Origin of the sequence: Pseudomonas sp. p50(2008), from assembly GCF_015351605.1 — a bacterium.
Taxonomy (GTDB): domain Bacteria; phylum Pseudomonadota; class Gammaproteobacteria; order Pseudomonadales; family Pseudomonadaceae; genus Aquipseudomonas.
In genome coordinates, this window is the sequence record NZ_JACMYF010000012.1 from 57,322 (window position 1) to 113,729 (window position 56,408).

Sequence of the window (56,408 nt, forward strand, 5' to 3'; positions counted from 1 at the left end):
CTACAAACTGGCGAACCTCAAGGACGCGTTCTATGTGCCCATGCAGGAATTCATGGGCCTGAGCCATACGGAAATCGGCGTGCTGCTCAGTGCCAACGCGATCATCGCCACCGCGTTGTTTGTACTGGGCGGGATGCTCGCTGACCGCTATGACACGCGTAAAATGATCCCGCTCGGCCTGATCGGCACCGGCGGCCTGGGCTTGTACCTGGCCACCTTTCCACCCTTCAGCAACCTGCTGATCGTGTTCGGTCTGCTGGCCGTGTGTGCCGATTGCCTGTTCTGGCCATCGCTACTCAAAGCCGTCCGTAACCTGGGTGACGATCAGGAGCAAGGCCGCTTGTTCGGTCTGCTCGAAGGCGGGCGTGGCGTGGTGGATACCCTGGTGGCCTTTTCCGCCCTGGGCGTGTTCGTCGCCATGGGCTCTGGCGAAGCCGGCCTGAAGTCGGCAATCCTGTTCTACTCGGTCATCGATATTTCGGCCGGCACCCTGACCTGGTTCCTGCTCAAGGGCGGCAACGCACAGTCGGTGAGCAAGCCAAAGAACGGGCTGGCAAACCTGATGGAAGCGATCAAGGTGCCGGGCATCTGGCTGGTCAGCCTCAACGTCTTCATGGTCTACATCGTCTATTGCGGCCTGACCTATTTCATCCCCTACCTCAAGGAAATGTACGGGTTGCCCGTGGCATTGGTGGGTGCCTACGGCATCATCAACCAGTACTTCCTGAAAATCCTCGGCGGGCCTGCCGGCGGTTTCATAGCCGACAAGCAGTTCAAGAGCACCAGCCGCTACCTGAAGTGGGCCTTCCTGGCGCTGCTGCCATTGATGGGCATCATCATGTTGATCCCGAAAAGCCCGGGATTCATCTATGCCGGCATGGCTGCCACCCTGTCTTTCGCGCTGATCGTGTTCTCCATGCGCGGCGTGTTTTGGGCGCCCATGGGTGAAGTCGGCATTCCTCAGCACATCACCGGTTCGGCCTTCGGCATCGGTTGCCTGATCGGCTATGCACCGGGCATGTTTGCCTACGTCATCTATGGCTCGATCCTCGACCACTTCCCCGGTGAGCAGGGTTACAACTATGTCTTCACCCTGATGAGCCTGCTGGCCATGGTGGGGTTCATGGTGTCCAGCCTGCTGTATCAAACGGTGCGCAAAAAATCCACGACCGCTGCCGGGATGAGCGCGGCGCAAGCCTGATCATCGTCATGGCTTAAACAAAAGAGGAATCGCGCAACACGCCGATTCCTCTTTTGTTTTTTCATGCCGTCTTCGGAACAACCCTGTGTCTGTTAAGGGTCGACTTGCAGCTCATGCAGCAAAAATTCAAGCGACTCCACCGCGGCGCAGTCACCTTTTTCAGAGCGCAGTCCATCCCAGGGCATCGCATCGTCGGTGCAAAAATCGCCAATGCATTCGATGTTCAACGCGTCATCGAGCAGCCCGAGCGGTATCCAGAAATACGGCGACTGGCGAAGCACATTCGGCACGGTCGAGCCGCATTGCGAGCAAAAGTCATTTCGGTAGCCGCTGGTTTTTTGCCAACTGCTGATCACGCCCTGCCCTGCTTCCCATCGAAAATCCCTCGCCCTGATCAGTGTGGCGAGATTGTGGCCGACACCCGTTTGCTTGCGGCACAGGGAGCAATGGCAACGATAGAAAAATCGTGGTTCAACCTTCAGCGAAAAACGTACAGCGCCACAAAGACATTGCCCTGATGCCATGAATCTCTCCTTGAATGTTCACCGACATTAACCCTCCCCTGTGGGAGCGGGCTTGCCCGCGATGGACGTCAACGATACCGCGGATTGTCTGAATATCCACATCGCCCAGAGCTGTTTTGCGAAGGCGTAATGTCAGTCAGCCCAACAGGACTCTGGTCGGAAAAATCTTGCTTTAAATATATGGATATCCATATATTCGCCTATCCATATGCAATAGGTACCCGGCATGTTCACCCCTCCAGAAGTCTTCAAATGCCTGGCTGACGAGACCCGCGCCCGCGCCACCTTGCTGATCGCCCACCAGGGAGAGCTGTGCGTCTGCGAACTGATGTGTGCCCTCGACGACAGCCAACCGAAGATCAGCCGCCACCTTGCCCAGTTGCGCAACAGTGGGCTGCTGCTGGACCGCCGCCAGGGACAGTGGGTCTATTACCGGCTCAATCCACAACTGCCCGCCTGGGTGCACGACATCCTGCAGGTGACGTTGCTGGCCAACGCCGACTGGCTGCAACACAACGCTGCACGTCTGCAGTCCATGGACGCGCGGCCTGTCCGCGAAGTGGCCTGCTGCTGATTTTCTGTTGCCCCCCCCTCTCGGCGCAAAAGCCAAGGAGCACCCCATGCGAGTCCTGTTCATGTGCACGGCCAATAGCTGCCGTAGCATCCTTTCAGAAGCCCTGTTCAATCACCTGGCACCGCCGGGATTCGAAGCGGTGAGTTCCGGCAGCTTCCCCAAAGGGCACGTGATGCCGCGTAGCCTGACCACACTGCAACAAGCCGGCATTTCGATCGAGGGTTTGAGCAGCAAAGGCAATGACGCGTTCGAGGACAACCTGCCGGACATCGTCATTACCGTGTGCGACAAGGCGGCCGGCGAAACCTGCCCGGTGTATTTCGGCCCGGCACTGAAAGCCCATTGGGGGCTGGAAGATCCCTCCGACGTGACGGGCGACGAAGCCGTGGTTGACGCTGCGTTTCGCACCACGCTGACGCACATCGAACGTCGCTGCAACGCATTGCTCGCCCTCCCCTTTAACAGCCTCAGCCGCGATGAGCTCAAGCACGAGCTGGATCGCATCGGCGCTCTCTAAGCAGGAAAAATACGATGTCAGAGCAACTGCCCCACCTTGATCTCTCCCTGTTCGATAACACACAGGCCGCAGTGCGCCCGGACGGTCACAAACCGCGCATCCTGTTGCTCTACGGGTCGACCCGAGAACGCTCGTTCAGTCGCCTGCTGGTCGAAGAAGCCGCGCGTCTGCTGGAGCATTTCGGCGCAGAAACCCGCGTCTTCAATCCTTGCGGACTGCCACTGCCCGACGAGGTCCCTGTGGATCACCCCAAGGTGCAGGAACTGCGTGATCTGGTGATGTGGTCAGAAGGTCAGGTCTGGTGTTCACCAGAGCGCCATGGTGCGATGTCGGCCGTGTTCAAGGCGCAGATCGACTGGGTGCCGCTGGAACTCGGCGCGGTTCGCCCGACCCAGGGCAAAACGCTGGCGGTGATGCAGGTTTGCGGCGGTTCCCAGTCGTTCAACGTGGTCAATCAACTGCGCGTGCTGGGACGCTGGATGCGCATGTTCACCATCCCTAATCAATCCTCGGTGCCAAAAGCCTACCTGGAGTTCGATGAAGCCGGACGGATGAAACCGTCGCCGTTTTACGACCGCGTCGTCGACGTGATGGAAGAGCTGGTGAAGTTCACGGTACTGCTGCGCGACCGCCAGGGGTTTCTGACGGATCGCTATTCCGAGCGTAAGGAAACCGCCGAGCAACTGATGGATCGGGTCAATCAGCGTTCAATTTGAGGCTTTGCATCCCCCCAACAACGAGCCAGACAATCACCTTTGGCCACTCGGTGACTGTCCGGTTTTCTATGTAAACAGAATGTAATCCTGTGTCGATATCAGACACGGTGGTGGCGTGATCAGGCTACTGATTCATCGGACAAGCCGGGTAAGGTGGCGCACCTTTTCATCGAAATGCCCCGCTTCGCGATGATGGGTTTTATAAGAACTGCAGCGTTTGATCGGTGCTTCGTTGAGGAAGCCTGGCAGGTGGCAATGAGGGTCTGTTGCCCCGATCAATCCGCTTAACTGTCGATCAGCAGAGAATAAAACCAATGATTAGCCCGAGCTCCAAGGATTCGAGTGGCCAATTGGCGCAGGGCTTCAAGCCTCGTCACGTCACCATGCTGTCAATCGCCGGGATTATCGGCGCCGGTTTGTTCGTAGGCTCAGGGCATGCCATTGCGGCGGCGGGCCCAGCGGTTCTCCTGGCCTATCTGTTCTCAGGTTTGCTCGTCGTTCTGGTCATGCGCATGCTCGGTGAAATGGCGGTCGCCCATCCGGACACGGGCTCGTTCTCCACCTATGCCGACCAGGCCATCGGGCGCTGGGCCGGCTTTACCATTGGTTGGCTCTACTGGTGGTTCTGGGTGTTGGTGATTCCGATCGAAGCGCTGGCGGCCGGCCATGTGCTCAACCAATGGTTTCCGCAGATCGATGCCTGGCTGTTCGCGTTGGTGTCGATTGTTGCCCTGGTGGTGACCAACCTCTTCAGCGTGTCCAAATATGGCGAGTTCGAGTTCTGGTTCGCCATGGCCAAGGTCGTAGCGATCATCGGTTTTATCGGTGTGGGGTTTGCCGTATTGATGGGCTGGGTGCCCGACCGTGAAGTCAGCGGACTGAGCGGCCTGATGGCCGAGCACGGCGGGTTTGCACCCAACGGCCTGTCAGCGGTAGTCGGCGCCTTCATCACCATCATGTTCAGCTTCATCGGGACCGAAGCGGTCACCATCGCCGCCGCCGAATCCAATAACCCGGCGCAGAACATCGCGAAGGCCACGCGTTCGGTGATCTGGCGCATCGGGGTGTTCTACCTGCTGTCGATTTTCGTGGTCATCTCCGTGGTGCCCTGGAACGATCCGTTGCTGGCCTCGGTAGGTTCCTATCAGCGCGCCCTGGAAATCATGAACATTCCCCATGCCAAGTTCATGGTGGACGTCGTCGTCCTGATTGCCGTGGCCAGTTGCATGAACTCCTCGATCTACATCGCCTCACGCATGCTGTACTCGCTGGGCCGGCGTGGCGATGCGCCGAAAGCACTGAAGGTAACGTCCTCGGAAGGTGTGCCGCGGGCGGCCGTCATCGCCAGCACCGTGCTGGGTGCGGCGATCACCGTATGGAGCTACTTCATGCCCGCCGGGCTCTTTGAGTTCCTGCTGGCCAGTTCCGGTGCGATTGCCTTGCTCGTGTACCTGGCCATCGCCGTGTCGCAACTGCGCATGCGCCGGATATTTCGCCGGCAGAACATCGAATTGACCTTTCGCATGTGGCTGTTTCCATGGCTAACGTGGCTGGTGATCGTGTTCATCTGCGCAGCGCTGGCGGTCATGATGATCACCCCTGAACACCGAACCGAAGTGAGCACAACCATCGGATTGGCCCTGGTGATTTCCTTTATTGGCCTCGTGACGTCGCGTCACCCTGCGCAGGCTGCGAGCGTGACGTCAGTGGGGTAAAAACCACGGAGGTATCAGCGCCCAACCTGATTCGCCCTGCGCCAAGGCGCGGGCGAATGACTAGCTGCTGTGTCTCAGGCAGTCACCGCTTTTTGTGAGGACATGACCCCGATGTCATCGAACTCCACCGTGCGCGACGGTACGACTCAATCCGTTGGTTTTCTGTTGCTGGATAAATTCACACTGATCTCCCTGGCGTCCGCCGTAGAACCGCTGCGCATGGCCAATCAATTATCGGGACGGGCGCTGTATCGCTGGTACACGTTCAGCCCCGATGGAGAGCCTGTCTGGGCCAGTGACGGCGTGCGGATCACGCCGGATGCCTCATGGAAAAACCCATCGGTAGCAGACACGGTCATCGTGTGCGGCGGCGTTAGCATCCAGAGCGTGATTACCCGCGAGCACATCACCTGGCTGCAATCCCTGGCGCGGCAATCCAAACGATTAGGCGGTGTGTGCACCGGCAGCTGGGCGCTCGCAAAAGCCGGGTTGCTCGACGGCTACGAGTGCAGCGTGCATTGGGAATTCATGGCCGCCATGCAGGAAGCTTTCCCCCGCGTCAGCATCAGCGCAAGCCTGTTCACCCTCGACCGAAACCGCTTCACCAGCTCCGGGGGAACCGCGCCGCTGGACATGATGCTGCACCTGATTAGTCGCGATCATGGCCGTGAACTGTCCGCCGCCATCTCCGAGATGTATGTCTACGAGCGCATTCGCAACGAACAGGACCATCAGCGCGTTCCGCTCAAGCATGTGCTCGGCACTCATCAGCCCAAGCTGCAAGAGATCGTCGCGCTGATGGAGGCCAATCTCGAAGAACCGATCGACCTGGATAAACTTGCAGAATACGTCGATCTGTCACGCCGACAGCTGGAGCGGCTCTTTCGCAAATACCTGCACTGCACGCCGTCACGCTACTACCTGCGGTTGCGGCTGGTTCGAGCGCGACAACTACTCAAGCAAACATCCATGTCGATGGTTGAGTTGGCGTTTGTCTGCGGTTTCGTGTCGACACCACACTTCTCCAAATGCTATCGCGAGTACTTTGGTGTGCCGCCGAGCGAGGAGCGTTCCGGCGCAGAAATAAATCGCAAGCCGGTAACGCTGGCGACGCTGCAGCAGTCATCGACCGAGCCGCTGACGGCACTCGACCAGGCACGCAACGAGTCGACGTTTGCCAGTGTCCGGATGATTGATCGCCGAGGACTGTAAGCGGAACCGTTATTCGCGAACCCACGCTTACGAGTCCTCGGAATAATTTCTCAGGGCGGATCAATCTGATCCAGCACGCGATTCGCCGTGATCTCCGCCAACATGATGCTGTTGGAAATACCCAGCAGCGCGTTACGGTCGCCGCCTTCCAGATGATCGACCAGTTGATGAACCATCACGTCGACCGAGGCCAGGGTTTCGACGAGGTAGACCATTAAGGTTTCGGTGGAGGTTTGCGGGTTTACGGTAAACAGGGTGCTGGGTGCGCGCGGGGTGGCTTTGATGTCGGCGGGTGAGGCGTAGTCGGTGTTGAGGGTGTGTTTGGGTGGGGATGCCGGGTCGTTTTCCGGCGGATTAGGCGAAGGTTTGATCATAGGTTGAACTCCCAATTACATGGAGCCGTCACCAACCTGCGACTAAACAAGGGGTGGCAGCTGTACGCAGGTTAGTCGACCGGGGGAGTATCAAACCGGCGCGCCCGAAGGCGCCCTGCGCACAGCTACCATGAAGTGCAGGTCTGTAATGACCTGACTGTCTGATCGCAAATGCGCTTTGATACACCCCAGGCGACTAAACCCGATCACTGATGAGCAGTGACGCGAATCAAGTTACCGATGGGTCCCCAAGCGCACAAGCCGGCGGATTCTGGCGTAACCGTAGGCAACGGCGCAAGGTTTCGTAGCTTTCATCTGGTAACTGTAGGAGCCGTTAAACAAGCGCTGTTTCATCCTGATTGCGTGGCATCGCCCAATGCCTTCTCATGAGTCGCAAAATCATCTTGTACCGGCAGGAACCCGCAGCGAAGGTAAAACGCGGCGCCCTCTGGTGTATCCGTGGTCAGGCGCACGACACGGAATCGCTGAGCCGCATATTCAAGGAGCTGCTGCACCAGCGCCCTGCCCACACTCTTCCCCCTTGATGCGCGCGCGACGTAAACCCTGCGCAGCCTGCCGATGTCCGGTCCGGCATAGGGATCATATGAAAGACCACCGATGGCAATCAGTTGTCCGTTGCAGAACGCTCCCAAAAGGCATTCACCCGGCTGATCAAATCGATTGGAACCGTTTTCCCAATCGGCAACCAAGCGCGTCAGAAACCTGAAACCGCCCGCAATGGCCTCCGCTTCAAGTATCAGGATGTCGGGAGGCAGTGTTGAGAGTTGTCGTATTGCCAGTTCGTCCAATGAGGTGACCTCTCGATGTCTCCTTGTTGATTTTGGAGCCCGTATATAACCTTACTTTTACGCGCGGGGAACACTACGCCAGATTTGGAGGATTAGCGCTAGGAAGCATTTCTACAAACTGAGACCCCATTTGGAATCGTCCGTGACAAATCACAATCAGCTAAAGACCGACGCTCTCCAATATCTGATATCGGCCAGAAGCAGTCATTCGCACAGGTATATTTCAGACCCCAGATTGCGGACGTATCAGCTGCCAACGGACTGGGTGGGTGCGTTTTACAGGCCGCCACCACGACTAATCCACAATGAACAACTTTGCGCCGATCGTGGTGAATGACCGATGTCCCTCAGCATTATTACCCACCTGATAGCTCATGCCTGGCATCAGTGTAAACTGACGACCATCTTCAAGTTCTGTATGCAACTGACCCTCCAGGCACAGCAGGATGTGCCCCCTCCAACACCAGTGATCGGCCAGATATCCAGGGCTGTATTCGACCATCCGCACACGCGCTGAACCAAACTGGCAGGTACGCCAATAGGCTGTGCCTGTGTGACCGGCATGCGCCACCGGCTCTATCGTTGACCAATCGGTGGTACCAAATGGGATTGCAGTGAGATCCATTGTTGCCTCATCGAAATGCAATAAATGCAGACCGTATCATTCGGGCGATGGTGCCGATAGACACAGACGGCCCGCATTTATGGGATACAGGCGCGGCGGGAGAAACTGCCTTCACCCTGCCACTGGATAACCATTCGGTGCTGCTATCGCGGGTAACTCATTGACCGCTTCGGGTCGAAACCAGCCCTTCGTGACAGGCAACACTCGGCCAATAGCAGCCGGTCGCGTCAGGAAAAAACTACCCATAGCGGCCTTTCGCGGAGGGCAGCTATTGGCTGTGATCATTCAGAGCGCCCATACAGCGCAAAGCACGAAGCCTCTTAATCGCATCGGTGCTTAGTTCGAGTACATCTCAAAGAAAGCTGACTCTCGACTTCAAGGTCACCGTCTGCCGACGACCTACAGGCGCTCCTTCTCCAATAGCATATAAGCCGGTTAGTTGATTTAAATCAGCACGGTTTGTAACGGCAGCGTGAAAACTCAAGCGAGATTGAAAAACGCTGCCCGGATCCAGCAGGAAAAGCGAGCCCTCTAGCCAATAGAGGAAAGTATCTGCAACCACAGATTTTGCTTTTACCTACTGCTATTGCATGGCTTGGCTGAGAAAAATCTATGGGTACTGGCAACCCGGCGATGTCGAAAAATAAAATTGACTCAACGGTACTACGCGCATTCTACACCGCAACAATTTACGAAAAATCAGCGTACTCAGTGCAATTGCTCTTTAGGAGAAATAGCCATGAAACGAACCGTAGTGCTGCTCGCCGCCTCCAGTATTTTTTTGTCATCGTTCACAGCCTTTGCGCAATCCAGTCAACCCAATGTCCTCGTCATTTGGGGGGACGACATCGGCATCGAGAACATCAGCTATAACAATCGCGGGATGATGGGCTACCAGACGCCAAACATCGACCGCATCGCCAAGGAAGGCCTGGGTTTCACCGACTATTACGCCCAACAAAGCTGTACCGCCGGACGTGCGGCCTTCATCGGTGGCTCCGTTCCCATTCGCAGCGGTATGACCAAGGTCGGCTTGCCTGGCGCCAAGGAGGGTTGGCAGAAGACCGACGTCACTATGGCCACGATCCTCAAGAGTCAGGGCTACGCCACTGGCCAGTTTGGCAAGAACCATCAGGGCGACCTGGACGAGCATTTTCCGACGATGCATGGATTCGATGAGTTCTTCGGCAACCTCTACCACTTGAACGCTCAAGAGGAACCAGAGAACCTGGACTATCCGAAAGACCCTGCGTTCCTGAAGAAATACGGACCGCGCGGTGTGATCCATAGCTTCGCTGACGGCAAGGGTGGCCAGACTATCGAGGATACCGGCCCACTCACCAAGAAACGCATGGAAACCATCGATGACGAAACCGTCGCCGCCGCCAAGGAATTCATTACGCTTCAAGCCAAAGCCGGCAAGCCGTTCTTCGTGTGGTGGAACGGCACACGCATGCACTTCCGCACTCATGTGAAGGCCGAACATCGCGGCATTTCCGGGCAGGATGAATACAGCGACGGCATGGTTGAGCACGACATGCAAGTGGGCGAACTGCTCAAGGTCATCGACGACCTCGGACTCGCCGACAACACCATTGTCCAGTATTCAACGGATAACGGTCCGCACTACAACAGCTGGCCTGATGCAGGCACCACGCCCTTTCGCAGTGAAAAGAACACCAACTGGGAAGGCGCCTACCGGGTGCCAATGTTTGTGCGCTGGCCAGGTCATTTCCCAGCAGGGGTTATGCTTAATGGCATCGTTGCGCATGAGGATTGGTTACCGACGCTCGCGGCCATCGCTGGCGCGCCGGATATCAAGGAAAAGCTGCTCAAAGGCGTAGAGCTTAACGGTCGTACCTACAAGAACTATATCGATGGCTACAACCAGCTCGATTACTTCACTGGCAAAACAAAAGAGTCTGCGCGCAAGGAATTCATCTACGTGAATGACATCGGTGAGATCGTCGCTGCTCGCTTCCAGGACTGGAAGGTGGTCTTCATGGAAAACCGCGAAGAAACCATGACTCTCTGGCGAGAACCTTTCGTCGAACTTCGTGCACCACTGATCTTCAACCTGCGCCGCGATCCGTTTGAGAAAGCTCAGCACAACTCCAACACCTACAACGACTGGTGGATCGATCATGTTTACGCCATCGTGCCGATCACCGAAATGGTCGGCAAGTTCCTGATGACGATGAAGGACTACCCACCGAGCCAGACGCCAGGCTCGTTCAACTTATCGAAGATGCAAAAGCAGGTCGAAGAGATGTCGCAGGGAGAACAATAGTGATGTCCGCCAAATGAAACGCTGAGCCCGCTAACTGAGCCGCATCCGTTTCACTGGGTGCGGTCTCTATTTTGAGAGCCGCACTGATGAAAACCATACGTGTACAAACGATTCTGGCCGCCCTATTGGCTTGTGTAATGGCGTTCACCGCGTTCGGAGCGCAGTCTTCTGATCCGCTTCCCTCCTGGAATGATGGCAAAGCTAAGCAGTCCATCGTGACTTTCGTCGAGAAGGTCACCCAGCCGGGTTCGCCAGACTTTGTGCCGGTGCCGGAACGTATCGCCACATTCGACAATGACGGTACGCTCTGGAGCGAGCAGCCCCTGCCCGTTCAGCTGTACTTCGCGCTTGATCGAGTAAAGGTACTCAGCGCTCAGCACCCCGAATGGAAAACCAAGGAACCGTTCGCGTCGCTGCTCAAGGGGGATTTGAAAACCGCTCTGGCGGGGGGCGACCACGCGTTGCTTGAAATAGTGATGGCCACCCACACGGGCATGACCACTATTGAGTTCGAGACGATCGTCAAGGACTGGATCGCGACGGCGAAAAATCCGCAGACCGGCGAGCGCTTTACCGAAATGACCTATCAACCCATGCTCGAACTGCTCGCCTACCTGCGCGAGAACGGTTTCAAGACCTTCATCGTGTCAGGTGGTGGCATTGAGTTCATGCGGCCGTGGACCGAGCAGGTTTACGGTATCCCGCCAGAACAGATCATTGGCAGTAGCGTTAAGACGAAATTTGAACTGCGTGACGGCAAGCCGGTGCTCGTACGCCTGTCAGAACTCAACTTCAATGATGACAAGAGCGACAAGCCAGTCGGCATCAATCAGCATATTGGCCGTCGCCCAATTGCTGCTTTTGGTAACTCCCGCGGCGATAAAGAAATGCTGGAATACACACAAGGCGGCAGCGGCGCGCGATTCGAGCTGCTGGTGCTGCACGACGATGCGGCACGCGAATTCGCCTATGGTCCGGCTCGTGGATTGCCGGACGTCAAACTGGGTGCTTTCCCACCCGCACTGGATGAGCAGGCGAAGACGAGCGGTTGGACTGTGGTCAGCATGAAGAACGATTGGAAAACCGTTTTCCCGGCCGCGCAGGCCAAGGTTACCGCCATCGACATTCTCCTGGAGCCGGACAACACGATGCTCAAGTACTCCGACGCCAATAACGCCCGCTTGCTCGCGGTCTACCCGAAAGGCTTCGCCCTTGATGCCACGCATCGTCCACATATCACGCTGATTCAGCGTTTCGTCCGCACGGAGGATCTCGACAAGGTCTATGCCGCTGCGGAGAAGGTTCTCCTGAGCGCCGATGTGAGTGCCATGAAACTGGAGGCGTTCAAATACTACTACGCGCCGGCTGGAGCGCTAGGGGTCGCCGGCATTTGCGCGAAGCCAACACCGGAAATAATCAAGTTGCAGAAGGACATCATTACCGCCGTGGAGCCGTTCACCGTAGAAACCGGCCCGATTGAAGCGTTCACTGCTGCGCACGACGATCCCGGCAGTGACGCGGCGCTCATCCAGTACGTATCGACATTTGTCCCAAAATTGTCTGGCGAGAATTTCAATCCCCATGTAAGCACGGGAGTTGCTCCCCGTGACTATCTCGACAAAATGAATGCCGAGCCATTCCAGTCATTTGTCTTTTCACCAGCCGGTGCGGCGGTGTACCAGTTGGGGCCTTTCGGAACCGCTGCAAAAAAACTCAAGACATGGGATCTGAACCCTCAGACCGCTGAAAGGTAGCTCTAGCCACCCTCCAGGAATCCACGGGTCATTACTTCTCAGAGAAACCGGTATGACAAATCCGCAGGATGAAGCCGAATCCGACGCGGATTTAGCTCAGCTGGTAATTGCGCAAGGGCCTTTGCACCTATCTATTGCTGCTCTTACTGGGGATTGATCCTGCTGTTTCCTTTTGTTGAGGAAGGCATATTTGCGCGCACGTATCTCGGCATTATGTTTTCAATCGTGCTGCTCGTGGGCGCTTTCGCTGCCAGGCAGACTCGGCGGGAAGTCATGGCATCTGTATTGGAAATGCAGTTCTCTCAGGAGCATACGATAGCGACGAGCGGCATTACCCTGGGAGGGCAAGTCGCGCGAATTGAACAGTGGCCATGAGCTGCATCACAGTCCTGTTCCGGATATTCCTCAAGTCGCAGTCATACTTAAAGAAAAGGTACTGGCTGAGCACGATATTCCGCTTTGTTCTTTGGTCGCCATAGAGCCACCGAAGTGGGCTGAACTGCCTCCGCAACTTGCCGTCGACTACGAGTTTTTCTGTCAGTTTTACTCAAACGATTTCCTGGCACCCTTTGCTGATCTGTTTTATCTGACTGATGCCGTTGCGTATCTTTTCCTTCGTAAAAAAGACAGTCAGGCCAAAGCGCCAGGTATTTTTTCGTTGGCACGGCGTGACACCCTACCCCGGCAGTTGTAGAAATCCTTCATCTGGTGCATCCGAATGAACGTGCGTTACACAGAAAAAAACCCGCCAGCAGACGTTGAAAAGATCACCCGCACAGCGCAGCAGCTATCCATTAACCCAAGTTCATGGATAACCAGATTCTTCGTCGCCTGGAGCAACACTCGCACGGGTGAGGTATCGATCTAGATAAAAGGGTATCGAACCATAACCACAATGTGCAATCTGACTGTTGTTACCCCATTAGCCTCAAGTTCAAGGAAGAATACTGCGATGTACACTAACGCTTCCTCAGGGCATGTCTTTGGATCAAGGACCTTTCAATGAATCTGCCACAGTTCACCTACCACCCAGACCCTGTTATCAGCGGCTCTGTACAACCCTCCACAAACACCTGCATCAGCTGCGACCAGGCTCGAGGCTACATCTATGTGGGGCCGGTATACGCCGTTGAAGATTACGAAGCCTGCATCTGTCCCTGGTGCATTGCCGATGGGAGCGCTCATCGACGGCTCGGCGCAACCTTCATTGATGAAGACAGCATTGGACTGGATGCTGAAGAAGATCTCGATGAAGCACTGGTCGCCGAGCTGAGCCAGCGCACACCCGGTTTTAATGGCTGGCAGCAGGAGCAATGGTTTACCCATTGCAATGACGCAGGCGCGTTCATCGGCAAGGCAGGCTATGCAGAGCTGCTTGCGTTAGGAGCAGAAGCAATGACTGCCGTACAGGACGCGACAGGGCTGGAGGATGGGCCTCAATGGCACACATTCTTCAGTGCACTGAACAAGGACCACGGCCCTACCGCCTACCTCTTCAGATGCCGCCATTGCTCTGCGTTGGGTGCCTATCAAGACAACCATTGAACGAAAAACCAGGCGCATCCAGTCCGATCCCACCGCTTTAGTAAGGACTACTATCATGTCCCTCGTAGATACCTACCTTGCCGGTCTACGCCAAGTAATGCCGGCTGAAAACCTTGATCAGCTGAAACTCGCACATGGCGCTTCGGCGACAGACTTGCAGCAGCTCACAGAGCATTATCCGTTGTGCCCGGCAAGCCTGCTGGAACTGCTCAGCCAGATTGACGGCACCCACTTCAGGGATTACCCCGACGGCACCGTCATGGTACTGATGCTCGGCTCGGATGTGTTCGAGTACCCCTATTACCTCAGTTCCGTAGCGCAAATACTTGAGGACGCCCACGCTGACACCGAGAGCATTGCGCAGATATATGAGGGCTACCTGGACCAGGAACCCGACCTGATCGGCCCGCACATCGACAGCACATTGCCCATGAACAAACGGCTGTGCTTCTCCCACTGTATGAACAATGGGGGAACCTCAAGACTGTATATCGACTTCGACCCAACGCCCGGTGGAACGGTGGGTCAAGTTATGCGATTTCTTCACGACCCTGACAGCTACAAAGTCATTGCGCAAAGCTTCGATCACTATCTGCAACAGCTGATCGATGACAACTACTCGTTTATTTACGAGGATGAATAACGTCAGCGTTGGTTGTTTGCTGCCCTTGCCGACGGACACGAATCGGCAAAAGCAGAACTTAGACTCGCTGCTGATGCGTAATTTTTGGTCGATTGTGTCCGTGTCTGCCATGCATAACTATTGGTTTAAGTATCGGGGCAGAAGCGTGACATAACGGTAATCGTCCGGCGAAGTCACCTTAGGGTGGTCGGTAGTAGTCATGTACTTTGGGCTGACTTCGGTCACCGCCAATTTCGAGGGAGTATCGAGTGGATTTACGAACTTTGCTATTAAGCGGCGACTATCAGTATGAAGGCGATGCGCCAGCTGCGGAATCCTCTATCGCAGCCCTAGTCGCCGCAACTCCCGTTTCGTTGCCGTGTGAGTATGTGGAGTTGCTTCGGCTGAGCGACGGCGGCGAAGCACTTATGATGGGACATCCAGGATATGTCCGTATTTGGCCGGCGTTGAAAGCGATCGAGAACAATCGTGATTACGAGGTTGAAAAGTGGTTGCCAGGATTTATTGGGTTTGGTGATAACGGTGGCCCAGAGATGGTCGGGTTCGATACGCGCTTCGGACCACCTTTCCGAGTGTGCTCAATAATGTTTGTTCCGATGGAGTGGGAAGGCGCCATGGGTGACGTACCCAATTTCGGTGTATTTATTCGGCAGTTGCTAAAGCAAGGACAATCAGCAGATCCAGATGAATGCGGCGGCGAGAGCAACGAATGAAGAGAAGCGTTCCGAAAGCTTGTCGTGCGTTCTTCTGAAGCAATACAACATATAGTACCTGACCGTGGGGATTGGGCTCCGGCGGTTAAAATTGGGACCATAGGGAATTAAAGATGAATATAGATAAAATTGAAATTTCAGCAAAAATTTTAGAAGAAAAGTTAAAAGAGCATGCAGATAAAGACGTTCAAGCTGCACGTCTTTATGATGATCTAAAGCCATTGCTGGAGCTGGCAAAGTCGAGAAAGATATTATTCCCTCTCGAGGTGGGAGAGGTTCCTGGGCGCTATCGCTTTAGTGAAAATGGGCTTCAAAAATACAGTGACTTAGAGCATGTTTATGCTGTATTTTCAATTGAAATTACAGGTGGGGAGCCCCCGACCCTTAAGATGCTTAATGCAAGGCGGAATCGGGATTAGTTGATTTAAATAAGAGTATATGAGCGACTCATCAATTAATTCGTTATAGTTAGTCTGTCAGTTTTTTTGCCTGCCTCTCGCTACGCCGATTGAACTCATCCCTCTTTCCCCTCTAGGCATTCCAGTCTTGCCGTTCTTTACGAGATCGAATGAAGACATCTAAAGGCTGAATATGCTGATTCCAGCAGACAAAGTGGCTCTTGGGTACTTTGTAATATAGGCTTAGGAAAAAACGTGCGGAGTGGGATCGTCAGATGCTGCTCAGCGAATGCAATTAGCCAAGTTAATAAGAAAAGGATTTTCCTATATACGACCAGTCAGGATGGTTTGGGTCGCTTACAACCCGATTCATTGAAAGGATGAGCATGATGAACCGAACCAGTGCCGATAGTGGCCGCTCACGGACGTCCGATTCCGGCCAAAAACGGACAGCGACCCAATCGTTGCGAGCAACCCATCGACTGCTCAAGGTCGCACCCTCGCTGGCGGACCTTAAACAAGCCGACGGGAACAGACGCGAACATTTGGCCGAGGGGCTGCAATATCGGCCGACAATGCTCCAGCCGGTGTCACCCCTTGGTCAGATCAACCAACGGCGTCTGCCGCACTTCAGTCTCCCGCCCATCCTGAATCTCGCTGACCTGCTTCAAGGCCTTATCCACCGCCGCCTTATCCGCCAACAAGCTGTAGCTGATGCGGAACTGCTTGTGTTCCTTGGGCCCGATTGTCGGTACCAGGTTCAGTGGCCGCTGATAACGGCGGTTGTAGGAAAAACTTGTCCCCGGCTCCAGTCCCGTGACATAGCCCTGGCCTTGGGTATCGGTGTTTTTCCACAGGGAAAACACGGGCAGTGTCTGGGTATTGAAGCCGACCGAAACGCCCAGGCTGCCGGCCTTGTTATGCAACACGGTCAACGTATCGCCCTTGGCATCGGCATACGGCACCACGTTGTAGACCGTTTCGTCGTAGTCCCTGGTCGGTGCGCGGTAGGTTTGCCAGTCGGGCAGATCACCCTTGGCCTTGTCGTTGAACGGTGACACCTGTTTTACCGGCGCAGCGAAACGAGCGCCCTGCTCCAGGAACGGGGTGCTGAAGTTGCTGTGATACAGCGCCTGGTATTCCTTCGGATAGTCGCCGTTGTTGGTCAGGGTGTCGTTGAGGGCGAACACGACGCTGCCGGGTTCGGTGACCAGTTCGGTCGCGACCGAGAAGTCGACTTTCTTGAACGCCTGCTCTTTCAGCTCGCCGCGCAGGGTGATGGCGTACGGTGGTTTTTCATCGATATGCAGGGTGACTTTGTTCGCAGGAATGTTGGCGGCCCGACCGTGCAGGGTCAGCAGTTCGCCGTTGTCGATGCCGGGGTGGCCGACCCATTCGTATCCGCAGCGGGTGACCAGCTCATTGAAACCTTCCAACCAGCCCAGACCACCGCGGCCATTGAGTTCGATGAAGGACGGATTGACCACTTCCTTGACCGGCGAATCCCAGCCCATGCGCACATTGCCGACCGAGGCCTGCAAGACGTTCATTCCGCGAGTCGGCACTACCGAGAGTTTCATCGTGCCGTTATCGATGTCGACGATGCTGACGCCCTCCTGCCGACCGCCGTGCAAGGTGCGCAGGGTAACGCTGAAGGGTTTGTCGGTCTTTATTCCGAGTTGCTGGCTGGTGATCTGCCAGTTCTGGGCGGCTTTGTCGGTGTCGAGCAGAACGTAATCCCAGGCCATGGCGTGGGAAGCAGCGGACAGTGCGCTGAGGGCAACAAAGAGTTTGAGCGGGGTCATGGCGGCAGCCTTTCTTGGAGTTGTGCCATTTTTATAAACTCGATGAAACGTTTCAGCAAGCTAAAAAAAACGACTCCATGCCGATACACCAACGCTCAAAGCAGAGGCCGTCGTTGCCCACCACAATGCAACCTTGGCGTGGCCATTCTGCCGAGTCGTTCAGGCTGAGGACGCGCTGCGCCATTGTTCAAGTTCGAGCACCGCGATGATCACCCCCGCCACAGGTGCACGCCCAAGCCGACGATTGCGCAGGCGATCAGCACCTGAATAACGCCCCGTTTGAAGCGAAACAAGGCAACAGCTGCCGCGATGGCGATCAGTGCAGAGGGCCAGTCCAGGTTACCGCTCAAGCCCTTCGGCCAAAGCACGTGATAACCGAAGAAACAGGCCAGATTGAGGATCACGCCCACTACTGCCGCTGTAATGGCCGTCAGCGGTGCCGTGAACCTGAGTTCGTTGTGGGTCGACTCCACCAGCGGGCCTCCCGCGAGGATGAACAGGAACGAGGGCAGAAAGGTGAACCACGTCACCAGGGAAGCAGCGACCGCCCCCGCCAGAAACAGTTGATCGGCGCCGAACACCTGCGAAACATAGGCCCCGATAAACCCGACGAAAGCCACTACCATGATCAGCGGCCCTGGCGTGGTTTCCCCCAGCGCCAGCCCGTCGATCATCTGTGTCGGCGTTAGCCAGCCGTAGTGACCCACCGCGCCTTGGTAGACATACGGGAGCACCGCGTAGGCTCCGCCGAAGGTCAGCAGCGCGGCCTTGGTAAAGAACCAGCTCATTTGGGTCAAGGTCCCGTCCCAGCCAAAGAGTGCCGTCAGAATCCCCATCGGCAATGCCCAGAGTGCGGCGCCAATCAAGGCGAGTGATGCCGTTTTCGACCCGCTGAACCGGGCATGCTCCGGTGGCGGTGTGTCGTCATCGATCAAAGCCGGACCGAAGGATTTTCTGGCGGCGCCATGGCCACCGGTTGTGAATTTATCGGGCGCGAGACGCCCGCCGACATAGCCGATCAGTGCGGCGCCCAGAACGATCAGCGGGAACGGAACATTGAACGCGAAGATTGCGGTAAACGACGCTGCCGCTATCGCCCATAGCCAATTATTCTTCAATGCCCGGGAGCCGATTCGATGGGCCGCCTGCACCACGATGGCAGTCACGGCAGGCTTGATGCCATAGAACAGCCCGGCCACCACCGGCATTTCGCCGAAGGCGATGTACATCCACGACAACGCGATCAGGATGAACAACGACGGCAGTACAAAGAGTACGCCAGCCATTACCCCGCCCCAGGTTCGATGCATCAGCCAGCCGATATAAGTCGCCAACTGCTGAGCCTCTGGCCCAGGAAGCAACATGCAGTAGTTGAGGGCATGCAGGAATCTGCGCTCGGATATCCAACGCCGCCGCTCGACCAATTCCTGGTGCATGATCGAGATCTGCCCCGCAGGCCCGCCGAAACTGATGAAGCCGAGCTTCAACCAGAACCAGAACGCCTCACGCAAACCGATCGCTTGCGGCCTCGACAGCGCTTCTTCAACCATGGATGCGGCCACCTTGCTCATTGGGTTGTTCCTGTTTCACGCGGGCCTGCTTACCGTTGCGCTGTCACGTCTGATCCATTGGCTCGAGCGCACAGTATGTGCCGCGCTATTGAACGGTTGCTTTGAAGGTTTTGCAAGGCAGGAAGAAGTGAAACGCGCGTCGGTGGCGGAGGGTGAATTTGCCAGTTGCGTACCGCGCTGTTGTTCGGCAGTTCGCCAATGATCGGCTCTAATCGATTCCTGTCGTTGAGAAACCGTAGCCATGGTTCGTTTTCAGCCGGTCACGACGGCAAAAAACGGCCAATCGCTATTCGTCCCTATACGCTGAAAATCAATGTGTGTTTATAGAATCATTTCATGATATTACAAAGCAAAATGATATTGAGTTAGTTAAGCTGGTTTTTTGCCGTACGTTTAAAAATGGAATGTTGTATGAGGCTCTTCGGGCAAAACCCGCGATTCACGATTGTTATAGCTATTTTTTGCTTCTTTTCAATGATACTTGCCGCGAGAATTACTTATCTCGCGATTTTCTCCCATGAATTCCTGAATAACGAAGGCCGCAAACGCTCAACACGACTTATTGAAACCGTCCCCATTCGCGGCACCATATTTGACCGATTCAATGAACCCTTGGCAGTTTCCACCCCCGTCAGCACTTTGTGGGTAAACCCTAAACACTTCACCCCCACCAAACAGCAGGCAATACTATTAAACGAGCATCTTGATATCGATGCCTCGCTGGTCGGCCATTTGAGCTTGAACACCCAAGGCAGGTCCTTCGCTTACCTGGCCAGAAGGGTTGATCCGCAGGTGGCAAGCAAGATCGTCGAGCTCTCTATTCCGGGCCTCTATGAGCGCCATGAATACAAACGTTATTACCCGCAGTCTTCGATGCTGGCTCAGACGTTGGGCTTTACCAACATCGACCAGAAAGGCATTGAGGGCATCGAGCTGCTGTACAACCATCAACTGTCCGGCATGGCCGGCCTGGAAGAACGGACCTTAAACCTGCACAAGCGAGTCACCAGCGAAATTCTTGTGCACAAGCCCGTCATACCTGGCGACGATCTGTTTTTAACCATTGACTCCACACTTCAGTACTACGTTGAAAAAGCATTATTGAAGAGCGTCAAAGAGAATGCAGCGCGGTCGGCAAGTGCCATTCTTATACACGCCAAAACAGGGGAAATATTAGCGTTATCCACGATGCCCTCATTCAATCCAAATGCGCGTAAAAGTTTTAGCGCGGAGGCCATCCGAAACCGAGTATTTACTGATGTGTATGAACCAGGTTCAGTGATAAAGCCATTTAGCATGGCCGCTGTTTTAAAAGCAGGCATCGTTGACAAGAACGCCATCATTCAAATAGCACCCGGCTTCGTCAAAATTGATGGCTATACGATTCGAGATGTAGGCCGGGATAAACAGTTGGACCTGCCGGGCATTATCCGTCGCTCTTCCAACGTGGGGATGAGCAAGGTGGCGATACCGACGGGAGGAGCAGCTATTTCGCGATTACTGACTGAATTGGGATTCGGAGATAACACTTCGATTTACTTTCCCGGGGAAAGTGTGGGGACGGTTCCAGCCCGGCGAGTATGGTCGGATATCGCCACAGCAAGCCTTTCATACGGCTACAGCTTATCGGTCAATCTGGCTCAACTTGCTCAGGCGTATACCGTCTTTGCCAATGATGGAAACTTGGTTCCCTTGTCGATAATCAAAGGTGAGCCCCAGCAACCCCGCAATGTCATAAGCCCGGAGGTCGCCAACAGTATTCTGGAGATGCTGGTGGGTGCAGTCGATGGCGCTGGAGCAGGCGGAAAGCGCGCAGCGATCGATGGTTATGTCATTGCGGGGAAAAGCGGGACCTCTCGCAAGGCCTCCGGAGGCGGGTATCAAAGCAATAAATACAGAGCCATGTTCGTGGGTATCGCGCCGGCCAATGCACCTGAATTCATTATGGCTGTACTGGTCGACGAACCCTCCGCCAAGGGTTACTTCGGGGGAGCGATTGCAGCACCGATCTTCAAGGAGGTACTTGAAGATGTGCTTCGTGTCAGAAATGTGCCGAGTAGCCGAAGCCAGGCTTTACCAGCAGTCCCAGGCACAGTTGGCACAGACACTACCGGCCCGGTCTAGTTACCCGACAGCTAAGAGCAGCAACTGCTGGACAGACTAGCGTCGACCTTCTGTACTGATCTTGCCGCGAGATAACAGTCAGGCGTATCAACTGGAGCCGTTGCAATGACAACAATCGATGTGAAGCTTCGATTCGAAGCAAAGCTTCTTCGTCCGGCAAAGCCTGGTGATGACACGTCGTGGGCGTTCGTGGTTCTGCCAAGAGACGCGAGTGAACGGCTTCCGAGGCGAGGGAGGACGACAGTCGAAGGCACCATCAATGGGCACCCTTTTCAGGCAACCCTTGAGCCCGATGGTCAGCTGAGCCATTGGCTGCAGGTCAGTAAAGCGTTACTCGAAGCCGCAGGCATGGCCGTTGGGGAGATCGTCACGCTGGAGCTGACCCCTGTGAAGAAGGAACCTGAGCCTGACCTCCCACCAGACTTTCAGGAGGCACTGGCCGCCACGCCTGAAGCGCATAAAGTCTGGAACACGACGACGACCCTCGCACGAGTCGACTGGATCCACTGGATGACTTCAGCCAAGCAACTCAAGACACGCGCAAAACGAGTGAGTGATGCCTGCGACATGCTGGCATCCGGCAAGAAGCAGGTTTGCTGTTTCGACTCGTCCGGCTACTACAGCAAAGCCTTCCGCGCGCCCGAGGCAGAAAATTGTTAAATGGAACCTGCACGAAGCAAACTAACGACGACAGACCGGGCGCCGATCAGAAGCGTTTAGGCAGCATTCTGGTCAACGTGTTGTCCCGAACCCAATAGTGATGAAACAAACCCGCCGCTGCATGTAAGCCGATCAGCCAGTAGCCGCTGCTGCCGAGCAATTCGTGCCAGTACTTGAATTGCTTGGCCAGGTCCGGGTCAACCGCCACGGGCGACGGGAGGTAGAACCCGAAGTACGGCATCGGCTTGCCCCCTGCCGACAGCATCAGCCAGGCCAGCAGCGGCGTGGCGATCATCAGCCCATACAACGCCAGGTGCATCAAGTGCGAAAGTCCTGTCTGCCATGCGGGCAAGGCTGGAGTAATTGGAGGGCGCGGGGTCAAGCGCCCGAGCAAACGCACCCAGACCAGAATAAAAATGCTCAGCCCGAAGAGCCCGTGCAGCCCAAGAAATAAACCCTTCAAGGCGTGCCCGCGCGGCAAAAGCCCTTTGATTTCGATACAGGCATAGACACCGACAAACAGCACCAGCATCAGCCAGTGCAAGGTTATCGACAGTTTTCCATAACGATGTGCTGTTCGGTCGTGGGTCATACGGAGCCTCAAGGAAACATTACCGCGGACGAGTTGTTCGCCCGGCCACAATCCGGCGAGTTACCGAATCAAGTGTGCACCCTGCCCGCCGAGCCTTAAGGCAATCTGAAGATGCTTCAGCGATGTCTTTTGCGATCTTCAGACTTCGTTAAGAAACGCCCTCGATACTCCTCCCAAACTGACTGGGGAGGCGATTTTCAATGCCCAATTTTGACTGGAACATTCCTTTACCGCTGCACTTTGGCCAAGCCGAGACCCCACCGATGAGTCTGGTCAGGGCCTTGCCGGACGAAACTCGACGCCCCGTTTTCGAAGCCTATATCCAACAACGCTTTCGCAAGGCCCACGGCGCCGACATTCGTCATTTCATGCCAGAACTGTTTGGTCTGAACGACGCGTCCGGTGAACTCTGCGCGGTAGCCGGCGTGCGTCTGGCCAACACCGAAGAGCTGTTTCTGGAGCGTTACCTGGACGAGCCAATTGATCCACTCATCAGCGCTGCGGCCAACCAAACCGTAGACCGCACCGGCATCGTTGAGGTGGGCAACCTGGCCGCCAGCGATACCGGCAGTGCGCGCCTTAGCATCATTGCCATCACTTACCTGCTGGCCATGGGCGGACTGGAATGGGTGGCCTTCACCGGCAACATCGGACTGGTAAACAGCTTCCACCGGCTCGGGCTAAAACCCGTGACCCTCTGCGCTGCCGATCCTGCACGGCTCGGTGATGACCGCCACAGCTGGGGAAGTTACTACGACAGCAAACCGTGGGTGCATGTCGGCAACATCCGCGCCGGCTTCATCCATCTGCGCAACATCGGTTTGTTCAATCGCCTGGGGTTGCCAACGTCCATCGAGGAGGACAGTCATGTCGCCTGAAATGACGCATTTTAAAAAGACGCTGCGCGACCATGCCGAACGCAAGACCAACGCCATTGCCTTGTGGGGCGATCAGCTGAAAATCGACTACGCCACGCTTTACGCGGAGGTCATGTATCGCCAACAGCGGCTGCGCGATGAGGACATCAAGGTCCTTGCGCTGGCCTTGGACAATGGTGTCGAAATGATGCTTTGGGATTTGGCGGCGCTGTTCGAAGGCCTGACCTGCCTGATGCTGCCAGCCTTTTTCAGCCCCGCTCAGCGCCAGCACTGCCTGGAACTGAGCCAGGCGGAACGGGTGATTGCGGAACCGGAGCTGGCTGCCGAACTGCAAACGGTCGGCTACGAAAAAACCGGTGAGTTCTGGTGCAAAACATTCAGTGGTCCGACCCAAATACCTGAGGGCACGGCCAAGCTGACCTTCACTTCCGGCACCACTGGCACACCAAAAGGCGTATGCCTCAGCGCAGAGAGCCTGTTGCGCGTCGCTCGCGAGTTGCATCAGGCCAGCCAACCCACCGATCCGCGGCATCATCTGGCGGTGCTGCCGCTGGCGATTCTGTTGGAAAACCTGGGGTGTTACGCCGCGCTCTATGCCGGCGCAACGCTGAGCCTGCCCAGCCAGAAAAACCTGGGTATCCGCGGGGCAAGCGGCGTTGATGTGCCGACGATGCTCGGTTGCCTTGCCACACGTGCGCCCGAGAGCCTGATTCTGGTGCCGCAATTGCTGCTGATGCTGGTCGGCGCGGCTGAGCAGAAACTCTTTAATCCGCACACGTTGCGCTTCGCCGCTGTGGGGGGCGCAAGAGTTTCGAAAAAATTGCTGGAACGTGCCCAGCGCATGGGTGTTCCCGTTTATGAAGGTTACGGATTGTCCGAGTGCGCCTCGGTGGTCTGCCTCAATCGACCAGGGGCACGCCGCCCCGGCAGTGTCGGCAGGGCTTTGCCCCACGTGGAAATTCGAATCGCTGACGATGGCGAGGTGCTGATCAAGGGTTCCGCTTTGCTGGGCTATCTGGGAGAGCCACCGCACATTGACGATTGGTGGCCCAGCGGTGATCTCGGCGAATTCGACCCCGAAGGTTTTCTCTACCTCAAGGGACGCAAAAAGCACCAGTTCGTGACCAGTTTCGGCCGCAACGTGAACCCGGAGTGGGTCGAGGCGGAACTGACTCAACGCAGTCATATCGGACAGGCGTTCGTTTATGGCGAAGCCATGCCAAGCAACCACGCGCTGCTCTGGCCCCATCGTGCGGACTGCACCGACGAAGAATTGGCCGCTGCCGTGGCCGAGGTTAACGAGTCTTTGCCCAACTACGCCCAAGTCCATCACTGGACCCGTCTGGGTCAACCCTTCACGCCCGCCAACGGCTTGTTGACTGCCAATGGCCGACCACGCCGTGACGCGATTATCGAGCGTTACCGGGCGCAACTGACTGAATCTGGACTTTCCGAGGAATCCGCATCATGAGTTTTTTCGACACCTTGCAAGAAGCCACGCAACAGGAACGGCGCGAACTGTTCAACCTGCCCATTATCCGCGATGCCCTGGGTGGCAACGTCAGCCTGGAAAGCTACCGGGCCTTTCTGGCGCAGGCCTATTACCACGTGCGTCATACCGTCCCGTTGATGATGGCCTGTGGCGCGCGACTGCCCTTGCGCCTGGAGTGGCTGCGTGAAGCGGTATGCGAGTACATAGAAGACGAATACGGTCACGAACAATGGATACTCAACGACATCCAGGCCTGCGGCGGCGATAAAGCTGCCGTGCGCGACGGACGTCCATCCCTGCCGATCGAACTCATGGTCGGTTTTCTCTATGACCTGATCGCGCGGGATAACCCGGTGGGCCTGTTCGGCATGGTCAATGTGCTGGAAGGCACCAGCATCGCCCTCGCCACCCACGCGGCCGGCAGCATTCGTGAACGGCTGGACTTGCCGGAAACGGCCTTCAGCTATCTCAGCTCTCACGGCGCCCTTGATATCGAGCACATGCAGACCTACCGCCGGCTGATGGACAAGCTCGAAGATCCGGACGATCAGGCGGCGGTCATTCACGCATCCCGTGTGGTGTACACACTTTACGCCGACATGTTCCGTGGCTTGCCGCGTGAAGCGGAGAACCTGCATGCGACTGACTGAGGCTCGCGTAGTACTGACCGGTGCCAGCGGCGGAATCGGCCTGGCCATCGCAGAGGCCCTGTGCGCCAGGGGCGCCCGCGTGCTGGCGGTGGCTCGACATCGAGAATCCCTGGAGCCCTTGCTGACACGCTACCCGCAGCATCTGTGCTGGGTCGGTGCTGACCTGACGTTTCGCTCCGACCGATGCAAAGTACTCAGCGCCGCCGAAGAGATCGGCGGTATCAACCTGCTGATCAACGCTGCCGGGGTCAATCACTTCGCCATGCTTGATCAGCTGGATGACAGTGAGATCAACGCGATGCTGGCGGTGAACATCAGCGTGCCGATATGCCTGACTAAAATGTTCCTGCCGATGCTCAAGCAAGCAGAGAGTGCAATGGTGGTAAACGTCGGCTCGACCTACGGCTCCATCGGCTATCCCGGCTACGCCAGCTATTGCGCCACCAAGTTCGCCGTGCGCGGTTTCTCCGAGGCCCTGCGCCGGGAACTGGCAGACACCCGGGTCGGCGTCTTGTACGTCGCGCCACGCGCCACCCGCACGAGCATGAACAGCCCGGCGGCGCAGGCGTTGAATGACGCGCTCAAATCCAACGTCGACGATCCGCAAACCGTTGCCGCGGCGGTCATCCACGCCATCGCCAGCGACCATCGCAACGTATATCTGGGCTGGCCGGAGCGTTTCTTTGTGCGCCTGAATAACCTGTTACCCAACCTGGTGGACCGCAGCTTGCGCAAGCAATTGCCGCTGATCCGCCGTCTGAGCCAGAAGAACGACAACGAGAACCACAAGCCATGAAGAGAATCGCCGCTTGCCTTCTACTGGGTGCCCTGAGCCAAAGCGTTTGGGCTTTGGATACCGCTGACCAGCAACGCCTCTCCGGCATCCAGCAAAGCTGGGCGCATATTCAGTACGAACTGCCTGAGGGCCAGCGCACGGCAGCATTCGAGAAACTTGCCAGCCAGGCCTCAACCTTCACTCAGGAGCGTCCAACGGTGGCCGAAGCCTGGATCTGGTCGGGCATCGTCACCAGCAGCTGGGCCGGAGCACAAGGCGGGCTGGGTGCGCTGAGCAAGGTCAAGGACGCGAAAGTCGATCTGGAGAAAGCCCTGACGCTGGACCCCAAAGCCTTGCAAGGCTCGGCGTATACCAGCCTCGGCGCGTTGTACGACCGGGTTCCCGGCTGGCCCATCGGTTTCGGTGATTCGGACAAAGCCGAGCAGCTACTCAAACAGGCCTTGCAACTGAACCCGAACGGCATCGATAGTCTGTACTTCTGGGGGGATCATCTCTACCGCCAAAAACACTACGCCGAAGCCAAACAAGTGCTGCAAAAAGCGCTGCAAGCTGCACCACGGCCAGGCCGGGAAACGGCTGATGCCGGGCGCCGCAAAGAGATCGAAAGTTTGCTGGTGGACGTGAACAAGAAACTCGACTGACAGGAGTCCGTGTGCGCTTATTACTGATCGAGGATGACATCGCCCTGGGTGAAGGTATCCATCAGGCGCTCGACCGAGAGGGTTACACCGTCGACTGGTTACGCGATGGCAACAGTGCGCTGCATTCGCTGCTTAGCGAAACCTTCGATTTGGCAGTGCTGGATCTCGGGCTGCCACGTATGGACGGGCTGGAGGTGCTACGTCGCCTGCGCGACAGTGGGTCCAACCTGCCGGTGTTGATCCTCACTGCGCGTGACGCTACCGAGGATCGCATCGCCGGGCTGGATGCCGGCGCCGACGACTACCTGATCAAACCGTTCGACCTGGCTGAACTCAAGGCTCGCCTGCGTGCCTTGTTGCGACGTAGCGCAGGTCGCGCCCAGGTACTGATTGAACACGCGGGCATCAGCTTGAACCCCACTACGCAGCAAGTCAGCTATAACGGCGAACCCGTAGCCTTGACCCCCAAGGAGTATCAGTTGCTCCATGAACTGCTTTCGCCTCCGGGCCGGGTGATGACCCGGGATCACCTGATGCAGTTGCTCTACGGCTGGAGCGAGGAGGCGGAAAGCAACACGCTGGAAGTGCACATCCATCACTTGCGCAAGAAGTTCTCCAGCGACCTGATCCGCACCATTCGCGGCGTCGGCTACCTGGTGCAGGAGCGCCAATGAACTCTATTCGGCGCCGCACCCTCACGCTCATCCTCGTCCTGTTGTTTCTCGGTCTACTGATCATGACTGCGTTCAATCTACACGACAGCAATCATGAAATTGATGAAGTGTACGATGCTCAACTGGCGCAGAACGCTCGTCTGTTACAGGGCGTAATGCGCATGCCCATGGCCAGCGAACAACACGCCGAGTTGTATCGGGCTTTCAATCAGGCGTTGAGCCAAGCGGCACCGAAAGTGGATGGCCATCCGTACGAAAGCAAAATCGCTTTTCAAGTCTGGAACTCGCAAGGCGCGCTACTGGTTCATACGGCCAGTGCGCCATCTTTTACGTCCCCGCAGGTCACCCCGGGTTTCAGTGACGTCACTGACGTCACCAGCCGAAAGTGGCGCGCGTTTGTGCTGGATGACACGCAATATGGTCTGAAAATCTGGGTGGGAGAACGTGACGACGTACGAGCCGATCTTGTGGATCGGATTGTCCGTCACACGGTAGTGCCCAACCTGATAGGCAGCCTGCTGCTTGCAGTGGTGATCTGGATGGCAATCGGGTGGGGGCTCAAACCGCTGATCGATATGGCGAAAACCCTGCGAGCCAGGCATTCGGGCTCGCTTGAGCCATTGCAATTGACGCCCTTGCCCACTGAACTCGAACCTATGCAGGCGGCGCTCAACCGTGTGTTGGCGCAGATTCAAGAGGTCATGGGTCGCGAGCGGCGCTTCATCGCTGACGCCGCCCATGAGATGCGAACGCCACTGGCAGTGCTGCGGGTCCATGCGCAAAACCTGATGGAGGCACGGAACGAAGAAGATCGACTCGAATCGCTTGAGCACCTGATCGACGGTGTGGACCGTACCACTCGGCTGGTCAATCAACTGCTGACGATGGCTCGCATTGAACCCCAGTCCGCAACACAGGAGGCCTCGAGCATCGATCTGGTGGCAACGGTTCGAGAGAGTCTGGTTCAACTGACACCCTGGGTATTGAGCAAGGGACTTGAACTGGCGTTCGATACCGTCGAAGAGGTCAGCCTTGTCAAAGTCGACGCCGGGGCCATCCACATCGCCTTGAACAATCTGGTGACCAATGCCGCAAACTTCTCCCCGCCTCAAGGACTGATCACCGTGAGGCTGGTGAAAAAAGAGGATCACTACGAGTTAAGTGTGGAGGACGAGGGGCCAGGTATTGACGAGTCGGAGCGTGATCGACTCTTCGAGCGATTCTATAGCCGTGGGAATGCCCAGGGAGCAGGTCTGGGATTGACCATCGTCCAGGCCATCGCATTTCGCCTGGGTGGGCAGATTCGACTGGAGAATCGTCCGACCGGTGGATTGCGCGCGACATTGGACATTCGTCGTTTTTAAGGCGACCCGTTCATTTTTCAGAGGATCACGTACGGCGAGTTATTGGCTTTTGCGAACGACTGCAATGGGTAAGGCGCGTTCATGAGGAAACTCCATTCCATGGCAATCTAATTGCATTTGCAATCATGTTGAAGCGTGCAGTATGGTGCAGGCATGACGGAACGCATGGAGAATTGTGGAACATGATCGGCCTTTCCAGCTTCAGCAAAACACCGGATACCCGCCTAGCTGCTCAGGCCTGCATCGATAAAATCCGAACCCTGGCACGTCAAAACACCGCGGGCTTCTCTTCTCCGCGTTACACCATGATCGATATCGCCAACCGACTGGAAAGGGATCCGGGAACGGCACGGCATGTCTGGGTCATTCGGTCCGACAAGCAGTCTCAAGTCGACAGTTGTCACCCACGTATCAGCGCCTGGCCTCTGCGCTTCAGCCCGACTGCCTGCGCCAGCGAAAAACCGCTGTTGTACCTGACCCGTTCAGCGACATCAGCCGAACTTTGCGCACTGTCAAACGAGTCCGCCCGCCGGGGCATTCTGTGCAATGACATAGAAACCCTGCCCTCCCGCTGGCCTAAAGGCGCTCACCCCTGGGTTGCGCTGTGGCTGGCCGCCAATCCGCACTGTCTGCCCTTCGACCCCGCCAGCGGTGCCGAAGCGCACGCCATTGCGCTAGCGGCATTGCAAAGTTTGTATGTGGAAGGCAATGCCGGCTTCTATTACATGGCGCTTCACGATGAACACGATGATGTCGTCGCCCCCATCAGCCGCCTGAGTGCGAGCCAGGCCTTCAAGGGCATGTACAAGCTCAACGAGTTCGGTACAGATGCCGGGCAACCCCGGGTCCGCTTGTTGGGCGCGGGGCTGGCGTTGCAGACGGTGGCCTCAGCGGCGCAGATGTTGCGTGATGACTGGGGTGTCGAAAGCGAACTCTGGAGCTGCCCCAGCTACACCCGCCTGGCCCGTGATGCGGACAAGGCACAACGCTGGAACCGGATGCATCCCGACTTGCCACGGCAGTCGTCGCATCTGCTCGACTGCCTGGGCGCCGATGATTGCCCGGTGGTGGCGGTGACCGGTTATGCCCAGCATGTCGCCGATCAGATCGGTGGGCATATCCAGTCACGGTTCGTGGCGATCGGCGCGGATTCAACCGACAGATCTTCGGGCATATCGGTGGATAAACGCTGGATCGTGGCACTCGCTCTGCGAGCGCTGGCCCAGGAAGGTGTTATCGCGCAGGCGTGTGTCGAACAGGCCATGGAGCGTTATCTGCTGCAGTGACAGGACAACGCTCAGCCCGCTCGCCCACTGTTGCGCGCTGCCATTGCGGCCCGCTCAAGCGCGTCACTGAGGAATCGCTGTTGCTCGTCGTCGAACTGCGACAAAAACAGCTCGTCCACCGCCCCTTCATAGATTGCCCACATTTTTTTACGCAGCACTTTCCCGCTCTCGGTAATGGCAGCAAACGCACCCCGGCCGTCATCGCTGGCACGGCTGCGTATGACCAGGCCTTCGGCCTCCAGACGGTCCACCAATCGGGTGAGGTTGTAGCGCTCGATCGCCATCACGTCAGCCAATTCGCTCATGCGTCGGGTGCCCTCGGGGCCGCTTTCCAGGCCCCATAACGCGTCGTACCACGCGTACGCCGGCAGCCCGGCGGCGGCCAGTCGACGCTCGATTTCCCGGATCAGGCAGCGGTGGGCCCTGACGAATCTGAACCAGGTATCCGGATCGCTTGAAGACATGCATCACCTTTTTCATGACATCGATTTAGTTGCAATTGTAGCGTGCGGCGGGCTAAGTTCTCGCATGTAGTTGCAACTGCAACTACAAATATTCTTTTTGGTTGGCGTCGACCCACGCCCCTTAGCCAGGCACCCAACGACTCGGTGCTGCTGCACTGTCCAGGAGACGACGATGGCACAACAACCCCTGTTTCTCGACGAGGATCCACAAGAAACTCGCGAATGGCTCGATTCCATCGAATCGGTGGCGAGCGTCGAAGGGCGTACCCGCGCTCACTACCTGATCGATCAGATGCTGGATTTCGATGCCAGCCGCCATGGTGATTTTTACGGGCGCGTCACCACGCCCTACGTCAACACCATCCCGGTCGACCGTCAGCAGCCCTACCCCGGCGACCTGACCATAGAGCGCCGAATCAATGCTTACATCCGTTGGAACGCTTTGGCCATGGTGCTGCGCGCCGGCAAACACTCGAACGTGGGTGGGCACATCGCGTCCTATGCCTCGGCGGCCGTTCTGTACGACGTCGGTTTCGAGCATTTCTTCCGTGGGCGCACCGAGCAGTTTGGTGGCGACATGGTGTACATCCAGGGCCACTCTTCACCGGGCATTTACGGGCGCGCCTATCTGGAAGGTCGCCTGAGCGAAGAGCAGCTGGACAATTTCCGCCGCGAGACTGACCGCGACGGTGTCTCGTCCTATCCGCACCCAAGACTCATGCCGGACTTCTGGCAATTTCCGACGGTGTCCATGGGACTCGGCCCGATTACCGCCGCGTACCAGGCCAGATTCATGCGCTACCTCGAAGACCGTGGCCTGAAAGAACATCAAGGCCGAAAAGTCTGGGCGTTTCTCGGTGACGGCGAGATGGACCAGCCGGAATCCCTGGCGGCGATTTCCCTGGCGGGTCGGGAGAAGCTCGACAATATTATTTTTGTCGTCAACTGCAACCTCCAGCGTCTGGACGGACCGGTGCGCGGCAACAGCAAGGTCATTCAGGAGTTCGAAAGCCTGTACCGGGCAGCCGGCTGGAACGTCATCAAGGTGATCTGGGGCAGCGGTTGGGATGCCTTGCTGGACAAGGACAAAAGCGGCCTGCTACGTCAGCGCATGATGGAGTGCGTGGACGGTGACTCTCAAAACTACAAATCCCAAAACGGCGCTTACGTCCGTGAGCATTTTTTCGGCAAATACCCTGAGTTGCTGGAGTTGGTCAGCGACCTGAGCGACGAAGAAATCTGGAAGCTCTCTCGCGGCGGCCATGACCCGGAAAAAGTCTACAACGCCTACGCCGCCGCGATGCGCCACACCGGCGGGCCGACGGTCATTCTGGCGAAGACCGTGAAAGGCTTCGGCATGGGCGAAGCAGGCGAAGGCCAGAACATCAACCATCAGCTCAAGAAGATGGGCGAGGATGCTGTCAAAGCGTTCCGTGATCGTTTCGCGCTGGAACTCACCGACGATCAACTGGGCGACATGCCTTACCTCAAACCGGCAGCAGACAGTGTCGAGGCCCTTTATCTGCAAGCCAGGCGTACCCAACTGGGCGGTTACGTGCCTGCTCGCTTCAGCGCGGTCGAGCCGTTGCAGATCCCGCCATTGTCGGCCCTGGACACCCAGCTCAAAGGCACTGGCGAGCGTGGTATTTCCACCACCATGGCGTTTGTGCGCATCCTCGGCACGCTGCTCAAAGACCCGAATATCGGCAAGCTGATCGTGCCCATTGTTCCGGACGAATCACGCACCTTCGGTATGGAAAGCCTGTTCCGCCAGATCGGCATCCATTCCCACATCGGCCAGTTGTATACCCCTCAGGACGCCGGGCAACTGAGTTACTACAAGGAGGCGCGGGATGGACAGATCATGCAGGAGGGATTGAACGAGTCCGGCGCAATTTCTTCGTGGATCGCGGCGAGTACTTCGTACAGTACGCACGGCGTGACGACTGTGCCCTTCTACATCTTTTATTCAATGTTCGGCTTCCAGCGCGTCGGCGATCTGGCCTGGGCGGCAGGCGATGCCCGCGCCCGGGGGTTTCTGCTGGGCGCTACGTCCGGCAGAACCACGCTGATGGGCGAAGGCCTGCAACATGACGATGGTCACAGCCATGTGCTGTCCTCCACCGTACCGTGCTGCGTGTCCTACGACCCGACGTTCGCCTATGAACTGGCCGTGATCATCCAGGATGGCATGCGGCGCATGTATGTCGAAAACGAAGACATTTACTACTACATCACATTGTTGAACGAAAACTACGCCCATCCGCCCATGCCCGAAGGTGTCGAGCAGGACATTCTCAAAGGTATGTATCGGCTCTCGGCCCCGGCGCAGCCAATCGTAGGCAAGCATGTACAACTGATGGGCTGCGGTTCAATCCTGCAAGAAGTCATCGCCGCCGCGCAGTTGCTGGAGCAGGACTTCGATGTCAGCAGCGAAGTATGGAGCGTCACCAGCCTGACCGAACTGCGTCGGGACGGCCAGGAGGCCGAACGCTGGAATCTGCTGCACCCGCATGAGGCGCCTCGTATCGGTCACGTTGAACGTTGCCTGCAAGATAAACAGGGTCCGGTGGTGGTCGCGACTGATTACATGAAGATATTCGCCGACCAGATCCGCCCGTTCGTGCCCATGCGGCGCTTCGTGGCATTGGGCACCGACGGCTTCGGCCAATCGGATACCCGGGAATCGCTGCGCAGGTTTTTCGAAGTGGATCGCCACTTCATCGCGTTGGCGGCCTTGAAAGCGCTGGCCGACGACGGAGGGGTGGCAAGGGAAAAAGTAGCGGAGGCAATTGCGCTTTATGGGATTGACCCGGAGAAACAGAACCCGGCGAAAGTTTGAGTCTTATCGGGTGTAACGGCCTCCCGCTGTAAAACGGGAGACGGTTTCTGGCCGCTGTGTATGCAGCGGCCTTTTTTATGGCTATTCAGCTGATATCGACGTTCAAGGGGATATCCCAGGTGCCGGCGCCGTTTCTCGCCAGGCCGATCATCATCAGGTCGAGGGGGCAATCTCCTGTGCACCAGAACTGCCGGCCGGACCATGATTCAGCTCGACGTATGTTCAGTAAATTCGTGTCAGCCAAGGGTGCTTCAGTGGTCCGCAGCGTAAATGATGGTTTGCGTACCGTTGGGCGCAGCAGACCGGCGGGTGAAGTAGATATCGCCTTCATCCGTCAGGATTTCGTATTCCGCCTTTTTGTCGCCATGGCCCGATGCACCGACATGTTTAATGATTTTCAGCACCCGCTGAAACTTCACACTTTGAGTACCGTTCTTGGCAGGACCGGTGAGGACGTTGACTGTTTGAAACCAGCCTTTTTGTTTTTTGTTCGACATGAGAGTGCCCGTCAGCGCCTCAAAACGTTCCAGACGGGTAAAGCCCCAGAGCGTCTGTTCATCGACCGCTTTGTCCTGGGCGGCAGAGCCTGTAAACACGAACAGATTGATCGCCGGATTATCTTCGCAAAAGAAGTCGTAGGGGACGAGACCATCCACCCGTTTCTGACCGCCAACCAATCCTTTTTTATGCACCTGAAACATCGCCACCTCCGCCCAATAACTTCATTAAAGTTCAGAAAAACGCTGATTAAATTGAACGGGAAGTTTAGTGAGCCGCCGCGTACAGGGCCGTCAAGCCAATGTAATTTCGTGTAAAGATCAGGCCCGACAGGGAAGACTGATTTCGACGGTCAGTCCACCCGATAGCTCATTACGCGCCATGATCATACCGCCATGTATTTCCACAGCCCTGGCAGCGATCGCCAGGCCCAGTCCAAAACCGGTACCGGCCTCGCTCATGCCGCGTTCGAACGGTTGGAAAATGCTGTGCAGTCGTTCGTTTGCAATACCCCGTCCCTGGTCGGTGATCCGCACATTCAGGCAGCCTGCGTCGGGATTGATCCGGGCGGATACCGCAACAGTCGTTCCAGGCAGGGTAAAGCGCACTGCGTTTCGAATGACGTTTTCGAAACTCCGATACAGCAGCTCACCACTGACACAACTGACAAAGGCTGGACACGTTTTCAGGCTGACCTTACAACCTTTCAATCCTGCCTCGAATTGAGCATTTTCGGTAATCTCAGTCAGCAATTCGATAACATCGAGCGGCTCGCGCTGGATACTTTCGGGGTAACTCTGCAGGCGCGCCAGGGTCAACAACGCCTCGATCAGAGTGTCCATGCGCATCGACTCGCGTTCGATGCGTTCCACCATTTCCCGGCATGCCGGATCTTGCCGCAACAGCCCGATGGCCGCTTGCATGCGCATCAACGGTGAGCGCAGTTCGTGAGCGATTTCGTGTATCAGGTGCTGCTGAGCTTCTACCAGCAGTTTCAACGGATCGGCCGTTTGGCCACAGTCCCCGGCCAGATCGACCATTTCATCATTGCGCATGCTCATCGTGGGTTTGATCCAGGACTGGGTTTGTTCATTCGGCTATCAGCAAATAACCGAGGCCTCGCACGCTCTGAATCCAGGCCGAGGCGTCAGGGCGCGGACCCAACTTCTGACGAATGCTGCTGATATGCACGTCGATGCGCCGGTCGTATCGCGTCAATGGGCATCCCATGGCATTGAGAGACAAATCCTTTTTACTCACCACTTCACCGGCACTCCGGGCCAGTTCCTCGAGCAAACTGAACTCGGTACTCGTCACCTCCAGTTCGTTCCCGTTCCAAAGGGCATGGCGTTTACCCGGCCATAAAACCAGAGGGCCCGTCTTGATTATTTCCATAGTTGGCTGAGCCGCTGGCTGCACCCTGCGCATGATTGCGCGCAAACGCGCCACCAGCTCACCCGGCGAACTGGGCTTGGGTACATAATCATCAGCACCGAGCTCCAGGCCAGTGATGCGGTCAATGTTGTCACCACGGCCGGAGAGCAATATCACAGGGACCTGGCTGCGGGTCCGAATACGCCTGAGCAGCTCGATCCCCGAGAGCAGGGGAAGCATCACGTCCAGCACCACAATGCTGTAGCGCCCCGAAAGCGCTTGAATCTCACCCTCTTCACCCGTGTGCACGGCAGTCGCTTCAAAACCTTCACGCTCCAGAAATTGGCTGAGCATTCCAGTCAGTTCCTGGTCATCGTCAACTAGTAATACGTGAGTCATGGCGAGCTCGCGAGTGGGAATGCGCGCAGTATCGTCTTTGCACCCCGCAGCGTCATCGCTTCAACCTTTACATAACTTGACAGTTGGTTAACCGCACCAAACGCCCCGCGCTCTTATGCTCGCTCTCCGCCCGCATGGTCGCTGTGTGATGACCCGTCTACAACGGTTATCCAAGTGCGCCTGCGCTGCCTGTCGATGTGTACTGGAAAGATCTTGATGAATTTTTCGCGCCTGCTCTGCTCGGTTGCGCTGCTGCTCGATATCACATTTGCGCACGCCCAAGACTTCACAATCTCGGATATTCGTATCAATGGCCTCCAGCGGGTCTCCGCGGGGAGCGTCTTTGGTGCCTTGCCGTTGAACGTCGGCGAGCAGGTGGACGATCGTCGCCTGGTGGAATCCACTCGTGCGTTGTTCAAAACCGGTTTCTTCCAAGATATCCAGCTGGGCCGCGATGGCAACGTCCTGGTCATCACGGTAGTCGAGCGTCCGTCGGTCGCCAGTATCGAGATCGAAGGCAACAAGGCGATCTCCACTGAAGACCTGATGAAGGGCCTCAAGCAGTCCGGTCTGGCTGAAGGCGAGATCTTCCAGCGTGCCACCCTCGAAGGCGTGCGTAACGAGCTGCAGCGTCAATACGTCGCTCAGGGCCGTTACTCGGCGACCGTTGATACCGAAGTGGTGCCGCAGCCGCGCAACCGTGTCGGGCTGAAGGTCAACATCAACGAAGGTACCGTCGCAGCTATCCAGCACATCAACGTGGTGGGTAACACCGTCTTCCCGGATGAAGACCTGATCGACCTCTTCGAACTCAAGACGACCAACTGGCTCTCGTTCTTCAAGAACGATGACAAGTATGCTCGGGAAAAGCTGTCCGGCGACCTGGAGCGTCTGCGTTCCTACTACCTGGACCGCGGCTATATCAACATGGATATCGCTTCGACCCAGGTGTCCATTACCCCGGACAAGAAGCACGTCTATATCACCGTTAACGTCAACGAAGGCGAGAAATACACCGTTCGTGACGTCAAGTTGAGCGGTGACCTGAAAGTCCCTGAAGACCAGGTCAAGTCGCTCCAGCTGGTCCAGAAAGGCCAGGTGTTTTCGCGCAAGCTAATGAGCACTACATCCGAACTGATCACACGTCGCCTGGGTAACGAGGGTTACACCTTCGCCAACGTCAACGGCGTACCGGTGCCTTACGACGATGACCACACCGTCGACATCACCTTCGCGGTCGATCCGGGCAAGCGTGCTTACGTGAATCGCATCAACTTTCGCGGCAACACCAAGACTGTAGACGAAGTGTTGCGTCGTGAAATGCGTCAAATGGAAGGGGGCTGGGCCTCGACCTACCTGATCGACCAGTCCAAGACCCGTCTTGAGCGTTTGGGCTTCTTCAAGGAAGTCAACGTCGAAACGCCGGCAGTGCCAGGTGTCGATGATCAGCTTGATGTGAACTACAGCGTTGAAGAACAGGCTTCCGGTTCGATTTCCGCCAGCGTTGGTTTCGCTCAGAGCGCCGGTTTGATCCTCAGTGGTTCGATCACCCAGAACAACTTCCTGGGTACCGGTAACAAGGTCAGCATCGGCTTGACCCGCAGTAAATACCAGAGCCGTTATAACTTCGGTTATGTCGACCCGTACTGGACCGCTGATGGCGTGAGCCTGGGTCACAACATTTTCTACAGCGCGACCGATTACAGCGATTACTATAAAAACAGCGCTACCTACTACGCCATTGACAGTTATGGCGCCGGAACCACGCTCGGCTACCCGATCAGTGAAACCTCTCGCTTGAGTTTCGGCCTGTCAATGCAACACGACAGTATCAAGCCGGCCACCTATAGCGCCGATGAGATCTACGACTTTATTCAGCGCGAAGGTAAAGAATTCAACAATTTCAAAGCCAGCCTCGGTTGGTCGGAATCGACGTTGAACAGAGGCTTGCTGGCCACCCGCGGCCACTCGCAGAACCTGAACATGATGGTGACGGTGCCTGGCAGCGACTTGAGCTTCTACAAAATCGATTACACCGGGCAGACCTTCCTCCCGATCAGAAGCTCCACTTCGCTGCGTTTCCATACCAGACTCGGATATGGCAATGGCTATGGCTCAACCGACAGCCTGCCCTTCTATGAAAACTACACCGCCGGCGGCGAAGGTTCAGTGCGCGGGTTTAAAAGCGGTACCCTCGGACCGCGCAATACCCCGGCCACCGGCACTTATGCCAGCGCCGGCCAAGCGTACTACTCCGACCGGGATACCGAAGCACTGGGTGGTAACATCTTGATCACCGCAGGGGTGGAGTACCTGTTCCCGATGCCCTTCATCAAAGACACCAGATCCTTGCGCACCTCTTTGTTCTGGGACGTCGGCAATGTCTTCTCGGACAAGTGCAACCTGAGCACCTCCCAGGGCTGCGACGGTATTGATCTCAGCAAAATGGCCAGCTCAGTGGGGGTCGGCCTCACTTGGTACAGCCCGCTGGGGCCCTTGAGCTTTAACCTGGCGCTGCCGGTTCGAACGCCTGAGGATGCCGACAAGCAAGTGTTCCAGTTCTCCCTGGGACAGACGTTCTGACACGCGGATACGGCCATGAGCAAAGCCAATATTCACACAGTGGGAGGTACTGTTTTCCCTAAGGTCTTCCCAAGCCCTCTGCCCTGAGAGACTAGATACAGCCCCGGCCCCTCTCCCTCACTTGATCCTGAAATGAAAGGTATTGCGCACCGACGGCACGGCGACGGCCACACCGTCGACGATGCGCGGCTGATAGCGGAAGGTTTGCGCGGCCGCCAGCGAGGGACGAATGAACAAGGGGTGGCAGCCGTCCAGCACCTTGGGGTTTTCGATCTGGCCCTTCGGGTTGACGGTGTATTCGACGGAACAGTCGCCCTCGATATTTTTGTCCAGCGCCCGTGCCGGATACTCCGGCGCTTCCTTGCTCAGTGGTAGGTACTGACGGCTATCCGCAGCGGCTTGTTGCCGGGCGCGCTCGGCGTTCAGCCGGGACTGCTCCGCTTGCTGCGCTTGCTGTTGCGCCTGGCGCTGTTGTTCTGCGGCTTGCTCGCGCACTCGAGAGGCCTGTTGCTGACGTTGCTGCTCGGCCAGTTGTTCGCGCTGGCGCTCTTCGACACGCTTGCGCGCCAAGGCTGCCTGCTCGAGCTTGCGCGCCTGGATCTGCGGGTCGATCTGCGGCTTGGCCGGTTCAACCGGCACACTCGGCGTCACGGCTGCCGGGGCCGCGACCACAGGTTCGGCCACTGGCATGGGTGCGGGTTCTGGCGCAGGCGGCTGCACCGTCGGCGCCACCATCACCAACTGTGTGGTCATGACGTTCGGTGGTTTTACTGCTGGCACTTCGGGGGACCAGTTGTTGATCAACAACAGCACCACGACGCCATGTAGCGCCACCGCCAGACCCGCCGCAAAGCTGTGCTGCCAGAGGTCGCTGCGCTTCATCGAGGTCCACCTCCCTGTCGCCAGCGGTGTAGTGTCGTGCAGGATCATCGTGGTCATTGCGGGGCCTCGGTCACCAGCCCGAGGTTGCTCACGCCGCCCTGTTGCAACGCCGCCATGGCCGCCACGACGCTGCCGTACCCGGCATCCTGGTCCGCTCGGATATACACCTGCGTGTCCTGTCGCTGGGCGATGATCTGCTCGACCTTGGCGCGCAGTTCATCGAGGCCCACGGCGCTATCAGTCTGATGCTGGGTGTCGAGTTCACCGCCGAGGTTCCAGTAATAACCGCCCTCGGCTTTCACCGACAGGGTGAGGATCTGCTGGCGCGTGTCGTTGGCCAAGGCCTCACTGGCGACCTTGGGCAATTCGATTTTCACGCCTTGGGTCAGCATCGGCGCGGTCACCATGAAGATCACCAACAGCACCAGCATCACGTCGATGTAAGGCACCACGTTCATCTCGGCCTTCGGCCCATGTTTGCGTTGCGGCCTGACTAGCATCTCGTCTCTCCTTGAAGTCCGTTCAGGCCGCAGCGGCCAGGTTCAACGGCGCACCGTGCAACGTGCGGTGCAGGCGCACTTGCAGTTCGTTGCCGAAGGCGTAGTAGCGCGTGAGCAGGGTCTGGCTGCGCGCCGCGAAGCGGTTGTAGGCGATCACCGCAGGGATCGCCGCGAACAGACCAATCGCCGTGGCGATCAACGCCTCCGCGATGCCGGGTGCGACGGTCGAGAGCGTCGCCTGCTGCACTTGCGACAGGCCGATGAACGAATTCATGATCCCCCACACCGTGCCGAACAGGCCGATATAAGGGCTCACCGAGCCGACCGTGGCGAGAAATTGCAGACCTTTTTCCAGGCGCACTTCTTCCTCGCTGATGGCGACGTACAGCGCTCGCTCGACGCCCTCTTGCACCACGTCGGGGTGGTGACCGGCTTGCTGCTTCAAGTGACAAAACTCTTGATAGCCTGCGCGAAAAACCGGTTCGATCCCGGCCTCCACATCCTTTACCTGTGCCGTTTCACGCAGCAACGGCAGCAACTCAGATGCACTGCGAAAACGCTGCATGAAGCTGTTCAACCTGCGCTCGCGGCGGTGCAGCACACGGCTGCGCTGGATGATCAGGTACCAGCTGAGCAACGAGGCCAGCAACAGCGTGAGCATCACGGCTTTGACCAATAGGCTGGCGTCGCTGATCAGCCCCCAGATCGTCATGTGTTCGAGCGTGGCCTGCATGGTGAAACTCCTTGTGAGGTGCCGCGTGACCGTTGATGCGCAACGGTCGCGAGGCTATTCGATGGAAAATTGATGACCGAATGATGACGGTCCGGATCAGGGCAGCTTCAGGGCCTGGACGACCTCGGCCCAGGGCACGAATTTGAAGTTCTGGGCTTGCTCGGGCATCCGCTTGCGGCCGTCCTGCACCACCAGCATGCCGTGACTCCAGGGGCCACCGAGGTTGACCGAGGTCACCTCCAGGCCATCGGTTTCCGACGCGCCGTCGATGCCCGCCGCCGCGTTCAAACCGACCCGGAACGCGCCGTGACTGGCGTACGGCGGCTCGGCGTCGAGCACCAGGTAGCTGTCGTTACCCTGGCTGGACACCACCAGATAATCCCGCCCCGCGCTTTGATACAGCGCCAGGCCTTCGACATCCGCCTGCAACTGCGCGCCGACCTTGATCACGCTGGTCAGCGTCGCCGGTTGATCGGCACGCGCGTCCACGGCCCAGACCCCGACATCCTCCTCACCGAGAAACAGTCGTTGGCGCTGGTCGTCGGCGACGCAGCCTTCCGGCTGGCTGTCGACCTTGAACTGACGCACCAGCTCACCCTGAGCCCGGCCATTGGCTGCACTGAGGCGGTACTGCAGGAAGGTGCCGTCCTTGTCGTTGGCGATCGCGTAGATCTCACCGCTGGCCGGTTGAAACAGGCAGATGCCGTAGATGTCTTTGAGCGGCGTGGCCACTTCGCCGATGTCGCGCAGCTCGCCGCTGCTGCGGTCGATGGCGAACAGGCTGAGGCTGTTGTGGTCGCGGTGACTGGCCACCGCCAGGTCCACGGTCTGCTCGCCGAGCTTGAAGTGGGGTCGAACATCGACGTTGTTCAAGCGCCCGACCGGCAACTCCTGGAGCAGTTTTCCCTGCAGGTCATACGCCAACAGACCCTGTTTTTTATTGGTGCCCAGCACCCGGCTGAGGGACGGTTGCTGCGGGTGAATCCAGATCGCCGGGTCGTCCGCCGCATCACCCTGACGGGCCACCGGATCGGTCTGAACACGCGCTGGCACGCTCGGCAACACCGGCGCCAAGGGAACCGCCTTGGCTTGCCAGTCGATCTGGCCCTGGTACACACGCCCGTCGGCATCGTCACGGATCAACACCTGCAAACCTTTGTCGGTGTTACGCAGGGCCAGGCTTTCCGGTTCCTTCAGGCCGGTCAACGGCAAGGTGGCCTGGGCCGTCCAGCGTTCGCCCTGCTGCTGATACAGGTGCAGTTGCGCCGCTTTCGGATCGAGCCCGACGACGCCACCGGGGACCAGCGCCAGCGCACCGGCGGCACCCTTGATGTCGCCGAAGGGGTCACGCATCGCCACGGGCGTGCGGGTCACATCGGCTTCCGCGTGTGCCGGGTACGCCCACCAACCGACGTTTTCTTCGTTGGCTACCAGTTGATGCGCAGCGTCGTCGACCTGACAAAACTGCGCCGACGGCGGCAGCGGCACACTGCGGACCTTTTGTGCCTCGGTGTTCAGAACGTTGCCGTTGCCCAGCAGCCATTGCTCACCCTTGCCCTCCTCGCCCACCAGAAAGACAAACAAGTTGCTGGCGTCGTCGCGATACAGGCACAGGCCATTCACCCCGAAGTCCCGCGTCGGCAAATACAGCGGCGTGCCCCACGTGCGCTTGGCCGAATCGAGGCCGACCACCAGCGCTTGCTGGCGGCTGGTGTCGAGGCTGGCAACGAACACCTGCTGCGCGGTGGCACGGCTGTCGAGGCTGCTGAATGAACCGCTCATTCGCGCCAGTTCGACGCCTTTGGCGTCCAGCAACAGCAAGCCATCACGGGGGCTGACCGCCAGGCGTTGATCGGCGGACAGGAACGCCAGTTCCTCGACCTTGAGATTCGGCGCCCATGGCGTCAGCGTCAGCGCAGGTGTCGCCGCCAGGGTCGGGCCAGCGGCCAGGCTGATCATCGCGGCCAGCAGCCAGTGTGTGTGTCGCAAAGAAATAGTCATGAACAGGCAAAGTCCTTGTCGTGCATCCATCGCGACGGCAGCACCGGGCTGCCGTCCCGGCACTTAGAAATGGGTGAAAGTCAGGCCGAGCTTGTAGGTCGGGCCGTACTCTTCGTATTGGCCGTTGTAGGAACGGTTGCCGGTGTAGACGAAGTACGACTCGTCGGTGAGGTTTTGCGCCTCGAAGCTCACTTGCAGGTTTTTCGTCAGCGAGTAGCGCGCACTGAAATCAACGAAGGTCTGGGCATCGACGTGCAGGTCGTGGGCCTTGTCGTTGATCGGGGCCAGCTCATAGAGGTAGTCCGATTTGTAGTTGGCCGACAGGCGCAGGCTGAGTTTGTCGTCTTCCCAACCGAGCATCAGGTTGCCGACCGTGTCCGACTGGTTCGGCAAATCGATGCTGCGCTTGAGGTTCGTGCCACTGGCGGCGTCGAAGCCTTCGATCTCGGCGTCGGAACGACTGAAGGTGGCGTTGGCCCCGACCAGCAAGCCGTTCCACGGCGCTGGTAGCCAGTCGAACTGCTGCGAATAGGCCAGCTCCAGCCCGTAGAGTTTTGCGCTGTCACCGTTGGCAAAGGTGTGGGCTTCGGCGAAGTCCACCCAGGCGCCGGTGCCGGCCAGATCGGTGTTGTAGACGAAGTTCTTGATGTCCTTGTAGAACACGAACGCCGAGACCGTGCCGGCACGTCCCATGAAGTGCTCGATACCGAGGTCGAGGTTGCTCGACTCCAGCGGATTGAGATCAGGATTGCCAAACGTGGCCTCGTCGCCGTCGATGACAAACCCCGGCGCCAATTGACCGAAGGTCGGGCGCACCACGGTCTTGGTCCAGGCCGCACGCACCTGGGTGTTCTTGTCCAGTTGGTAACGCGCATGCAAGCCCGGCAACCAGTGGTGATATTTGCGTTTGGTGTCGGTGGCTTCGAACTCGCCATCGTTGACGCCGGTGCCTTTGGCATCGAACTCGGTGCCCTCGTAGCGCAAGCCGGCGATGAACCGCCAATCGTCGATGTCGAAGGTGTTCATCAGGTAACCGGCGTTGATGTCCTCACTCATCTTGAAGTCGTTGACCGCCGATTCCACAGGATCGTAGAAGTCATCGCGGTTCAGCCCGCCGATCAACTGCTTGATCGCACTGCCGCTGATGCCGGGCCCGAACTGGCCGAGGCGGTAATCCACCGAGCCTTTTCGGAACTGGCTGAGGTTGAGTTGTTCATCGTTGAAGCCCAGTTCGTCGAAGTCTTCGTAGACCCAGGCGTCGAGGTCGTTGTCCTTGTTGCGCCGGCTGACCTTGCCGCCGAACTTGACCTGCGAGGCGTACCCGTTGAGGTCGTAATCACGGGCCAGGTCCAGGCGCAGGTTTTTCTCGGTGTCGGTGGTGTTCTGCTTTTCCCAGTCGACTTTATCGAGGGTGAAGTTGTTCGGGTCGTAGAAGCCCTGACCAATGATCGGCCGTGGCTTGTCGTTGCTATAGAAGCCGCTGTCGGTGAAGTCGTCATTGGCATCGAACGCGGCGTTGGCGATGTGGCCGGGGCTGTCTTCGCTGGAGCGGCTGTAACCGGCCTGACCGCTGAGGGTCCAGAGGCCGAACAGGCGTTCACCGCCCAACACGTAGGACTGAATTTCCTGGGTCTCTTCGCGCTGCTTGAGCTTTCGTTTGCTTTCGGCATCGCCCAGCTCGCCAGCCGCCTGCGGGTCGGCGAACGCGATGCTGGTGGAGTTGCGGGTCTCGCTGTCCTTGTAACGGCTGTACAACGTGCGCAGGTAATAGCTGCTCAGGTCATCGGGCTTGTAGTCGAAGTTCAGGCCGCCGCCGGTGCGTTCCCGGCTGATGTCGTAGTCGCGCTGCTCGAATTCTTCCAGGCGCGCACCTCGCTGAAAATCCCAGGCGCCGCCGGTTTCGACGTTGTCCGAACCGAAGTCACGCTTCTGCCAGCTCAGGGCTGCCGCCACACCGAAGTTATCGATGCCGTCGCCCAGGCTGAAACGGTCGCTGGCCGCGCCGGAGAATTTCGGGCTGGTCTGGTGGGTGTTCTTGTCGTAACTGGCCTCGCTACTCCCGGTGTAGAACAGACCCGGGTGATCGAACGCCGACAGGCTGCGAACATCGACCGTACCGCCCAGAGAGTTGGCATCCATATCCGGCGTCAAGGTCTTGATCACCGACAGCGATTGCACCAGCTCCGACGGCAACACATCGAGGGCCACGGCGCGGCGCTCGCTTTCCGGCGACGGCACCAGCGTACCGTTGATGGTGACGCTGTTCAGGTCCGGGCCCAAGCCCCGCACGCTGACAAATCGCCCCTCGCCCTGATCACGTTCGACACTGACACCCGGCAGGCGCTGCACCGCTTCGGCGACGTTCTCGTCCGGCAACTGCGCCATGCCATCGGCATGCACCACGCTTTCGATGTTGTCGGAGCGGCGCTGCTCCTTGAGTGCCGAATTGATGCTCGCCGCCTGACCGACCACTTCGACATGCTCGACATTGGCCGTGGCGTCTGCGGCGCTCAACCGTTCGCTGACCAATGCCATGGTCAACGCCGTGAGCGTGAAACTGAAGATCCCGACGGTGCCGCGGCGCGGATGACTGCTGCGCTGGTCCATGAATGTCCTCCCCCAAAGAGTCCGTTAACGCCAGGCAAGTGGCCCGGCAACTGGGAGGGCAAGCTAGGCATGGGGCGTGACGGTTCTGTGACAGCAACGGGCAGCAAGCCCTTTAAACCGCCTGTTTGCCGGGCATTGGGGGTGGGAATGAGCTGAATTGACCTGCTGGCAATAACGGTGAGTCGGTCAGGCTCCCTGTCGGATGTGCGGACACCCGCGTCGGAACGCCGTTCGAAGCAAGGGAGCGCTCATGGGAACGCACGGCGCGGCGCGGAAAAACCAATTCACGGTGAGCTGATTCGACCTCCCCCCTCCCTTCGCGCCTCGTCACCCGACTGTCACAAACATCTGCTGTGCTGGCGCGCATCGCTTCCTCATCCAAGGACCGCTGTCATGTTCTTAGTGCTCAAGCCCCACCGTTGGAAACTCACCGCCCTGCTGCTGGCGGCCAACCTCGGTTTGCTGCTGCACCTGGCCTGCGGCGACCTGAAAACCGTCAGTAAGTGGGTCTGGCTGGACATCATCGGCGAAGGCGGCTCGGCGCTGCTGGCCTTGGTCTGGCTGGGGCTGGTGCTCAAAAGCCGCCCTGCCGGACGGGTCACCAACTACCTGGCGCTGGGGCTCAGTTGCATCTTTTTCTCCTGGTGGATCGACAGCCTTGACGAGTTCATCCGCCTGCCCGACAGCATCACCTGGGATCACTGGCTGGAGTCCGGGCCGATGCCGGTCGGCATGATTCTGTTGACCATCGGCATCTATCACTGGCATCGCGAACAACTGGCGATCAGCGCGCAGATGGAGAAACGCGAGCGGCTGTTTCGCGAACACCGACTGTTCGACAAACTCACGCCGCTGGGCAGTGCCGACTACCTCAAACGGCAACTGGCCGACAGCCTCGCCGACAGCATCAGCCAACAACAACCGCTGTCGCTGCTGGTACTGGACCTGGACAACTTCGCCTCCATCAATCAGCACTTCGGCCATGCCGAAGGCGACGCCGTACTGCAGGCCCTGAGTCATTTGCTGCTGCTCAACTTGCGCCGCCAGGACCTGCTCTGCCGTCTGGCCGGCGACCGTTTTGTGGTGCTGCTGCCCAACACCGGCGAGCGTCAGGCGCAGCTCCTGGCGCACGAGCTGCAACACGCCGTGCACAGCCTGGCCCACAAGACCCGCCAACACGGCGAACGCCTGCAACTGGCGGCCAGTACGGCGGTGGTGATGGCCCTCGACGAGACGCCTGAAACCCTGCTCAAACGCCTCAACCTGGCGCTGGCGCGGGCCAAGCAACCACTCGCCAAAAGCGCCTGAGGCCCGGCGATGACCGTCAAAACCACCTGGTACGAAGCCGACAGCCGTTTCATCCCCGGGCATTACCAACCCGCCACCCTGATCGATCTGGCCTTGTCCCGAGACATTGACAGCCATCGCCTGCTACGCGGCACCGGCCTGTTTCACGAAGACATTCTGGCGGGCCAGACTCGCCTCAGCCCGCAGCAGTTTCTGCAACTGATCGGCAACAGCCGACGCCTGCTGGACGCCGACGACAGCAGTTTCCTGTTCGGCCAGCGATTACTGCCTGGACACTACGGCGCCGTCAGCCACGCCTTGCGCCACGCACAAAACCTGCACCAGGCCCTCGACTCGCTGGTGCAGCAACAGGCATTGCTCAGCCCGTTGGCCACACCGCGCTTGCTGCTGGATGAACAGTTCGCCTACGTCTATTGGCTGGACAGTTGCGGCGCGGGTGAGCAATGGCGATTCCTGCTGGAAGCGAGCATGACCTCGCTGGTGGCCATGAGTCAGTGGCTCAGCGGCCGCCGCCTGCCGTGGGTATGCAGCCTCAGCCATGCCGAGCCGCGGTACGTCGAACAGTATTGGGTGCACCTGGGCGAAGACACCCAGTTCAAACGCCCACTGGACCTGATGCGCATCCCCCGGGAATACCTCGCCCAACCCTGGCCCAACGCCTCAGCCACCGCCGGCCAGGTCGCCCGCCTGGAAGCCGTGGGGCAAATCGAACAGCTTGGTTTTGCGGAGAGCTTCACCGACTGCCTCTACACCTACCTGATCGAACACGTGCGCCAACCGCCGAGCCTGGAACAAGCCGCCCAGGCCTTCGCCATGAGCCCCGCCACCCTCAAACGCAAACTGCAAAAACACGACACCGGGTTTCAGCAGCAAGTGGATCGCGTGCGCAAACAGGTGGCGCTGTATCTGTATCAGGTCAAAGGGCTTAGCAATGAGGAAGTGGCGGACTATTTGAGCTTCAGCGATGCAGCCAACTTTCGTCGCTCGTTTAAACGCTGGACGGGAAGTACGCCGAATTTGATTCGGCAGTTGTTTAGTATGGGTTGAGTCGCGAGCCTCAGGCGTCGACAGCGCCCGGTCTCAACCCTAATGCCAGTCAGCGAAGGATTTTGTAGGAGCGAGCTTGCTCGCGAAAAACTCAGGCCAACCACGTTTATTCAGAATAAATGCGTTGCCTTGGCATTTTTCGCGAGCAAGCTCGCTCCTACAGGAATCACTTTCGCTTAACTGACCGGCATTAGGTCTTAACCCAGTGACTTTTCAAAATAGACGCGATCGAATCCATCTTCCGAATGCCGGCTGACTTCGATGTAACCAAGTCGAGGGTAAATCGACAGGTTTTCGGTCATCTTTGCGTTGGTGTAGAGATGGACACTGATGAGGCCCAGGCGCACTGCCTGCGTCTCGCAAAATTGGATGAGTGATTTGCCGATCCCCTGCCCCCGGCCTGAGTCTGAAACGGCGACGTTTTCGAGGAACATCTGTTGGTGGACCGCGAAGAAGACGATGAAGCCTTGGAGCTCGTCGTTTTCGGTGGTGAGGACGTAGACGTGGCCTGCGGCGATATGTGAGCCGTAGTCTGCCAGCATTGGGGAAGGTTGTTGACCGATAACACCGACGTAGGGGGCGTAGGCTTACTCGGCGCAGGTGCGGACTGCGGCTTCGTCGGATGCGACGGCTTGGCGGATTGTGGTTGGGTCACTCATGCGGAGTCCTGCCGATGTTCTCTGATGTGTTGTTGGAAAACTGTACACCGTCCGCCGACATGCGGCCGTGTGACTTTCTCTGCACGAATGACCACTTTTTGGCAAGCAGCCTTTCCCACCTAAAATTACCCAACAACGGATTGTTTGTGTATACAGTGACAAGGCGCATTGCCATCATCGTACTTCTTGAACCTGAAAAGGATTTTCTCCATGCGTAAGCTGCTTCTTCTGGTAATGCTGGCTTTTGTGGTAACTGGCTGCTCCAGCCGTAAAGACTTTTACGCGACCGGTGGGAGCCGGGCGGACGGCTCTATAGACATGGCTTACGATTTCAAACCCTTTGAGACTCCGATCGTTGACCCTAAACAAGCAGAATCAATTGCAAATAGTAAATGTGCGGTTTGGGGTTACAACCGTGCCGAACCTTTCGGCGGACAAACACAAAACTGCCAAGTCCGCGATGGCTGGGGTAACTGCACTGCTGGCCAAATGATCGTCAAATATCAATGTATCGGAAACATTACGCCAGCTACCCAGACCACAACTTCCACGCTCACCGCCGTTCCGGTTGGAATGCTGACCCCTGCTCAGTACAAAGAATCGCGCGTCAAAGCATTGATGGATCAAAACCTCCCTTATGCCGAGTACCAGAAACAGTATCAGGCGATCATGGCTGAGTAGATTCATCGACGCTGGCTTCTGTCAATCTTTCCACAGAAAAAGGTGACAGGAAGAAGCGAAAAAAGGGGACAGATTTATTAACTTAAAATAAATCTGTCCCATTTTCTGTGCACGCAAAGCCCAGGCATCGCCAAGACTAGCGTGAGAAATCCATTTCGCATCACTTTTCCAATAAACCCAGCCTGTGAATACACCTTTCTGTTAGCGTCTACAAAGCTGCTTTTCGGCAACAATACTTCGGCTTTTTCTGTGTAGGCGTGGACCATGTAAGCCAACCATATTTCTGTAAGAGTCAAGGTAACCCCGATATACAGTCCAATCAGGCCGAGCGGCACTTGGAGCATCACCTCATTCCTCCATACTTATAGTCACCTATAAATCCCCCTAGTGTTGTTGAATAACCCCCAAAACCGCGCCCCCCCGTCAAGCTGCCAGCCAAAGAAGCATCCTTCACATACGGGGCCTTCGTACAAGGCGCAATGGGTGCCCGAGTCGATGACGGGGGTTGGTGTTCGGTAGGTTGCGGGTCGTGGAAGCCGGCATGTTACTGGTCCTGAATTCACTATGAGGGAGTTTTAAGAAAACCAGGAAAACCTCACTTTAGGTACTTCAGATAACTTCCAAAGACTAACAGTGCCAAACAAAGCAAGAAATTCGCAGCCCATGTTACAACGAGCATCCTCTTAAACTTCTTAGGAAAGTGCTTGATCTCTTGGACGTCAACAATACCCCTCTTCGCTGTCAAATGTGGAGTAAGCAATACCATAGTGAGGAAGCCATTCCGTATAGACTTGCCGAAAATTCCAGCTTGAGAAAAGGCTTTTTTATTAGCATCAACAAAACTGCTGTTCGGCATCAACGCTTCCGCTTTCTCAGTGTATACGTGCACCATATAGGTTAGCCAAACCACCATTAATATGATCGGAGCACCGATAAGTAGTCCAATTAAGCCAAGTGGCAACAGGCTCATTGTACGATTCCATCGTACAAATACTCACCGAAACTTTCACCTAGTTCGCTTCCTAATGAACCACCTGCCCATCCACCTAACGCACCACCTACGACACCACATACGAGTACTCCGGGACCAGTGGTAATGCTAAGCACGACAATGCAGCCAAATGTGGCGGCAGTCCCACCTAGATATCCTAATGCGGCCCCGCCTCCCAAACTGAAAGCCAACGATGAACCCTCTACGTATTTAGCTTTTCTGCACTCATCCTCCCGCCCCAGCACACACGCGTTTCTGATTGCAATTCCAGAGGAGGCAACAGTCAATGCCGTACCGATATAGACTCCGTTCTTGATCAGCTTTGCAGCCTTGGCCACGCCAGAGACTTTTTCCGCATACCCGGCAATCTCCCCGGTATGCAAAAAGCTCTTGGTCGAAATTCCCAGCATTCGTTTTATCGAGCTTTGATAACGAAGTCCTGAGCCATACGACGCTGCTTTTGCAAGCTGCTGATCCAGCTTGCCAAACACAATGGCGCGCTCAGCTATGAATTTTTTCCTGGCAGCCAATGATTCAGTGCGCAAAAACTCCTTGTGTAGCGCCTCGATCTCTTCCAGTGTTTTCCCTATGGCCGCCATATGCCTGCTCCACCCATCACTGACGACACCCGCGCCAATTGAGCTGTATTTGAGCACCTCCTTCAGCAGCTCGAAGTTATCCAGAAAAAAGTCGTCCGCATCGACCTGATTGATCAGCAAACCAATGTGGATATCCCGTGCCTTTGCCATCAAGTACGCCTCTTGGCTCGTACAAGATGCAGTGGACGAATCGCCGATGATCACGAGCTCGCCAGCCAACACTACAGTGTTGGCAATATGACCATTGAGTACATCGAATTTGCTGTTAGAGGCGCCCGTCAGTCGCAATTGAGTTTTCAGCGCTTGATAGGTTTGTGTCTGTGAATTGATAAACGCTAGAGGCTCTGCCATTTCAGCCTCACGAATACTTTTTGTTGCTGATACGATCCCAGCCACCCGCGATGTTGCCGCCGCCGGCACCGTCGCTGCGTTTTTGCTGGGTGTAGATGGTTTTGATGCGGCCGTAATTCAGTTGCACGACTTCTACGGGAATGCCGGCAGAGGCATTTTGCGTGTAGTCGGCAATGATGACCTCTTCGAGGATGATCTCGAAGTATTTAACCTTGTCGCCTCCCGCACGGCTCAGCACCAGACTGACCTCTTTCAGATGCTCCCCGGCACAGCTCGCCTCCATCAGTTTGCAGCTGGATTTGTCCAGTAGTTTGGTGAACGTGAAGTTGCTCAACGTCGTCCGACCGGAACCGGCGCCCCCACTGGAGCTGGCTGTCGCGGAAGTGCTTTGATGGGTGCCGAAGCTGTAGCCGTTGACCTCGATCCAGTCGCGGTACTGTTCATCCAAAGCTTCGCCGGGGATACCATCGATTTTTACAAATGCGTCAAACGCCATGCTTCCGCTCCTTGGTGATGGAATAGCTTTCATCTCTTGAGGAGTGAATGTACGGCGCTTCAAATAGACGACGGGCCTGTTGGATGGCTTCGAAAACGCAGAATCAGACCGTTCCGACCCTGTTCCCGATCCATGCTGTAGGACGTTTCCTCATTAGCAGTTTGGGTAACGGAAAAAGTAGTGACGGGCGCCTCGCGGATTTAAATCGCCTATGCCTTATTCGTCACCATTTGACCTAGTCATAATAGTACCTTGCATATTCTGGAAGAGGGCTGTCCCCGAAGCGGAGCTTTTTCTGGCTGCGTTTTTGAAACTCTATTGCGTATCGTCGCCTGTGACTTCCTTGCAGTACAGCAAGAGGCACAAGGAGCCAAGGAAGCGAAAAAGTCCATGCCAAAACTTTCTGCTCTCTGATAGTTTTCGCTATTTGCCCTTTCTGGTTGTCCAGTAAAAGATAACATATAACCTTTTTATCCCATTCGTTGGATAATGGAGCTGACGTATTATCCAGCAAACAATTGCCTGTGCTCATTTCCCAAGAGCCAGAAACATGCAGTGATTGCGGAAGGTAGGAGGTGAAGGAGAAAGCATGGCTATCGGCAACCCAAAACCATTGGCCGGTTTTATTGACTTTAAATAATGCGGCATTGGGAGTGTAAATAGCGAAAAATATCAGCGCGGCAAAAAGCAGGACTATTACCGTGAATGTTTTTACAAATTTCGGCTGAGGAATTTTGAAAGTTTGCTCAGTTGGATTGAAATAGGGGCGCGCTCGTTTGATCTCGTTCAGTCGTACGCCGGATCGGTCTGCCCAAGCGATTAATTTATCCATCGCATAAGGTGTTTTGACATTTAACTTAAACTTGAAATTAAAATAATCTAGGTCTAGCTCTTGTTGTTGATGTTTTTTTAGTTTTTCGTGATTGAATGAGTGCTTCATCCCGACAAGATCAGATATCCGATTTCTGATTATGGATAGGGACTCCGTGATTGTGCAAATATAAATTATATATAATGCACCCATCCCCGCCACGAATAGAGGCGCGACTTTCTGCCATTTTTCCACAGAGACAGAAATATAGCCGAAGAATTGTGGATCCATTAATTTTCCTTATTAAAGTTTCAAAAACATGCAGTCTAGATTGCGTCTAAAAATGCTTTTAGTTTGGCCGGAACCGTAAGTTTTGAATCGCCCCTCCTTCTGTAGACACTTCCAAGCCTCAAGAAACGGCTATTAACCCTGCGTAACCGTCTGCTTTTGGGCCGTTAGCTGCCCTTTTCGAAGGGCAAACTCGGACTATCCATTGCCATTTGTTACAGGCTCCAACCAGCCTCCAACCCGCTCTTTTTCAAACCGTTTTGCACGTCAACGATGTGAAATATTTGCTGGCTAGTCTCGTGACACGGTCAGCGTTGATCACGAAGACCTTACCACGCTGACCTACGTATGGAGTTGGTTGTCAGGTGCCACTGGTGGCGGTGAATCCAGCAACGTCGAGCTTCCCGCCTAGTCTTTCAACGCTGCGACGGTATCGAAAAACACAAAAAAAAACGGGCACCTTCAAGGTGCCCGTTTTTATTTACTCCGCCGCCTGCGCCCGTAACCGCTTTCCAATCACTTCCAGCAAATCACAACCATCGCGCAGCGGAATGGCCAGCAGTTTTGAAAAGTCCGCCAACACGACAGTGTCGCAACCAATCTCGGCGCGGAAGGCGATGTTTTCCAGCACCTGCGTGACCGTGCGGATGCGGTAATCGGCCATGGCCTGGAGGACGTCGAGTGGGGCTTGGGTGTCGATGAGCAGTGCAGCCGGAATCTCGTCGAGTCCGGAAAGAGGGGTGTATCTATTCATTTGAAGATCTCTGTTTGATTGGCTCAATGCCGTCACTCAGTCGTCGCCAAACGATTGGGTGGCAGCTGTGCGCAGGTTGGCGAACCGGCACAGAGAACACCGGCAGACCCTAAGGTCTCCCGCGCACAGCCGCCATTAAAAGCAGCTTTGCGGGTGCGATGGCCCCTGCAAATAAAGCACATAAGCCTCGCATTCTCCGTGATCAAGTCGCCAAACCTGAATCGCCATTGTGGGCGACGGGGCGGACTATAAGCTTCATCGGAACGGTGGACAAGGTCAGGTCCAATCAGCAAAGAGGAAGTGGCCGACTACCCGATCATTGTCAGGTGACTTTTTTCCGCCTATCTTGAGTAAAACCTATACAACTTACCTAGACACGTACAACTATCGCGCTCTCGATTGACCTTTACGCATTAACTGCGGGGCGCCTTCCGCGACAGTTCGGCGACACGCCAAGAGCTCCTGTAGCTAATTGCACGGCAATAAACCTGTACGAAAGACTGAAAACCGTACAACCACATGATTCGCCCATTCACCCTCATCACCTGTTCACTCAGGGAGTAAGGCAATGACCCGATTTCTGTTGTTACTGACACTGGTACTCAGCGTCGCGAGCTGCGGCAGCGTGGATGTCGCCCGCTATGCGGATCAAAAACCAGCATTGGATCTGGCGCATTTTTTCAGCCAGCCCGTCAAAGCCTGGGGGATGTTTCAGAAGCGCAGCGGTGAGGTGGCCAAGCGTTTCGAGGTCGACATCGTCAGCCGTCGTGAGGGCAACAACCTGATTCTTGACGAGCGCTTCCTGTACAGCGACGGCACTCGTCAACGCCGTGTCTGGACCCTGACGCCTGAGGGCCAGGGCCGCTGGAGCGGGCGTGCGGACGATGTGGTGGGTGTCGCCGAGGGTCAGGTCGCTGGCAACACGTTGCACTGGCGTTATCGCCTGAACCTGCCGGTCGACGACTCGACCTACGAAATGAGCATGGACGACTGGATGTACTTGATGGACGAGGACACCTTGATCAACCGCACCAGCATGTCCAAGTTCGGGGTAGAGGTTGGCCAGGTGACGTTGTTCTTCCGTCGCCAGGGCGCCGGAGCGAGTCAATAACAGGCGGCGACACCACGCCTACCCGCCCTCACCTTCGCCCCCATTGATCCGTTTCATGCATTAATGCATACCAACAATGCACTTATCATATCGATCACCCTGCTCCACCATTCGCCCCAATAAGAACCGTGCGCCGCGTCCAGGCGGTGCACGTCATAAAAGCGGTGGAGTACAGGTCAATGACAACATCAAACCCTTCCGGACGTTCACGCGCCGGTGCGATTTTTCGAGTTACTTCGGGCAACTTTCTCGAACAGTTCGATTTCTTTCTTTTCGGCTTTTACGCTACGCAGATTGCGGCCGTGTTCTTCCCGGCCAGCAGTGAGTTTGCCTCCCTGATGATGACCTTCGCGGTGTTTGGCGCGGGTTTCCTGATGCGTCCGTTGGGCGCGGTGATACTCGGTGCTTACATCGACGATGTGGGTCGGCGCAAAGGGTTGATCGTGACGTTGTCGATCATGGCCAGCGGCACGATTCTCATTGTGTTGGTGCCCGGTTACGAAACCATCGGGTTATTGGCACCCGCCCTCGTGCTGGTCGGTCGCTTGCTGCAAGGCTTCTCGGCCGGTGCGGAAATGGGGGGCGTCTCGGTGTACCTCGCGGAGATCGCTACTCCAGGCAACAAGGGTTTCTTCACCAGTTGGCAGTCAGCCAGCCAGCAAGTGGCGATTATTGTCGCGGCGGCGTTGGGCTACGGGTTGAACCAGTGGATGGCGCCCGCAATGATTGCCGATTGGGGCTGGCGGATTCCGTTTTTCGTCGGCTGCATGATCGTGCCGTTCATTTTTTTCCTGCGCCGTAACCTCGAAGAAACCGAGGAATTCGAAGCGCGCAAACATCGGCCAAGTATGGGCGATGTGTTCCGCACCCTCGCGCAGAACTGGGTCATCGTGTTCGCCGGAATGATGATGGTCGCCCTCACCACCACGGCTTTTTACCTGATCACCGTGTACGCGCCCACCTTCGGCAAAACCGTGCTGCACCTGAGTACGTCCGATGCGTTATTGGTGACCTTGCTGGTGGGTGTTTCGAACTTCTTCTGGTTGCCCATCGGCGGCGCGTTGTCTGACCGCATCGGTCGGCGCCCGGTGCTGATCGCCATGGCGCTGTTAACCCTCGCCACGGCGTATCCAGCGCTGACTTATCTGGTCAACGCACCGAGCTTCGTCAACATGCTGTTGGTCTTGCTGTGGTTGTCGTTCATTTACGGTTTGTACAACGGCGCGATGATTGCGGCGCTCACGGAAATCATGCCGGTCGAAGTTCGGGTCGCCGGTTTCTCCCTGGCGTACAGCCTGGCTACGGCGGTGTTTGGCGGCTTCACCCCGGCGATGTCGACGTTCCTGATTCAGTACACCGGTGACAAGGCCGCACCCGGTTACTGGATGAGTTTCGCCGCGCTCTGTGCCTTGTGCGCCACGTTGTATCTCTACCGCCGCTCCACTGGCCGCCTGCAACCGGCGATGTCTTGAACCTGCCCTTTGTGAGAACACGAATGAACAAGCTATTAAATTTTGCCGCCCTCGGCCTGGTGGCCAGCCTCTGTCTGAGCACCGTCGCCCAGGCAGAAGAGATCCGCGTGATGACCTCCGGCGGTTTCACCGCGGCCTACAAAGTGCTCGGGCCGAAATTCGCCGCGTCCACCGGCAACACCCTGGACACCGCCCTTGGCCCATCGATGGGCAAAGCGCCGGAAGCTATTCCTAATCGTCTTTCTCGCGGGGAAAAAGCTGACGTAGTGATCATGGTCGGCTATGCCCTCGATGACCTGATCAAGCAAGGCAAAGTCGATCCCGCTTCACGGGTTGAACTGGCCGATTCCCGCATCGGGCTCGTCGTGCGTGAGGGCGCGACGAAGCCGGACATCAGCTCCGTTGACGGACTGAAGAAGACTTTGCTCGACGCAAAATCCGTCGCCTATTCCGACAGCGCCAGCGGCGTGTACATCGAAGAACAGTTGTTCAAGCGCCTGGGCATCGAAGACCAGCTCAAACCCAAATCCAGGATGATTCCGAAGGTCCCCGTGGGTTCGGTGGTTGCCACCGGCGATTACCAACTGGGCTTCCAGCAGGTCAGCGAATTGCTGCCGGTGCCGGGCGTAAGTTTTGTGGCGAAGATTCCGGAGTCGGTGCAATCGGTGACGCGTTTCGCTGCGGGCATTCCCGTGGGCGCGCAACACCCGGCGCAAGCCAGGGCGTTGCTGGAATACCTGGCGTCTTCGGCCGCTCAACCGGATGTAAAGGCCACCGGGCTGGATTCGGTCAGTCGCTGACCTGAACTTTCATT

General features: G+C 57.0%; 54 protein-coding genes and 4 pseudogenes (2 of these 58 only partly in view). 34 read left to right on the forward strand and 24 right to left on the reverse strand.

Features of this window, described 5'->3' with window-relative positions:
• Positions 1 to 1,201: the 3' portion of an MFS transporter gene (locus tag H7698_RS28155; RefSeq protein WP_194693579.1), read on the forward strand. Its footprint begins 65 nt before the window's first position; the window shows 1,201 of its 1,266 coding nt (coding positions 66-1,266); the start codon falls outside the window, past its left edge; the stop codon is at positions 1,199 to 1,201.
• A gap of 92 nt (positions 1,202 to 1,293) precedes the next feature.
• Here H7698_RS28155 and H7698_RS28160 read toward each other — a convergent pair whose 3' ends face one another.
• The gene (locus H7698_RS28160; RefSeq protein ID WP_194693580.1) at positions 1,294 to 1,725 is read right to left on the reverse strand and encodes a GFA family protein; all 432 of its coding nucleotides are present in this window, start codon (positions 1,723 to 1,725) and stop codon (positions 1,294 to 1,296) included.
• 226 nt (positions 1,726 to 1,951) lie between these two features.
• On the opposite strand from H7698_RS28160, the gene H7698_RS28165 reads away from it, so the two are divergent.
• The 5 genes from H7698_RS28165 (at position 1,952) to H7698_RS28185 (ending at position 6,459) form a co-directional block, all read left to right on the forward strand.
• A complete protein-coding gene (locus H7698_RS28165; RefSeq protein ID WP_194693581.1) occupies positions 1,952 to 2,299 on the forward strand; it encodes a metalloregulator ArsR/SmtB family transcription factor in 348 nt (115 codons plus the stop codon).
• Between the two features lie 46 nt (positions 2,300 to 2,345).
• Positions 2,346 to 2,816, forward strand: a complete 471-nt coding sequence (locus H7698_RS28170) for an arsenate reductase ArsC (protein ID WP_194693582.1) — start codon at positions 2,346 to 2,348, stop codon at positions 2,814 to 2,816.
• Positions 2,817 to 2,830: 14 nt separating this feature from the next.
• A complete protein-coding gene (gene arsH, locus H7698_RS28175; RefSeq protein ID WP_194693583.1) occupies positions 2,831 to 3,532 on the forward strand; it encodes an arsenical resistance protein ArsH in 702 nt (233 codons plus the stop codon).
• Positions 3,533 to 3,846: 314 nt separating this feature from the next.
• The gene (gene gabP / locus H7698_RS28180; protein ID WP_162438804.1) at positions 3,847 to 5,247 is read left to right on the forward strand and encodes a GABA permease; all 1,401 of its coding nucleotides are present in this window, start codon (positions 3,847 to 3,849) and stop codon (positions 5,245 to 5,247) included.
• A 111-nt stretch (positions 5,248 to 5,358) separates the two neighbouring features.
• Positions 5,359 to 6,459, forward strand: a complete 1,101-nt coding sequence (locus H7698_RS28185) for a GlxA family transcriptional regulator (protein WP_442966337.1) — start codon at positions 5,359 to 5,361, stop codon at positions 6,457 to 6,459.
• 50 nt (positions 6,460 to 6,509) lie between these two features.
• On the opposite strand, the gene H7698_RS28190 is transcribed toward H7698_RS28185, so the two are convergent.
• The 3 genes from H7698_RS28190 to H7698_RS28200 all read right to left on the reverse strand — a co-directional run bounded on the left by H7698_RS28190 (position 6,510) and on the right by H7698_RS28200 (position 8,267).
• Positions 6,510 to 6,833 carry a DUF6124 family protein gene (locus H7698_RS28190; protein ID WP_194693585.1) on the reverse strand — a complete coding sequence of 108 codons (324 nt, stop codon included), beginning with the start codon at positions 6,831 to 6,833 and terminating at the stop codon, positions 6,510 to 6,512.
• 350 nt (positions 6,834 to 7,183) lie between these two features.
• Positions 7,184 to 7,642, reverse strand: a complete 459-nt coding sequence (locus H7698_RS28195; RefSeq protein WP_208525884.1) for a GNAT family N-acetyltransferase — start codon at positions 7,640 to 7,642, stop codon at positions 7,184 to 7,186.
• 295 nt (positions 7,643 to 7,937) lie between these two features.
• Entirely contained in the window at positions 7,938 to 8,267 is a 330-nt protein-coding gene (locus H7698_RS28200) for a DHCW motif cupin fold protein (RefSeq protein WP_194693586.1), read from the reverse strand.
• A gap of 739 nt (positions 8,268 to 9,006) precedes the next feature.
• Between H7698_RS28200 and H7698_RS28205 the strand changes: the two genes are divergently transcribed.
• The 9 genes and pseudogenes from H7698_RS28205 to H7698_RS28240 all read left to right on the forward strand — a co-directional run.
• Positions 9,007 to 10,557 (forward strand): arylsulfatase, encoded by a 1,551-nt coding sequence (locus tag H7698_RS28205; protein WP_194693587.1) that lies wholly within the window; start codon positions 9,007 to 9,009, stop codon positions 10,555 to 10,557.
• A gap of 86 nt (positions 10,558 to 10,643) precedes the next feature.
• A complete protein-coding gene (locus H7698_RS28210; protein WP_194693588.1) occupies positions 10,644 to 12,311 on the forward strand; it encodes an HAD family hydrolase in 1,668 nt (555 codons plus the stop codon).
• Between the two features lie 52 nt (positions 12,312 to 12,363).
• Positions 12,364 to 12,578, forward strand: a pseudogene (locus H7698_RS31505) (two pore domain potassium channel family protein); the annotation flags it as partial.
• A gap of 91 nt (positions 12,579 to 12,669) precedes the next feature.
• Entirely contained in the window at positions 12,670 to 13,005 is a 336-nt protein-coding gene (locus tag H7698_RS28215) for a hypothetical protein (RefSeq protein WP_194693589.1), read from the forward strand.
• A gap of 308 nt (positions 13,006 to 13,313) precedes the next feature.
• Positions 13,314 to 13,856: a CbrC family protein gene (locus tag H7698_RS28220; protein WP_194693590.1), complete on the forward strand. Its 543-nt coding sequence runs from the start codon at positions 13,314 to 13,316 to the stop codon at positions 13,854 to 13,856.
• A 55-nt stretch (positions 13,857 to 13,911) separates the two neighbouring features.
• A complete protein-coding gene (locus H7698_RS28225) occupies positions 13,912 to 14,499 on the forward strand; it encodes an SMI1/KNR4 family protein (protein WP_194693591.1) in 588 nt (195 codons plus the stop codon).
• Between the two features lie 248 nt (positions 14,500 to 14,747).
• Positions 14,748 to 15,212, forward strand: coding sequence for an SMI1/KNR4 family protein (locus tag H7698_RS28230; protein WP_194693592.1), 465 nt, complete (start codon positions 14,748 to 14,750; stop codon positions 15,210 to 15,212).
• A 113-nt stretch (positions 15,213 to 15,325) separates the two neighbouring features.
• Positions 15,326 to 15,631: a hypothetical protein gene (locus H7698_RS28235; RefSeq protein WP_194693593.1), complete on the forward strand. Its 306-nt coding sequence runs from the start codon at positions 15,326 to 15,328 to the stop codon at positions 15,629 to 15,631.
• 440 nt (positions 15,632 to 16,071) lie between these two features.
• Positions 16,072 to 16,191: pseudogene (locus tag H7698_RS28240) on the forward strand (hypothetical protein); the annotation flags it as partial.
• A 9-nt stretch (positions 16,192 to 16,200) separates the two neighbouring features.
• Here the strand turns inward: H7698_RS28240 and H7698_RS28245 are convergent.
• Entirely contained in the window at positions 16,201 to 17,415 is a 1,215-nt protein-coding gene (locus tag H7698_RS28245) for an aldose 1-epimerase family protein (RefSeq protein WP_194693594.1), read from the reverse strand.
• Positions 17,416 to 17,497: 82 nt separating this feature from the next.
• Between H7698_RS28245 and H7698_RS31510 the strand changes: the two are divergent.
• Positions 17,498 to 17,587 (forward strand): annotated as a pseudogene (locus H7698_RS31510) (cysteine hydrolase); the annotation flags it as partial.
• 37 nt (positions 17,588 to 17,624) lie between these two features.
• On the opposite strand, the gene chrA reads toward H7698_RS31510, so the two are convergent.
• The gene (gene chrA, locus H7698_RS28250) at positions 17,625 to 18,986 is read right to left on the reverse strand and encodes a chromate efflux transporter (protein WP_194693595.1); all 1,362 of its coding nucleotides are present in this window, start codon (positions 18,984 to 18,986) and stop codon (positions 17,625 to 17,627) included.
• 411 nt (positions 18,987 to 19,397) lie between these two features.
• Here chrA and H7698_RS28255 point away from each other — a divergent pair, with 411 nt between their 5' ends.
• Positions 19,398 to 21,110, forward strand: coding sequence for a peptidoglycan D,D-transpeptidase FtsI family protein (locus H7698_RS28255; RefSeq protein WP_194693596.1), 1,713 nt, complete (start codon positions 19,398 to 19,400; stop codon positions 21,108 to 21,110).
• Positions 21,111 to 21,215: 105 nt separating this feature from the next.
• Positions 21,216 to 21,770: a YdeI/OmpD-associated family protein gene (locus tag H7698_RS28260; RefSeq protein WP_194693597.1), complete on the forward strand. Its 555-nt coding sequence runs from the start codon at positions 21,216 to 21,218 to the stop codon at positions 21,768 to 21,770.
• Between the two features lie 46 nt (positions 21,771 to 21,816).
• On the opposite strand, the gene H7698_RS28265 is transcribed toward H7698_RS28260, so the two are convergent.
• Complete coding sequence (locus tag H7698_RS28265) at positions 21,817 to 22,362, reverse strand: cytochrome b (protein WP_194693598.1); 546 nt, start codon at positions 22,360 to 22,362, stop codon at positions 21,817 to 21,819.
• Positions 22,363 to 22,562: 200 nt separating this feature from the next.
• Between H7698_RS28265 and H7698_RS28270 the strand changes: the two genes are divergently transcribed.
• The 8 genes from H7698_RS28270 (at position 22,563) to H7698_RS28305 (ending at position 30,143) form a co-directional block, all read left to right on the forward strand.
• Positions 22,563 to 23,240 carry a thermostable hemolysin gene (locus H7698_RS28270; protein ID WP_162438782.1) on the forward strand — a complete coding sequence of 226 codons (678 nt, stop codon included), beginning with the start codon at positions 22,563 to 22,565 and terminating at the stop codon, positions 23,238 to 23,240.
• The gene (locus H7698_RS28275) at positions 23,230 to 24,711 is read left to right on the forward strand and encodes an AMP-binding protein (protein WP_194693599.1); all 1,482 of its coding nucleotides are present in this window, start codon (positions 23,230 to 23,232) and stop codon (positions 24,709 to 24,711) included. The genes H7698_RS28270 and H7698_RS28275 overlap by 11 nt, the downstream gene beginning before the upstream one ends.
• Positions 24,708 to 25,382, forward strand: coding sequence for a TenA family transcriptional regulator (locus H7698_RS28280; protein WP_162438780.1), 675 nt, complete (start codon positions 24,708 to 24,710; stop codon positions 25,380 to 25,382). Before H7698_RS28275 ends, H7698_RS28280 begins: the two co-directional genes overlap by 4 nt.
• Complete coding sequence (locus tag H7698_RS28285; RefSeq protein WP_194693600.1) at positions 25,369 to 26,178, forward strand: SDR family oxidoreductase; 810 nt, start codon at positions 25,369 to 25,371, stop codon at positions 26,176 to 26,178. The genes H7698_RS28280 and H7698_RS28285 overlap by 14 nt, the downstream gene beginning before the upstream one ends.
• Positions 26,175 to 26,819, forward strand: coding sequence for a tetratricopeptide repeat protein (locus H7698_RS28290; protein ID WP_194693601.1), 645 nt, complete (start codon positions 26,175 to 26,177; stop codon positions 26,817 to 26,819). The genes H7698_RS28285 and H7698_RS28290 overlap by 4 nt, the downstream gene beginning before the upstream one ends.
• Positions 26,820 to 26,830: 11 nt before the next feature.
• Positions 26,831 to 27,493 carry a response regulator gene (locus H7698_RS28295; RefSeq protein WP_162438777.1) on the forward strand — a complete coding sequence of 221 codons (663 nt, stop codon included), beginning with the start codon at positions 26,831 to 26,833 and terminating at the stop codon, positions 27,491 to 27,493.
• The gene (locus H7698_RS28300) at positions 27,490 to 28,857 is read left to right on the forward strand and encodes a sensor histidine kinase (protein ID WP_162438776.1); all 1,368 of its coding nucleotides are present in this window, start codon (positions 27,490 to 27,492) and stop codon (positions 28,855 to 28,857) included. Before H7698_RS28295 ends, H7698_RS28300 begins: the two co-directional genes overlap by 4 nt.
• A gap of 182 nt (positions 28,858 to 29,039) precedes the next feature.
• A complete protein-coding gene (locus H7698_RS28305) occupies positions 29,040 to 30,143 on the forward strand; it encodes a transketolase-like TK C-terminal-containing protein (RefSeq protein ID WP_194693602.1) in 1,104 nt (367 codons plus the stop codon).
• Between the two features lie 11 nt (positions 30,144 to 30,154).
• Here H7698_RS28305 and H7698_RS28310 read toward each other — a convergent pair whose 3' ends face one another.
• On the reverse strand, positions 30,155 to 30,607 hold the full coding sequence (locus tag H7698_RS28310; RefSeq protein WP_162438774.1) for a MarR family winged helix-turn-helix transcriptional regulator: 453 nt from the start codon (positions 30,605 to 30,607) through the stop codon (positions 30,155 to 30,157).
• A gap of 172 nt (positions 30,608 to 30,779) precedes the next feature.
• On the opposite strand from H7698_RS28310, the gene aceE reads away from it, so the two are divergent.
• Complete coding sequence (gene aceE / locus H7698_RS28315; protein WP_194693603.1) at positions 30,780 to 33,449, forward strand: pyruvate dehydrogenase (acetyl-transferring), homodimeric type; 2,670 nt, start codon at positions 30,780 to 30,782, stop codon at positions 33,447 to 33,449.
• Between the two features lie 251 nt (positions 33,450 to 33,700).
• Here aceE and H7698_RS28320 read toward each other — a convergent pair whose 3' ends face one another.
• From H7698_RS28320 to H7698_RS28330, 3 genes and pseudogenes are all read right to left on the reverse strand, one after another.
• Positions 33,701 to 34,150, reverse strand: a complete 450-nt coding sequence (locus H7698_RS28320) for a hypothetical protein (RefSeq protein WP_162438772.1) — start codon at positions 34,148 to 34,150, stop codon at positions 33,701 to 33,703.
• Between the two features lie 117 nt (positions 34,151 to 34,267).
• Positions 34,268 to 35,020 (reverse strand): annotated as a pseudogene (locus H7698_RS28325) (sensor histidine kinase); the annotation flags it as partial.
• 16 nt (positions 35,021 to 35,036) lie between these two features.
• A complete protein-coding gene (locus H7698_RS28330) occupies positions 35,037 to 35,720 on the reverse strand; it encodes a response regulator transcription factor (RefSeq protein WP_162438770.1) in 684 nt (227 codons plus the stop codon).
• Between the two features lie 216 nt (positions 35,721 to 35,936).
• On the opposite strand from H7698_RS28330, the gene bamA reads away from it, so the two are divergent.
• Entirely contained in the window at positions 35,937 to 38,303 is a 2,367-nt protein-coding gene (gene bamA / locus H7698_RS28335) for an outer membrane protein assembly factor BamA (protein WP_194693605.1), read from the forward strand.
• A 117-nt stretch (positions 38,304 to 38,420) separates the two neighbouring features.
• Here bamA and H7698_RS28340 read toward each other — a convergent pair whose 3' ends face one another.
• From H7698_RS28340 to H7698_RS28360, 5 genes are all read right to left on the reverse strand, one after another.
• Positions 38,421 to 39,242 carry an energy transducer TonB gene (locus H7698_RS28340; protein ID WP_194693606.1) on the reverse strand — a complete coding sequence of 274 codons (822 nt, stop codon included), beginning with the start codon at positions 39,240 to 39,242 and terminating at the stop codon, positions 38,421 to 38,423.
• Entirely contained in the window at positions 39,239 to 39,685 is a 447-nt protein-coding gene (gene tolR, locus H7698_RS28345) for a protein TolR (RefSeq protein WP_194693607.1), read from the reverse strand. Before tolR ends, H7698_RS28340 begins: the two co-directional genes overlap by 4 nt.
• Positions 39,686 to 39,707: 22 nt before the next feature.
• Positions 39,708 to 40,418: a protein TolQ gene (gene tolQ, locus H7698_RS28350; RefSeq protein ID WP_194693608.1), complete on the reverse strand. Its 711-nt coding sequence runs from the start codon at positions 40,416 to 40,418 to the stop codon at positions 39,708 to 39,710.
• A gap of 96 nt (positions 40,419 to 40,514) precedes the next feature.
• Positions 40,515 to 42,377, reverse strand: coding sequence for a phytase (locus H7698_RS28355; protein ID WP_442966339.1), 1,863 nt, complete (start codon positions 42,375 to 42,377; stop codon positions 40,515 to 40,517).
• A gap of 105 nt (positions 42,378 to 42,482) precedes the next feature.
• Positions 42,483 to 45,026: a TonB-dependent receptor gene (locus H7698_RS28360; RefSeq protein ID WP_194693610.1), complete on the reverse strand. Its 2,544-nt coding sequence runs from the start codon at positions 45,024 to 45,026 to the stop codon at positions 42,483 to 42,485.
• 393 nt (positions 45,027 to 45,419) lie between these two features.
• Between H7698_RS28360 and H7698_RS28365 the strand changes: the two genes are divergently transcribed.
• Together H7698_RS28365 and H7698_RS28370 are read left to right on the forward strand one after the other, a co-directional pair.
• Positions 45,420 to 46,334, forward strand: coding sequence for a GGDEF domain-containing protein (locus H7698_RS28365; protein ID WP_194693611.1), 915 nt, complete (start codon positions 45,420 to 45,422; stop codon positions 46,332 to 46,334).
• A gap of 9 nt (positions 46,335 to 46,343) precedes the next feature.
• The gene (locus H7698_RS28370; RefSeq protein ID WP_194693612.1) at positions 46,344 to 47,381 is read left to right on the forward strand and encodes an AraC family transcriptional regulator; all 1,038 of its coding nucleotides are present in this window, start codon (positions 46,344 to 46,346) and stop codon (positions 47,379 to 47,381) included.
• A 197-nt stretch (positions 47,382 to 47,578) separates the two neighbouring features.
• Here the strand turns inward: H7698_RS28370 and H7698_RS28375 are convergent, their stop codons facing one another.
• Positions 47,579 to 47,923: a GNAT family N-acetyltransferase gene (locus tag H7698_RS28375; RefSeq protein WP_328803778.1), complete on the reverse strand. Its 345-nt coding sequence runs from the start codon at positions 47,921 to 47,923 to the stop codon at positions 47,579 to 47,581.
• A 327-nt stretch (positions 47,924 to 48,250) separates the two neighbouring features.
• Here H7698_RS28375 and yecR point away from each other — a divergent pair, with 327 nt between their 5' ends.
• Complete coding sequence (gene yecR, locus H7698_RS28380; protein WP_194693613.1) at positions 48,251 to 48,721, forward strand: YecR family lipoprotein; 471 nt, start codon at positions 48,251 to 48,253, stop codon at positions 48,719 to 48,721.
• A gap of 77 nt (positions 48,722 to 48,798) precedes the next feature.
• Here yecR and H7698_RS28385 read toward each other — a convergent pair whose 3' ends face one another.
• The 6 genes from H7698_RS28385 to H7698_RS28410 form a co-directional block, all read right to left on the reverse strand.
• Positions 48,799 to 49,065 (reverse strand): hypothetical protein, encoded by a 267-nt coding sequence (locus tag H7698_RS28385; RefSeq protein WP_194693614.1) that lies wholly within the window; start codon positions 49,063 to 49,065, stop codon positions 48,799 to 48,801.
• 251 nt (positions 49,066 to 49,316) lie between these two features.
• Entirely contained in the window at positions 49,317 to 49,691 is a 375-nt protein-coding gene (locus H7698_RS28390; protein WP_194693615.1) for a hypothetical protein, read from the reverse strand.
• Positions 49,688 to 50,662, reverse strand: coding sequence for a hypothetical protein (locus tag H7698_RS28395; RefSeq protein ID WP_194693616.1), 975 nt, complete (start codon positions 50,660 to 50,662; stop codon positions 49,688 to 49,690). The genes H7698_RS28390 and H7698_RS28395 overlap by 4 nt, the downstream gene beginning before the upstream one ends.
• Before the next feature lie 7 nt (positions 50,663 to 50,669).
• Positions 50,670 to 51,158, reverse strand: coding sequence for an Hcp family type VI secretion system effector (locus tag H7698_RS28400; RefSeq protein WP_194693617.1), 489 nt, complete (start codon positions 51,156 to 51,158; stop codon positions 50,670 to 50,672).
• Between the two features lie 235 nt (positions 51,159 to 51,393).
• A complete protein-coding gene (locus tag H7698_RS28405) occupies positions 51,394 to 52,260 on the reverse strand; it encodes a DUF6216 family protein (protein WP_194693618.1) in 867 nt (288 codons plus the stop codon).
• A gap of 478 nt (positions 52,261 to 52,738) precedes the next feature.
• Complete coding sequence (locus H7698_RS28410) at positions 52,739 to 53,011, reverse strand: hypothetical protein (RefSeq protein ID WP_194693619.1); 273 nt, start codon at positions 53,009 to 53,011, stop codon at positions 52,739 to 52,741.
• 568 nt (positions 53,012 to 53,579) lie between these two features.
• On the opposite strand from H7698_RS28410, the gene H7698_RS28415 reads away from it, so the two are divergent.
• The 3 genes from H7698_RS28415 (at position 53,580) to H7698_RS28425 (ending at position 56,394) form a co-directional block, all read left to right on the forward strand.
• Positions 53,580 to 54,122: a DUF3833 domain-containing protein gene (locus H7698_RS28415; protein WP_194693620.1), complete on the forward strand. Its 543-nt coding sequence runs from the start codon at positions 53,580 to 53,582 to the stop codon at positions 54,120 to 54,122.
• Positions 54,123 to 54,301: 179 nt separating this feature from the next.
• Positions 54,302 to 55,594, forward strand: coding sequence for an MFS transporter (locus tag H7698_RS28420; RefSeq protein WP_194693621.1), 1,293 nt, complete (start codon positions 54,302 to 54,304; stop codon positions 55,592 to 55,594).
• A 23-nt stretch (positions 55,595 to 55,617) separates the two neighbouring features.
• Complete coding sequence (locus H7698_RS28425; protein WP_194693622.1) at positions 55,618 to 56,394, forward strand: substrate-binding domain-containing protein; 777 nt, start codon at positions 55,618 to 55,620, stop codon at positions 56,392 to 56,394.
• Here H7698_RS28425 and H7698_RS28430 read toward each other — a convergent pair.
• Positions 56,384 to 56,408, reverse strand: the final stretch of a protein-coding gene (locus H7698_RS28430) for a LysR family transcriptional regulator (RefSeq protein WP_194693623.1). It continues 881 nt past the right edge of the window; 25 of the gene's 906 nt are visible here — the last part of the coding sequence; the start codon falls outside the window, past its right edge; its stop codon occupies positions 56,384 to 56,386. The genes H7698_RS28425 and H7698_RS28430 overlap by 11 nt on opposite strands.

Bases quoted from the DNA above. Each gene is read 5' to 3' on its own strand.
- H7698_RS28220 (WP_194693590.1), top strand. From the start codon at position 13,314: ATGAATCTGCCACAGTTCACCTACCACCCAGACCCTGTTATCAGCGGC.
- H7698_RS28310 (WP_162438774.1), bottom strand. From the start codon at position 30,607: ATGTCTTCAAGCGATCCGGATACCTGGTTCAGATTCGTCAGGGCCCAC.
- H7698_RS28265 (WP_194693598.1), bottom strand. From the start codon at position 22,362: ATGACCCACGACCGAACAGCACATCGTTATGGAAAACTGTCGATAACC.
- H7698_RS28210 (WP_194693588.1), top strand. From the start codon at position 10,644: ATGAAAACCATACGTGTACAAACGATTCTGGCCGCCCTATTGGCTTGT.
- H7698_RS28305 (WP_194693602.1), top strand. From the start codon at position 29,040: ATGATCGGCCTTTCCAGCTTCAGCAAAACACCGGATACCCGCCTAGCT.
- H7698_RS28395 (WP_194693616.1), bottom strand. From the start codon at position 50,662: ATGGCAGAGCCTCTAGCGTTTATCAATTCACAGACACAAACCTATCAA.
- H7698_RS28165 (WP_194693581.1), top strand. From the start codon at position 1,952: ATGTTCACCCCTCCAGAAGTCTTCAAATGCCTGGCTGACGAGACCCGC.
- H7698_RS28390 (WP_194693615.1), bottom strand. From the start codon at position 49,691: ATGAGCCTGTTGCCACTTGGCTTAATTGGACTACTTATCGGTGCTCCG.
- bamA (WP_194693605.1), top strand. From the start codon at position 35,937: ATGAATTTTTCGCGCCTGCTCTGCTCGGTTGCGCTGCTGCTCGATATC.
- H7698_RS28235 (WP_194693593.1), top strand. From the start codon at position 15,326: ATGAATATAGATAAAATTGAAATTTCAGCAAAAATTTTAGAAGAAAAG.
- H7698_RS28405 (WP_194693618.1), bottom strand. From the start codon at position 52,260: ATGGATCCACAATTCTTCGGCTATATTTCTGTCTCTGTGGAAAAATGG.
- H7698_RS28410 (WP_194693619.1), bottom strand. From the start codon at position 53,011: ATGAATAGATACACCCCTCTTTCCGGACTCGACGAGATTCCGGCTGCA.
- H7698_RS28420 (WP_194693621.1), top strand. From the start codon at position 54,302: ATGACAACATCAAACCCTTCCGGACGTTCACGCGCCGGTGCGATTTTT.
- H7698_RS28300 (WP_162438776.1), top strand. From the start codon at position 27,490: ATGAACTCTATTCGGCGCCGCACCCTCACGCTCATCCTCGTCCTGTTG.
- H7698_RS28365 (WP_194693611.1), top strand. From the start codon at position 45,420: ATGTTCTTAGTGCTCAAGCCCCACCGTTGGAAACTCACCGCCCTGCTG.
- chrA (WP_194693595.1), bottom strand. From the start codon at position 18,986: ATGAGCAAGGTGGCCGCATCCATGGTTGAAGAAGCGCTGTCGAGGCCG.
- H7698_RS28355 (WP_442966339.1), bottom strand. From the start codon at position 42,377: ATGATCAGCCTGGCCGCTGGCCCGACCCTGGCGGCGACACCTGCGCTG.
- H7698_RS28415 (WP_194693620.1), top strand. From the start codon at position 53,580: ATGACCCGATTTCTGTTGTTACTGACACTGGTACTCAGCGTCGCGAGC.
- H7698_RS28285 (WP_194693600.1), top strand. From the start codon at position 25,369: ATGCGACTGACTGAGGCTCGCGTAGTACTGACCGGTGCCAGCGGCGGA.
- tolQ (WP_194693608.1), bottom strand. From the start codon at position 40,418: ATGCAGGCCACGCTCGAACACATGACGATCTGGGGGCTGATCAGCGAC.
- H7698_RS28245 (WP_194693594.1), bottom strand. From the start codon at position 17,415: ATGACCCCGCTCAAACTCTTTGTTGCCCTCAGCGCACTGTCCGCTGCT.
- H7698_RS28275 (WP_194693599.1), top strand. From the start codon at position 23,230: ATGTCGCCTGAAATGACGCATTTTAAAAAGACGCTGCGCGACCATGCC.
- H7698_RS28425 (WP_194693622.1), top strand. From the start codon at position 55,618: ATGAACAAGCTATTAAATTTTGCCGCCCTCGGCCTGGTGGCCAGCCTC.
- yecR (WP_194693613.1), top strand. From the start codon at position 48,251: ATGCGTAAGCTGCTTCTTCTGGTAATGCTGGCTTTTGTGGTAACTGGC.
- H7698_RS28200 (WP_194693586.1), bottom strand. From the start codon at position 8,267: ATGGATCTCACTGCAATCCCATTTGGTACCACCGATTGGTCAACGATA.
- H7698_RS28170 (WP_194693582.1), top strand. From the start codon at position 2,346: ATGCGAGTCCTGTTCATGTGCACGGCCAATAGCTGCCGTAGCATCCTT.
- H7698_RS28375 (WP_328803778.1), bottom strand. From the start codon at position 47,923: ATGCTGGCAGACTACGGCTCACATATCGCCGCAGGCCACGTCTACGTC.
- H7698_RS28205 (WP_194693587.1), top strand. From the start codon at position 9,007: ATGAAACGAACCGTAGTGCTGCTCGCCGCCTCCAGTATTTTTTTGTCA.
- H7698_RS28320 (WP_162438772.1), bottom strand. From the start codon at position 34,150: ATGTTTCAGGTGCATAAAAAAGGATTGGTTGGCGGTCAGAAACGGGTG.
- H7698_RS28255 (WP_194693596.1), top strand. From the start codon at position 19,398: ATGAGGCTCTTCGGGCAAAACCCGCGATTCACGATTGTTATAGCTATT.
- H7698_RS28330 (WP_162438770.1), bottom strand. From the start codon at position 35,720: ATGACTCACGTATTACTAGTTGACGATGACCAGGAACTGACTGGAATG.
- H7698_RS28280 (WP_162438780.1), top strand. From the start codon at position 24,708: ATGAGTTTTTTCGACACCTTGCAAGAAGCCACGCAACAGGAACGGCGC.
- H7698_RS28385 (WP_194693614.1), bottom strand. From the start codon at position 49,065: ATGCTCCAAGTGCCGCTCGGCCTGATTGGACTGTATATCGGGGTTACC.
- H7698_RS28290 (WP_194693601.1), top strand. From the start codon at position 26,175: ATGAAGAGAATCGCCGCTTGCCTTCTACTGGGTGCCCTGAGCCAAAGC.
- gabP (WP_162438804.1), top strand. From the start codon at position 3,847: ATGATTAGCCCGAGCTCCAAGGATTCGAGTGGCCAATTGGCGCAGGGC.
- H7698_RS28370 (WP_194693612.1), top strand. From the start codon at position 46,344: ATGACCGTCAAAACCACCTGGTACGAAGCCGACAGCCGTTTCATCCCC.
- H7698_RS28185 (WP_442966337.1), top strand. From the start codon at position 5,359: ATGTCATCGAACTCCACCGTGCGCGACGGTACGACTCAATCCGTTGGT.
- H7698_RS28190 (WP_194693585.1), bottom strand. From the start codon at position 6,833: ATGATCAAACCTTCGCCTAATCCGCCGGAAAACGACCCGGCATCCCCA.
- H7698_RS28340 (WP_194693606.1), bottom strand. From the start codon at position 39,242: ATGACCACGATGATCCTGCACGACACTACACCGCTGGCGACAGGGAGG.
- H7698_RS28270 (WP_162438782.1), top strand. From the start codon at position 22,563: ATGCCCAATTTTGACTGGAACATTCCTTTACCGCTGCACTTTGGCCAA.
- arsH (WP_194693583.1), top strand. From the start codon at position 2,831: ATGTCAGAGCAACTGCCCCACCTTGATCTCTCCCTGTTCGATAACACA.
- H7698_RS28160 (WP_194693580.1), bottom strand. From the start codon at position 1,725: ATGGCATCAGGGCAATGTCTTTGTGGCGCTGTACGTTTTTCGCTGAAG.
- aceE (WP_194693603.1), top strand. From the start codon at position 30,780: ATGGCACAACAACCCCTGTTTCTCGACGAGGATCCACAAGAAACTCGC.
- H7698_RS28225 (WP_194693591.1), top strand. From the start codon at position 13,912: ATGTCCCTCGTAGATACCTACCTTGCCGGTCTACGCCAAGTAATGCCG.
- H7698_RS28400 (WP_194693617.1), bottom strand. From the start codon at position 51,158: ATGGCGTTTGACGCATTTGTAAAAATCGATGGTATCCCCGGCGAAGCT.
- H7698_RS28360 (WP_194693610.1), bottom strand. From the start codon at position 45,026: ATGGACCAGCGCAGCAGTCATCCGCGCCGCGGCACCGTCGGGATCTTC.
- H7698_RS28260 (WP_194693597.1), top strand. From the start codon at position 21,216: ATGACAACAATCGATGTGAAGCTTCGATTCGAAGCAAAGCTTCTTCGT.
- tolR (WP_194693607.1), bottom strand. From the start codon at position 39,685: ATGCTAGTCAGGCCGCAACGCAAACATGGGCCGAAGGCCGAGATGAAC.